The sequence below is a fragment of the Hoskinsella mucinilytica genome (assembly GCF_045223415.1).
Taxonomy (GTDB): domain Bacteria; phylum Bacillota_I; class Bacilli_A; order Erysipelotrichales; family Erysipelotrichaceae; genus Hoskinsella; species Hoskinsella mucinilytica.
The window spans coordinates 1-57,671 of record NZ_JBEQZJ010000015.1; the positions used below are offsets into that span (position 1 = coordinate 1).

Genomic DNA, 57,671 nt, shown 5'->3' on the forward strand with positions numbered 1-57,671 from the left:
TATGGAAAGCTTTCCATAATATTTTACTTTCTATAAATAAAAATAAAAAAAGGCTTTATCCATTTAGGTAAAGCCCTACTTGTTTTCCTTAACTATTTTACGAATTGAATCATAAGAAAGCCCAAAGCGATTGGATAATTCAATCATGTTGACTCCGTTCAAATATAATTCTACTATATTTTGATTACGTTGTTCATAATATTTTTTAGAACCACTTTTACTTCCCCATGGTTTTTTCTTCTCTGATGAAGGAACATATAACAATTTTCCTCCTGCATAAGCTGAGAGCTCTTTTAATAGTTCTTTAGGAAGCACATCTGCTGCATTGACATATTTCATTCATGTATTCCTTCCTTTACTTAAAGTCATTAAATAAAGTGCAGAATCAGCAGATAATGCAACTATTCTTTATCCCATACAGATCGTTGCATTACTACTATTCTGCATGGGGAAATTCACTATCTGAACTATTCATATTTTTAATGTTCATTACATAGACACCTCCTGTTTTTATATAATATTTATTAATAATCCTTGTATAGTATAGCAAAGTAATCATGAAAAATCTATGACTCTTTGATAAAGGATAATTACTTTGCCATAACTAAAATACAAGAGGACAAAGAAAATCTTACATTATGGCATGTATATTCCATTATTATTAATTTATGATTAAAAAAAAGAATATCGCATCATAAAAAAGTACTAAATTATAAAGTTAAAATTTGAAATGGATTATAAAATATTTAATATAAGGTATATTTCATACATTTTTTCTGAAATCACTTTAGATCATTTCAATATAAATACGATTTGATATAATATATTTGTCATATAAAGGGATGCAGATCATTCTGCTGAAGGGAGTAAATAAATGAAAAAATTAATGGTTTTTGCATGTGCAGCATTATTGCTTGCTGGATGTGGATCTTCAAAGGAAGAGGAAGTCAAAAAAGAGTCAAAAACTTGTTCAATTGAAGAAGCAGGTATGGGAATGGCAATTAAAATGGATGCAGAGGATGATGTCATTAAAAATATTGAAATGACGATCACGATGCCTTCAACATTAACCGGAATTGATGCTTCTACATTAAGCGAAGAAGATCTAAAGGAAGCAGGAAAAGCAGGACTTGCGAATATCGGTGTAGAAGAAGGAACAGAAGGAGTCACAGCAACGTTTAAGGCTAAGGATAAAGACTTAGAAATGACGGTAGGATTTGATTTAAAGAAAACAGATGCTGAGATATTAAAACAAATGGGAGTATCTGAAGAAATAACAGACTCTAAGTTAAGTGACGCAGTAAAAGGAGCTAGTTCTGAAGGATTTACTTGTAAATAAGTGTTTAATGTAACAATAACAGCAATCTTTATGGTTGCTGTTTCTGTTTTCTGTGTAAAATGTAGACATCTGATGGTATGATGCTTTACAATAGATTTTTATAGGAGGGATTTCATTGAAAAAGCTATTCCTTGTGATAACCATATTGTTTTTATTTGGTTGTAGCACAGAAGAAACAGAAGTAGTAAAAGAAACAAAAACTTGTAAAACACAGAGTCAAGGAAATCAAATAGAAATGTTGATGAATGCAGAAAATGATGTGATTCAAACAATTAACATTAGATATCTTATGCCTGAAAAAAATATAGGGATCAATGCCTCTGAACTTTCAGAAGAAGAAATAGAGAATGCAGGCGATTCTATCTTAACACAGCTTGGGGTTAAGGAAAGTGATGAGGGGATTCAGGTTGAAGTAAGCGCTAAAAAGAAAGATCTATTAATTGAAATCAGCTTTGATTTATCCAAAGCAGATACATCTGTATTAGAAGTTTTTGGGGTAAGTGGAAATCCGGAAAATGTAAAGTTAAGTGATACCGTTCAACATGCTCAACAAAGTCAAACACTTTCCTTTACATGTCAATAAACAGGAGGCATCTATGACAAAGATTCGTAATGAAGCAAGGATAAAAAATCCTTTGGTAACAGCAGTCCGTGGGCAACTTGAACAACGAGCATCTTGGTTATATCTATTATGCGATGAGGCATCTAAAAAAGGCATTGATCCTAAAGAAATCGGACCTGCCGCTATCAAACGTTGTGGTCTTGCGCAAGGAAAAGAGCTTGTCACAAAGGGAAATACGATCAGTTTAAAGGGACTAAGAAAAACGTTATTTACCAAACCAGCACAATGGATGTTTGAAATGAAAGTACAAAATTGTAGTGATGATCAACTGGAAATCCATTTTCATTATTGTCCATTGGTCAAAGCATGGCAAAAAGCAGGATGTAGTGATGAAGAAATCGCAATGTACTGTGATATCGCAATGTGTGGAGATCGTGGTATTGGTGAAGCATATGGATGTAAACTTGATTTAAAGAAAACCATCGCCAATGGAGATGATATCTGTCATCTACGCTATTATAGAGATAAGAAATAACATAGAAATAACAAAAAGACGACTTCCATCGGAGACGATCTTTCGGGATCGTTTTTTCTTTTTGTATGAAAGTTTCAGACTTTTGAAAAGGAATCCTTTTTTGAACGTGATATAATCAAACTAAATGTGAAAAGGAGGATACGACGATGTTTCCAAAAGAATTTTTATGGGGTGGCGCAACTGCTGCCAATCAATATGAAGGTGGTTTTGCGGACGGTGGTAAAGGTGTTAATACCTCAGATGTATTAACTGCAGGATCTCATACAACACCACGACAAATGACATGGATAAATCCTACGACAGGTGAAACCGGCAGCACCGGTATGGGCTTTGGCTCACCAATGGAACTTCCAGAAGGCGCAATTCCCGCTGTGATTGAAGATACCTATTATCCAAGTCATGTTGCAACAGATTTTTATCATCATTATAAAGAAGATATCGCATTGATGGGAGAGATGGGATTTAAAACCTTTCGATTAAGTATGAACTGGGCACGTATTTTTCCTAATGGAGATGATGATGTCGCAAATGAAGAAGGATTGGCATTTTATGATGCTGTTTTTGATGAATGTAAAAAATATGATATTGAACCATTGGTGACTTTATCTCATTATGAAACACCATTACATTTGACTGTGAAATACGGAGGATGGAAAAGTAGAAAGTTGATTCCTTTATTTGAGAAATATGCCAAAACGGTAATGTCTCATTATAAAGGCAAAGTAAAATACTGGTTGACATTCAATGAGATCAATATGATGCAATGGGGTTGTTTTATGGCAGGTGGATTGATTGATTCCAGTGAACAGGCCAAGGCGCAAGGGGCTCATAATCAATTTGTGGCTTCTGCATTGACGGTCAAAGCAGCTCATGAAATCAGTGAAGATATCCAAGTAGGGCAAATGCTTGCTTATCAGCCAATGTATGCTTATACTTGTGATCCTGCTGATCAATTAATGGTGATGGAACAGGCACATGGGACACTATGGTTTTCTGATGTACAAACCGGTGGAAAATACCCAAGCTATAAATTAAAAGAATATGAAAGAAAAGGTATCGTATTAGATACAGAACCGGAAGACTTTCAACTTTTGGAAACGTACCCGGCTGATTTCTTATCTTTCTCTTGTTATGGTTCTAGCACCTTCACTACACATGAAGATGCTATAGAAGGCGGTGGGAACTTAATGATGGGAATTAAGAATCCATATTTAAATACCAATGCATGGGGATGGGCAACGGATCCTGCTTGTTTAAGACTTGCGTTAAATACTTTATATGAACGATATCATAAACCACTATGGATCGTAGAAAATGGTATCGGTTGGGATGATAAAAAGGAAGCAGATGGCAGTGTTCATGATTCTTATCGAATTGAATACCTTCGTCAAAATATCCAGTCTATGGATGATGCAATTAATCTAGATGGTGTTGATTTGATGGGTTATACTATGTGGGGTTGTATTGATTTGGTATCTGCAGGTACCGGAGAAATGAAAAAACGTTATGGATTTGTTTATGTTGATCGTGATGATGCCGGAAACGGAAGTTTAGAAAGAAGTAGAAAAGATTCGTTCTATTGGTATAAGAAGGTTATCGCTACTCAAGGACAGGATCTTCAATGATACGTTTATTCGCATGTGATTTAGATGGAACCTTGTTGAATCAAGATCATGAAAGTGATGAGATCATTCTAGAGGCGGTGGATCAGGTATTAGAATCCGGTAGACAATTTGCAATTGCGACTGGAAGACATATGCATATCAATCAAATCAAAAAGCTTGGAATGCATGATCGAGCTATCTATACGATTTGTATGAATGGCTCATTGATCATGGATCAAAATCAAAACATCATTTATCAAAAGAGTGTGAACCAAGATTTTTTACATGAGATGTTAACACGATTTCCAAAGATTGACTTTGAATGTATCGGAATGAATCACACCTATATGCGTACCTCTAAGGAAGATCATATCAAACAATTTGAACAAAGAAGTATTTGGAAAAAGGTACTGAAGAAGCCGGATATCTCTGAGTTTTTAAAAGATTGCAGATTCAATCAATCAAATGAGGATATTCTCCAACATGAAATTATGAAAGTCAACTGTCGTGTAGAAGATAGATATCAACATGATCAATTAATGAATTATATTCATGAACATCGGGATATCGTGGTGAATGCTCCTTTTGATGAAGGAATCTTTGAGATCACAGACAAAGCTGTCAATAAAGGGGAAGCTGTTGCAAGGCTCGCACAGTTACTTCATATTCAAGATAATGAAGTAGCGGTATATGGTGATGGTGGTAATGATATAGAAATGTTGAAACGTTTTAAATATGCCTATGCCACAGCAAATGCAAGTGAAGCCGCTAAACAGGCAGCCGGTAATGTCATTGGCCATTGTGATGAACATGGGGTACCAAAGCATATCCTTCAGATTATAAAAAATTAGATTATGATCGAATATCATAACATTATGTATGGTATGCGATTTTTTCTATTCTTAAAAAATTATTTGCGTTGCATTGGTGCAACGAAAAATGCAACGAAAGTTTATTCGTTGCACTTTGATAGATATTACGATAAGTAAAAAGTCTAAATAAGCATATTTTTCAGCTATTAAGAGATGAAAACTATCATCGTATATTAAGATATTATGCGTTTTTCTATTCCTAAAGAAGCATTTGCGTTGTATGAATGCAACCTAAAATGCAACGAATGTATAATGTGTTTTTCAGATTACATTACATTGAAAATTTGGAACAGGAATAAAAAGGATCAATGAATCCTATCATAAAAATCTTACAAAACCTGTTTATCGCATTTTTGAAAATTCTATTTTGGTGATTTTACCGATTTTAGATGGTGATTTAGACTTAAATGATGATGAGGAAATGATTGTAACCTATTTGCGTGGCAACAAAGCTTTGACTAGAGTGCAACTTGATCAATTAACTGGTTTTAATAAGGCAAAAACAGTAAGGATATTAAATCAATTGTTAAAGAGAAATATCATTCGAAAAACAGGTAAAGGAAAGATAACAAAATATTTGGTATAGTTATTTCGTTGTTACACATATAAATTTATTGTACAGAATCATAAGCCAAAAGCAAAGAAAAGTAAAACATTTCTTGGAATGATGAGAATTTTGTTGATAAGATTTCTTGGAATGATGATAATTTGTGCAAAAAAAATTGTTGGATTTATGAAATGATGCTAAAGTGATACAATGGAACTGAAAAGGAAGGTTTATCAGAATCTACTGGATTGGAAAAGAAAAAAGGGTAGAACTGCTATGCTGATTGAAGGTGCTAGAAGAGTAGGTAAGTCTTATATCGCAAAGAAATTTGCGGAAAATGAATATCAAAGTTATATTTTAATTGACTTCAGTAAAGCTGATGAGGATATCAAAGATTTATTTGTATATGATCTCATGGAAAGGGGATGTTCATGGAAAACTATGTAGCACAGACTTTGGCTTTTCAAAAACATAAGCTGTATTTCTATAGTCAATATGATAAAGAAAATGTGAAAAATCGTATGGAAATAGATTTCCTTATCACAAGGGAAAAAAGATATGCCCAATAGAAGTAAAATCATTAAATTATAAAGCACATAGTTTCATTGATAAATTTAGAACAAAATTCAATAAGAAAATTGGACAGAGCTATATCATTTATACCAAAGATTTGAAGCAAGAAGATGATATCTTGTGCTTGCCTATCTATATGACGATGTTCTTATAAGGAAATAGATAATATATAAGAGAGTAAGAAAAAGGTTATATATGTCATTTTAGCATATATAACCTTTTGTGATATAAAATGGTCTTCCTCTTTCTTATAGGAACTTATCCAATTCTTTTTCGATTTCCTCAACTTTTTTTACTTTTGAATGCTCAATGATTTTACCTCTTGTGACAACCATTTCAATGTTACGTAGTGCAGTTAGATCATCTAAAGGATTTTTCTTAGTCACAATAAAATCTGCACATTTCCCAGTTTCTATCGTTCCTGTAAAACGCCCGATACCAGCGATATCTTTATTATCTTCAATATCTATCTGTTTTCTTTCTGCGAAAAAGAATTATTTCTTATCACTGTTTTCTTTTGTTCTTTATTCAATTTCGCAAATCTATCTCTCTATTTCATCTTTCTTTTGATAGAGATTTCCAACCAATTCATCATAAAGCGCCATATATCGATCTTGAGAATTTAAACAGGTATCCATTAAATATCCTTTTTCACTGGAGTATTCTTTTAAACCTCTATAATAAAAACTCTTATGAATATCTTCAATGATAAAAGGAACGATATCATGTTTTAAGCATTCTTTGAACATGATCATTCTGCCTACTCGACCATTTCCGTCCTGAAAACCATGAATGCTTTCAAAGCGATAATGAAAATCAACGATATCTTCAAACTCAATTTTTTTCTTTGCATGATACTCATTCAGCAGTTTTGTCATCACTTTTTCCACATCTTCAGGAGCTACTGTTTCAGTATGATCACCAATGATATTGGGCAAAAGCTTCCAGTCACCAACACGGAACCATTCAAGTTCAGCATCATTGCTACCGTTTTTTAGAATTTCATGAAACTTCTTCATGAGATCCGTATCCAGTTCATCGTCACAGTGATCAAGCATATAATCAAACAACCTGAAATGATTATGTGTTTCAATAATATCATTATATCTTATCGCTTCTCCTTGATTTGGCAGGATAGTATTTGTTTCAAAAATCATTCTTGTCTGCTCTTGTGTCAATCTGCTTCCTTCTATATGATTGGAATTATATGCAAAGCTCACCTGCGTCAAGTGATAAAGGTTGCCCTTCATTTTTATCTTTTTTTGCTCTCGCAATGCTCTTTTCACATCGTACTTTTTCTCTGCCATATTGGTTCCTCATTTCTGTGTTTAAAACTCCTTACTATTATACCAATTTCTTTTTATATATGCATTAAAATAACGTTATTTACAGTCACTCCTATCCGGTTTCTTTTTTTGCGACAGGCAATTCAATTCTGCAATATTGATTTCATCCTTTTTTTTGGTCTAAACAACATAATTCACAGGATACTGGGCAGGCCCATATGCTGATCTCTGTTATCAAAAATATCACTCACGCTATGTTTCGATTTGATTCTCTCATAAGTATTTCACAATGATCTTCTAAAAGGTCTACATCCGAAGTAACTTTTCAAAATATATGTAGAATACGCTTTCATAATGGGCTATAATGAGGTAAAGAAAGTTAGATATCTATGATTTTGGCTACTAACTAATGAGGAGTGATAAGAATGAAATACATTTTATTAGATACAAATATGATTATTTATCGAGAAGGAGAAAAAAAATTAAGCCAAAACATACAATTGTTGTCTAGATTATTATTAGATTCAACACAATATAAATTATGTATTCATCCTTTATCAAAAAAAGAGTTGCTCGGATACAAAGATGAAGAAAAAAGAGAAACTATATTGTCTAAAATAAATGTTTATCCTATTTTGGAGAATCCACCTTATGCAAGTGAAGAGTTTTGCAATAAATGTGGAAAGAATAAAGGGCAAAATAACTATATTGATAATTGTATGATATATGCCGTTTATAAAAATTGCGTTTCTTATTTACTTACAAACGATCAAGGAATACACAAAAAAGCAAAAAAACTTTTTTTAAGTAAGAAAGTTTTAACTATTGAAGAAGGTATAGAGCTATTATCAAAAGATAAAATGGAGGTTTATACTAACACTCCTGTTTTTATTCAAGAAAAATACCTATACACAATTGATACCGATAATGATTTTTTTGATTCTCTAAGGAAAGATTATAAGGACTTCGATATATGGTTAAATAAAAAAAAGCAAACTCATAGCAAAGCATATGTGACCTATCTTGATAACGACCAAAAGAAAATCGGGGCTTTTCTTATGCTGAAAAATGAAGATGAATCTGAACAGTATGAAGATTTCGAAAAAAAATTTAAGCCTGGTAAAAGAATCAAAATATCTACATTTAAGGTTATTGATAATGGAAAAGGTATTGGAGAAGCGTTTATCAAGCTAATTATTGATCGTGCATTGAAACTAAATATTGACGAAATCTATGTTACTGCATTTGAAAAACAAGAACGGCTGACAACACTATTTGCTGAATACGGCTTCGTTTTCTATACTAGAAAAAAAACAAAAGGTGGTCATAATGATGTGGAGTTAGAAAATGTTTATCTGAAAAATCTATTTAAAGGGATTACTGAATATCCTGTGATTTATTATTTGAATCAACAAGTTTATTTAATACCTATACAACCTGAATTTTCTAAAAGATTGTTTTATGATGCTTTTGAGTACCATCAGATAAGCTTGTTTGACTTAAACGGTGCATCAACTTGTAGTAATGTTATCAAAAAGGTTTATATTTCAAAGGCTAGAATTAAGGGAATTCATAAAGATGATATTTTACTATTTTATTTTAGTAATGAAAAGCAAGAACTAGCGGTTGTAGGTGTCGTAGATGAAGTATTTAAGGCAAATGAGATAGATACTTATGAGAATTTTCAAAGAATTGTGAAAAGACGTACAGTATATGAAACGTCATATTTGAAAGAGGCATATGAGAAAGGATATTTGATTATTTTATTTGAATACTTTCTAGACCTGCAAGAACATGTATCACTTGATAAAGCAGTATCAGAAGGGTTGATAAAGGGTGCACCGCAATCTATACAAAAAATGGAAAAAGAAAAATTCAAAAAATTAGTAAGATTAAGTAGAAGTGAAAAACAAATTCTAATATAATAATAGAAGAAAGAGAGGGATTCATCATGTGTAAAGTCTTGTTGCCAATAAAACCAGTTTATGCGTATCAAATTCTAAACGGAAAAAAGAAATTTGAATATAGAAAACGAAAGTTTAAGCGAGAGAATGTTGAAAGCATTGTTATTTATGCAACTTCTCCTGTGAAAAAAATCATAGGCGAAGTGCAATTGAAACAAGTGATAGAAGATACCCCATATCATATATGGGAAGCAACCCATGAATATGGTGGAATAGATAAAAATGATTATGATGAATACTTTAAAGACAAGACGATTGCGGTTGCATATGGATTAGGGACGATACATCCATATAGGGAAGAAAAAGAATTAGCTGATATTGATATTGATTATTACCCTCAGTCTTATGTATATCTATAATGGATCATAGTTCTAGCAATGATGACTTTTATCCTAAGAAATGTAAAATATACTTGTAATAAAAGAGGAAGTTTAGTACAATATCTATGTATTGACGAAACGCTTGTATATATGCCGTAATATGGACGGCAAGTTTCTAGCCGCTAACCGTAAATCTGCGGGCTACAAGCAAACAATTACTCTTTCTTTTTGTTCGGAGGCGTACTTGTTTGCATATGCAGGCAGGTACGTCTTTATTATTATAGGAGGGTCTTACTTATGGTCTTAAGAAGATGCGCTATATTAATACAAAAATTTAACTGTTTTTAGTGTACATATTGGTTTGAAAACGATATGTATTTTTTTATTTTTACAGGAGGAGAAAAACATGAGTGAAAACAGAAAACCAGTCGTAAGTATCGTCATGGGAAGCCGCAGTGACTTGCCAACTATGGAAAATTGCTTTAACCAGCTAAAGGAATTTGATATTCCATTTGAAGCACATGCATTAAGTGCACATCGTACACCGGATGAAGTCATTAAGCTGAGTGAAGGCGCAAAACAACGTGGAATCAAAGTCATCATCGCAGCTGCAGGTGGTGCTGCACATTTAGGTGGTGTCGTTGCTAGCTCAACAACCTTGCCTGTGATTGGGGTTCCGATTCAGACAAGTGCACTTGGTGGTATGGATTCCTTATTGTCTACGGTTCAAATGCCGGGTGGAATCCCTGTTGCAACTGTTGCAATCGGAAAAGCAGGCGCAAAAAATGCTGCTATTCTTGCAGCCCAGATGATTGCGTTAAGTGATGAAAGTGTCGCAGAAAAGTTAGATGCATTCAAAAAATCTATGGCAGATAAAGTTAAAGCTGATTCTGTAATCGAAGTTGAATAACATACTGGAAAGGTGAAGAAGATGGACTATCGTGTATTTGTAAAGAAAAAAGAAGCGTTTCAAGTAGAAGCTCAGTCAATGTTTCATGAACTGAAGCAGAACCTGAATCTGAATGGATTAACAGGTGTAAAACTGTATAACGTGTATGATGTTTTCCATGGGGATGACCATGATATGGCATTACTAAAGGAAAAGGTGTTAAGTGAAGTTGTGACCGACGAAGTATATGATACAATCGATTTATCTGATCAAACATATATTGCTTATGAATGTTTACCTGGTCAGTATGATCAGCGTGCAGATAGTGCACAACAATGTTTAATGCTGTTAAATAACAAACAAGATGTAGTGATCAAAAGCGGACGTATTGTTGTCTTAGAGGGTGAAGTAAGTGATGCTGAAATTATCAGTATCAAAAAGTATTTGATCAACCCTGTAGAAATGAGAGAAAAAGATTTACAGGTTCTTGGTTATGAAGAAGACGTTGAAATCGAACCGGTTCCGATGATCGAAGGATTCTGTGCTATGGATGATGTTGCTTTACAGTCATTGATGGACAAGGAAGGTCTAGCAATGACACTTGCTGATCTAAAACACGTACAACAATATTTCAAGCAAGAAGAACAACGTGATCTTACAATGACAGAGCTTAAGGTATTGGATACTTATTGGTCAGATCATTGTCGTCATACAACATTTGAGACGATTCTACAAAGTGTTAATTTTGAGGCCGGTTCTTTACAGGAAACGATACAGAAATCTTATGAATTATATTTGAAATTAAGAAATGAAGTACATGGTGGCAAGAAAGTCATGACATTAATGGATATGGCTACCATTGCCGGTAAATATCTACGTAAGAATGGTAAGTTAGACGATATGGAAGTCAGTGATGAAATCAATGCATGTTCTATTGAAATCACTGTAGATGTAGATGGTGAGGAACAACAATGGTTGTTGATGTTCAAGAATGAAACACATAATCACCCTACGGAAATTGAACCATTCGGTGGTGCAAGTACATGTATCGGTGGTGCAATTCGTGACCCATTATCAGGTAGAAGCTATGTTTATCAAGCAATGCGTATCACTGGGGCGGGAGATATTACAAAAGATATTAAGGAAGCACTTCCTAATAAATTACCTCAATCAAGAATTTCTAAGGGAGCAGCAGCCGGTTATTCTTCTTATGGAAATCAGATCGGACTTGCGACAACTTATGTAAAAGAAATCTTTCATGATGGATATGTAGCGAAACGTATGGAAGTCGGTGCTGTAATTGGTGCTACACCAAAAGAAAACGTTATTCGTAAATCTCCTGAAAAGGGTGATATCGTCGTATTGATCGGTGGAGCTACCGGAAGAGATGGTGTTGGTGGAGCTACCGGTTCTAGTAAGGAACATAATGATACATCTCTAACAAAATGTTCTAGTGAGGTGCAAAAAGGAAATGCGCCTATGGAAAGAAGATTACAGCGTTTATTCCGTAATCCAGAAGCAACTCGTTTGATCAAGAAAGCCAATGACTTTGGTGCCGGTGGTGTCAGCGTAGCGGTTGGTGAACTTGCAGATGGATTACGAATTGATTTGGATAAGGTACCTGTGAAATATAATGGGTTATCAGGAACAGAACTTGCGATTTCCGAATCACAAGAGCGTATGGCTGTATTGATCGAAGCAGATCAATTTGAAGCGTTTAAACAGTTAGCCTATGAAGAAAACTTGGATAGTGTGATTGTTGCTGAAGTTACCGATGAAAATCGTTTGATCATGAGCTTCCATGGGAAAGAAATTGTAAATATTTCCCGTGATTTCTTAAATACAAATGGTGTACGTGGATTACAGGATGTCTTGATCAAAGAAGGCTTGGTAGATCAAGATCCATTTAAGGCAACGGTGGATAATATCAAGGATGATTTGAAACAGCCGAATGTTGCTTCTCAAATCGGTTTAGCGGAAATGTTTGATGCATCCATTGGGAAATCAACGGTATTGATGCCATTCGGTGGAAAATATCAGTTGACGGAAACAGAAGGTAGTGTACAAAAGCTTCCGGTATTCGGTTTTACCAATACATGTTCTATTATGACACATGGATATAACCCTGAAGTATCTTTATATTCTCCATATTTAGGCGCTGCTTATTCTGTTGTTGAGGCATTGGCAAGAGTGACTGCACTTGGTGGTAACTGGGCTACTTGTCGATTGACCAATCAAGAATACTTTGAACGTTTACATAACGATCCTGAAAAATGGGGCAAACCAACACAAGCATTGTTAGGATTGATCGAAGCAGAAATGGCATTTGAAACACCTGCAATCGGTGGTAAAGACTCTATGTCCGGTACCTTTAATGAAATCTGTGTTCCACCTACATTGATCACTTTTGCGGTAACAACCGATACAACTGATCATATAATTTCTTCAGAGTTGAAGAAAGCAGGTCATAAATTATACCTTGTAAAACACACACCAAAAGAACACATGGTTCCTGATTATGAACAATTAAAGAATAATTTCAATCTTGTTCGTAAACATATATTAAACAAGGATATCGTATCGGCGTCTACAGTGAAATTCGGTGGTATTGCGGAAGCTTTATGTAAAATGAGTTTTGGTAATAAACTAGGCGTAGATGTAACGAGTGATGAAGATATGTTCTCTATTTCTATCGGATCTATCGTCGTAGAATCTGTTGGTTCATTAGATGAAGAAAACTTCATTTACTTAGGTACTGTAACAGATAACGCTATGATCCATATCAATGAAGAGACCATCGCAATCGAAGAAGCATTACATGTATGGTATGCACGTTATCACAAGATCTATCCTATGATCGTTGATCATGATGGTAAGAAGATCGATACTCCAGAGTATCATAGTAAAGAAATGATCAAGGCAAAGAAAACATATGAAAAACCAAAAGTTATCATTCCGGTATTCCCTGGGCAAAACTGTGAATACGACACAAAACAGCAATTTGAGCGTGCCGGTGCAGAAGCGGAAATTTATGTTTTCAATAACTTAAATGTAGAAAGCATTGAGCGTTCTTTAAATGAATTAAGTGAAAAAATTGCAACAGCTCAGATTTTAATGGTTGTGGGTGGATTCTCTAGTGGAGATGAACCGGATGGTAGTGGTAAATTTATCGCTAACGTATTAAGCAATCCGAAAGTAAATGCAGCAGTACAAACACTGTTGGCTAATGATGGATTGATTCTTGGTATCTGTAATGGATTCCAGGCATTGATCAAATCAGGTTTATTACCTTATGGTGATATCGAAAGTCTGAATGCAGATTCTCCTACATTGTTTAGAAATAATATCAATCGTCACGTTTCACATATTGCATCTACAAAAATTACCAGCAATAAATCACCATGGCTTTCAAGCTTTGAACCGGGAGCATGTCATAGTGTAGCTATGTCACATGGAGAAGGTAAATTTGTCGCAAGCGATGAAGTTATCGCAAGCTTATTCGAGAATGGGCAGGTCGCAACGCAGTATGTTGATTTAGATGGTGATCCTACGATGAATGGAGCATACAATATCAATGGAAGTTCTTGCGCAATCGAAGGTATCACAAGTCCTGATGGAAGAATTTTCGGTAAGATGGGACACAGTGAACGTTATGAAGATGGTCTTTATAAGAACATTGATGGTGATAAACTGCAAAATATCTTCAAGAATGGTGTAGATTACTTTAAAAAATAAGACGCAAAGGGGGTAAATCATATGGATTTACAAGTATATTTGCCTTATATCGTTGGTGCTATCGTCATTATCCTATTGATTTTGATCGTTACGATAGGATATGTGAAAGCACCACCTGATACCGCATATATTATTTCCGGTTTAAGAAAGAAGATCATTGTGGGAAAGGCTAGCATTAAGATTCCATTTCTAGAACGTTTAGATAAGTTAAGCTTAAAATTGATTCCAATCGATGTAAAAACAAGCAGTATGGTGCCTACGGCAGATTATATCAATATTCAAGTAGATGCCGCAGTCAATGTGAAGGTTGGTACCGATGGCAATAAGTTAGAGCTTGCGGCGCAGAACTTTTTGAATCAGACTTCTGATTATATGGCCAGAGTTGCCAGAGAGGTCTTAGAAGGTAATATGCGTGAAATTGTTGGGCGTATGCGTTTAGAGGAAATGGTATCTGATCGTCAAAAGTTTGCGGAGTTGGTAAAAGAAAATGCGATGCCAGATCTTGCGGCTATGGGATTGAATATCGTTAGCTTCAATGTACAAAACTTCACGGATGCCAATGGTGTCATTGATGATCTTGGTATTGATAATATTTCACAGATCAAAAAGAAAGCTGCCATTGCGAAAGCAGAGGCAGATAAAGAGATTGCGGTGGCAAAAGCTGATGCGGATCGACAGGCAAATGATGCAAGAGTTATCGCTGAGCGAGAAATAGCAATCAAAAACAATGATTTAGCAATGCAAAAAGCGGAGTTAAAACAGATTGCGGATATGAAACAGGCAACAGCAGATGCCGCATATCAGATCGAACAAGAGAACCAACGTAAAACAATCGAAGTTACAACAGCGGATGCGGATATCGCCAAACAAGAACGTGAGGTCTTATTGAAGGCGAAGGAAGTTGAAGTAAAAGAAAAGGCTTTGGAAGCAGAAGTAAAGAAACAAGCAGAAGCTGAAAAGTTTGCGAAACAACAAAAAGCAGATGCTGAATTGTATACAAGACAGAAAGAAGCAGAAGCGAAGCGTTTTGAAATTCAACAGGAAGCAGAAGCTCAAAAATCAAAAGCAGATGCTGATCGATACAGTAGAGAACGAGAAGCACAAGGTATTCAATTGGTCGGTGAAGCAGAAGCGGAGGCCATTCGAGCAAAAGGTATTGCGGAAGCAGAGGCTATGGATAAAAAAGCAGAAGCTTATCAGAAATATACCGGAGCTGCCGTTGCGGAAATGTTAATCAAAGTGTTACCTGAAGTTGCCGGAAAGATTGCAGAGCCGCTATCTAAGATCGATAAGATTACAGTGATTGGCGGAAATGAAGGCACAGCCATTGATCCTGTGGCCGGAAATGTTCCGGGTGTAATGACAAAGCTATTTGAATCCATGAAAGAAACTACCGGTATTGATCTAGGTGAAATCGTAAAAGCAAACACCTATGATGCAAAGGTCACAAGAAATGTGAATCTATCCGGTATCCCTAGCGGAGAAACCAATGTGTATGTTTCACCTGAAACTGTGAAAAAAGAAACGGTACAACCAAAAGTTGGGGAAGTAAAAAAAGAAGTGAAACCGGAAACAACAGAAAAACAGCCAACACAAGACAAAAAAGAAAAAATGTCTTGGGAAGATTAAGCTTGAAAAGGAGAATAAAAACAAGATGAGTGATAAATATAGAGAAGCTGGCGTTGATTTAGAGGCAGGTTATGAATCTGTCAGATTGATCAAGAGTCATGTCGCAAGAACAAAAATCAAAGGTGCTATGGATTCCATCGGTGCCTTTGGTGGTATGTTTGATCTTTCTACTTTAGGATTGAAAGAACCAGTATTGGTTAGTGGTACAGATGGTGTTGGTACAAAACTGATGGTAGCTTTTGAAATGGATAAACATGATACTGTCGGTATTGATGCTGTCGCAATGTGTGTGAATGATGTATTGGTTCAAGGGGCTGCCCCAATCTTCTTCTTGGATTATTTGGCAGTCGGAAAAAATGAACCCAAAAAGATCGAACAATTGGTCAAAGGTGTTGCGGATGGCTGTGTACAGTCAGAATGTGCGCTAATTGGTGGAGAAACAGCAGAAATGCCGGATATGTATGATGTGAAACATTATGATATCGCCGGTTTCTGTGTCGGAGCTGTAGAAAAAAGTAAGTTATTAGATGGCCAAAAAATCGAAGCAGGAAATGTTTTGATCGGTTTACCAAGTTCCGGTGTACATTCAAACGGATTCTCTTTGATCCGTAAGATCTTACTAAAAGATGCAAAATTAGATTTACATAAAGAATATGATGAAATCGGTGGAGAAAAGCTTGGAAATGTATTGCTTACACCAACAAAGATTTATGTAAAAGCAATCAAACACTTATTGGATAAGGTTGAAATCAAAGGAATGAGTCACATTACCGGTGGTGGATTCTATGAAAATGTACCAAGAATGTTGAAAGAAGGACAAGGTGTTGTGATCGATACCAATGCATATCCGAAAAAACCGATCTTCGACATGATTGCGAAATATGGTGAAGTACCTATGGAAGAAATGTGCAACGTATTTAACATGGGAATCGGCTTTATGATGGCAGTTGATAAGGCAGATGTAGAAAAAGTAATGAGCTTATTAGCTGAAATCAACGAAGAAAGTTATGTGATCGGTGAAGTAACCAATAGTGGAAAGGTTGAAGTGAAATGGTAAACATTGCCATTTTCGCCAGTGGAAATGGGTCCAATTTTGAGAATCTTGTGAATAAGATCAACGATGGAACCATTCAAAATACAACATGTAAAGTCTTGATCGTAGATAAGGAACATGCTTATGCGATAGAAAGAGCAAAGCGTTTAGGCATTCCTTATCGTTATGTTGATCCTAAAGCTTATGGTGGAAAAGCCGGATATGAAACAGAAATCATGCATACTTTGAAAGAATATCATGTGGATCTCATCGTGCTAGCTGGATATATGCGTTTTATCGGAGAGGTTTTATTGAAAAACTATCCCAACGGTATTATCAATCTTCATCCTGCCTATTTGCCTGCTTTTCCGGGGGCACATAGTATCCAGGATGCATATGAAGCGAAAGCGGAATTCACAGGTGTTACTGTTCATTATGTAGATGAGGGTGTTGATACCGGTGAAATTATTCGACAAGAAAAAATCATCATTGATCCAACTTGGTCTTTAGAAACCTTAGAAGAACATGTGCATGCCCTAGAGTATACCTTGTTTCCTGAGGTGGTAGCGCAATTAAGCTGTGAATTAAACAAAGAGAAAGAGTAGGTAAGTTATCATGAAAAGAGCATTGGTAAGTGTATCAGATAAAGCCAATCTTGTAGAATTCGTTTCAGGGCTTGTAAAGCTTGGTTATGAAATTATCTCTACAGGAGGTACTAAAAAAACACTGGATGCTGCCGGCATTCAGACCATCGGAATTTCTGATGTTACAGGATTTCCTGAAATCATGGATGGTAGAGTAAAAACATTACATCCTAAAGTACATGGAGCATTGCTTTGTGTACGTGATAATCCTGACCATGTAAAACAGATTCAGGAATTAGGAATTGAATACATTGACTTGGTTTGTGTCAATTTGTATCCTTTTAAACAGACGGTACAAAAACCAGGTGTCAGTCATGAAGAAATCATAGAAAACATCGATATCGGTGGTCCTAGTATGTTACGTAGTGCTTCTAAGAATTATAAATTTATTCCGGTTATCTGTGATCCAAATGATTATGAAGCAGTATTAAAAGAATTAAATGAAAACGGCGAAACCTGCCCAATAACTCGTGAATATCTAGCTGCGAAGGTCTTCCGTCACACTGCACAATATGATGCAATGATTGCACAATATCTAACACAACGTACAGGAGAAAAATATCCTGAAAAGTTGACGTTGACTTTTGATAAAGTACAAGAGCTTCGTTATGGCGAAAATCCTCACCAAAGTGCTGCCTTCTATAAAGGAATGCATCCTCAATATTCACTTGCGAATGCAAAACAGTTACATGGGAAAGAATTAAGTTATAATAATATTCAAGATGGAAATGCCGCAATTGAGATCTTAAAGGATTTTGCGGGCAAACCTGCGGCAGTAGGCTTAAAACATATGAATCCATGTGGTGTCGGTATCGGTAATACCATTGAAGAAGCTTGGGATAAAGCTTATGAAGCTGACCCTGTTTCTATCTTCGGTGGAATCGTTGCGTTTAATGAACCGGTAAATTTGGCGGTAGCTGAGAAATTAGCAAATATCTTCTTGGAAATCATCATTGCGCCTTCTTTTGATGAGGATGCATTTGAGGTATTATCAAAGAAGAAAAATATTCGTTTGATGACATTGGATACTACACTTCCTGTAGATACTACCTATAAATTTACAAATGTAAATGATGGATTATTGGTACAGGATATAGATGATAAAAAAATCGAAGAAGATGATTTACGTTGTGTAACCAATCGTAAACCAACAGCTGAAGAAATGGAGCAGTTGTTATTTGCATGGAAGGTCGTAAAACATGTAAAATCGAATGCGATCGTTTTAGCAAAAGACAATATGACCATCGGTGTTGGTGCCGGACAGATGAATCGTGTCGGTGCCGCTAAGATTGCGATTGAACAAGCAGGTGAAAAAGCAAAAGGTGCTGTAATGTCCTCTGATGCTTTCTTCCCAATGCCGGATACAGTAGAAGAAGCTGTAAAGGCAGGAGTTACTGCAATTATTCAACCAGGTGGATCCATCAAAGATCAATTATCAGTTGACGTATGTAACGAACATGGCATTGCTATGGTATATACGGGTTGTAGACATTTTAAACATTAAAAGAAGATAGATAAGACAGTTATTATGACTGCTTATCTATCTTTTCTTGTACAACCGTTTCATTTAATTGTTTGATTACCGTTTGATCTAGTTTTTTTAACTCCTCCTCAGGTACTTCTTTCATTGTTTTATATGTCTTTGGAAATAGCTCACCTTGAACATATCCTTGGATATAGACCCCATCAACTTCCATGGTATAGTTGACACTGATCAATTGCATATCTTTATTTTCAAATTTTCCCGTAGATGTTTCTTTTAATTCATTATCATTAAATAAAGTATATATCATCATGACTCTGTTGTTTCTATATTCCAATTCTTTATCCATTCGATCAATATCTTTTCGTTTTCCTACAACAACTTCATCCAATTTCTTTGTGCTAAAAGTGACATTTTTATATGATATTCCATATACGGTTCCAAATCCGTTTTTAATGATTCCATAGAATTCATCATCTTCAGAATATTGTATGAATGAACTTACTAACTCATCTTTTGGCAATGTTCCTGACATAACTTTGATATCAATGTCATTCATATCATTTATAAGTCCAATACCTAATACGATAACTATAAACAAAGCAAACAATGACCATAAAATTTTTTTCATTCAATCACACCCTTTCCTCTATCAAATCATATGTTATGTAATTTAGCAGAACAAAGATATCGCTTTCATTACCTATTATATTATATCATTATTGACATAACTATTTAATATTAAATTGAATATAATTAAAAAACCTCTTTTTTGTTTTCTAAGGAAAATATTCTTCTTTTATAATGCAACTTCTATCAAATTATGGTACTCTAGTATAGATAACATTGTATGATGGATTCGTGAAGCAGACAATCATTAAAAGACTCTCATTCTTGGCATTTATAATTAAGTATAAAGGGGATTACGTAAGATGATATTAACTGAAGTCAAGCTACTATTGAAAGCAAGAACAAGTCAAATTGTATTTTTATTTTTGTTGTTTTCATCTATGATGGTAATGGCTGATGTAATACGTGATGAATCACAGATACAAACCTACGATATGTTCATGGAATCAATCAAACAAACTGTTTATATCGAAGAAAACCAATTAGAAAGTAGTCTACAAGAATACAATGCGGTAAAAAACATGGGTTTGGAAGCAGATACCAAAGCAAAAAAAATGAAAGTTAACCTAATGCAACAACAATATGAAGAAGGAATGAATACTTACAATCAGATTCTTTCGTTAAAACGAGATGATACAGAAACAATTAATCAAATTTGGAGTAAATATCTAGTACGTAGACAATTGAGGATGAGCTTGTTATTTGGCACGACAGAGTTTCATGATGAGAATCCGCTTAAGATATTTTCACAAGAAATAACAGAATATCCGGAAATTTTTGATTCATTTGATGTATCCTTCTTTGATTATGATGTGTATACAAGTATGGATTACACGTATGGATCACATGATATGTTTCAAAAACATAATGAATACGAAAATCGAATCAGTATGTTAAGAGCTGCTATTTATACATATGAACATGAGATACCAGTAGCTGTCTATGATCTTAGAGGACCGGAACTATTTCATTTAAGATTGTTTACCAAAGATACATTGTTCGGTGTCGGTTCCCTTTTAAGTGCTTTTTTATTTTTCTTTCTTCACAGTTATCATTTTCGTTCTTTGAACATGGATCAATATTATATGGCATTGCCTATGAAAAAAGGTAAAGTGTATCAGAGTCATATGTTAAGTAGTTTACTTACTTTTCTGATTCTTTATCTAGTAGCGTATGCCTTACCTTGGGTTATTTTGGCACTACGATATGGAGTATCATGGATGAATTATCCTGCGATTATCGATGCAAACTTATTAACATCTTATCAAGGCGCAACCAATCAACTTAGTGATGGGGTTTATGGTATGACTCCTTTTGTTTCAACTAATCCAGGACCTGATCTAACCTTTTATCCTACATTGGAAGCAAATATTCAAGTAATTCCTTATGGTATGAGCATGATGATTGTCTTGTTATGTACTATGTTTCAGATTCTTTGTATCTCGATTAGTTGTACCTATTTGGTTTTTATGATCCGAAAAAGAATGATATTAACGATGACAATGATTTGTTTATTGATGCTTTTGGCAGTGACTAGAGTAAGTTTTATTCCCATACTCAGTTACATTCCGCTCTTGTATCCATCTGCAATTTATCTTTTGAATGCAGGACATGGAATAGGCATCATTGCATTATGCCTTATATCTATATCTTGGAGCTTTTTGTTATTGTATCTTGGTAGTAAACAAAGTAATCATCAGGATTATGCGGAGGATTAATATGGAACATATCTTAGAAATTAAACACTTAACGAAAAAGATAAAGAGTAAAACGATTTTAAAAGATATCAATATCAAAATAAAAGAGCAGGAAATTATAGGCCTAGTAGGCCCTAATGGCGCAGGAAAAAGCACATTAATGAAGTGCATAGCCAGTATTTATTTGCCTACTCAAGGTAGTATAAAAATTCTAGATAAAGATGTAAACCATGAGCATGCGCAAGCTATGCAAAGTCTAGGTATATGTATTGAACAACCGGCATTATTTCCATATCTAACAGGGCACGATCATTTTCAGTTAATTGCGAAATATAAAAAAGTGAGTAAAGAGAAAATTAAAGAATTAGAGGAGTTCTCTAATTTAGGAGATAAACTAAACGATAAAACCAAAACATATTCTATGGGAATGAAACAGAGAATGGCATTGTCTTTAGCATTAATGAATGATCCGAAATTGATCATTTTGGACGAACCTACCAATGGATTAGATCCACAATCAGTATTTGAATTAAGAAAGCAATTACTACAAATTAAGGAAAAAGGATCAAGTATCGTATTGTCAAGTCATACGTTGAGAGAAATAGAAAAGATTGCAGATCGTATCATTTTCATTGATCAAGGAAGAGTGATGAAAGAAATTAAAACAGCGGATATCGCACAAGTAAATCAAATTTATACCTTTTTTGTATCCGATGTACCAATCGCAATCAAAGTGCTGAATTCACTAGATGATTGCAAGCTGATTGAACAAAAGGAAGATAGTTTCACCTATTGTTTTGTTTCAAATGCTGCTTTTTCTAAAGCGTTAACTGCGCTTACAAAACATACAGATATTCTGTCAATCTATCATAGAGATGATGGACTTGAATCTTTTTATCAAACACTTTATGAGGGAAAAAGCTATGATTGAATTAATGAAAATTGAATTTGATAGACTAAAAAGAAAACTACTAATAACTGTTGGTTTATGTGTTTTATTTGCTGTGTCTATCTTTTTCATTCAATTTGAACATGTAAATGATTTATTTCCTAAAGAAAGAATTCAACAAATAGAACAAGCAATGAACTCTTATCATATTGAATTAAATAGGATCAATAAATTAAAGGATACAAGCCAAACAACGCAGGATTATAGAATATTTTTGGAACAACAGCTCTCTGATCTAAGCATGCTTAAAATATACTATAAAGATGAACAAAAAATGGAAGAGCGAAATGAGCTAGAAGGAATCATTGATATGCAATTATATCATTCATTAGAAGAAGGAATGAGTTTTGATCGTATGATTTTACGTGATAACAAAGAAGATGTGGAACAGCGTGTTTTATTATATCAAACATACCAAGAAAAAGGTATGAAACAAAAGCAATGGGAAACAACACCTACTTTAATGTACACATTATCTTGCGCATTAGATGGCTTTACTCCCTTTATGATAGGATTATGTATCATCCTTATTCTTTTCTCCTGCACTATATGGGCAGAAGATTTTGAATACCGAATTCACTATTTTCTATATACATCACCTTATAGAAAAGAACATATCTATTGGGCAAGATGTATTGTATATTTAGGTTCTATCATATTGTTATTAATTATCTCGCTATGTTCACTATGTCTGCCGGCATTTATTCTACATGGAATTGGAACGAATGAATTTGTGACTATAACTAGGGATTTTGTATCCTTACACCTTATGGCACCAGAATTAAACGCTGTTATACCTATCATCTATAAGGTCGCTTCTGAAGGTATCTTGTTGTTGCTGTATATGTTTTGTTTCTTTGCATTCATTCAATTACTATCTATTTTGGTAAAGGGGAAGATGGAAAGTATAATGTATATTCTTACCATCTTTATGTTAAATATTTTTTTGTTTCAATATATGGCACAAGATTTCCTATTATTATCACAATTCGGGATTACAACGATGCATTTTACATTAATTTTTAAGTGCATATTAATGACGCTATGTGGTGTTATATTTCTTAAAATGAGTGAATTCATATTTCTACGATATGATGGTTAATTATCATAATAATAAAAGAGATTCCTTTATTTAAATGAGATTTTGATCTAGGAATCTCTTTTCATGTAAATTTCTGAATGATCACGTTTTGTAATTAGTAAAAAACAGGAAATGTAGGAAATTATATTAGATGTTTAAAATCACCAAAAGATAATTATTTCTTATTTCGATGTAAAGTAATATGTTCATATATAGCCTTTATCATAAGAATTAATCCAAATATAATAAGTAGTATAGATAGAAAGTATAAGGCTTTTAATTTATGATAGGCTAAAAACATATTAAATGTAAGATTTTGAACTATTAGAAATGCTTTGCTTATTCTTATGATTAAATATATGATAGATCCTACAAAAAATGTCATTAAACCTATTTCATAGCTTTTTTTATGCATGTTGTCACCTTCTTTTTTTATCCTGTTTTAAAGTTTTTTTAGTTTAATATATATCACTTTAACAATAGAATTCTTTTATACAACATATAAATATGCATAAAAATCACCTTCTCACTCTTCAACTTTATTATAGCTTTATTACTTATTATTGTAAATAATTAAATGGGGCGTGATTGAACAAAATAGCATATTTCATTTATTGCGATTTCTTACAGATTGCTATCATCAAATCGTCATTGGATCGTAATAAAAATTTAATAATATCTAGGATGGGAAGTGTTAAACTTTTCTATGGGTGATGAAAAATGAATAGAACGATTGGATGCTTTGCGGTAATAGAAGATAAGGATCATAAAATCCTAGTTGTGAAAAGAAACGATGTTCCTTTATGGGATTTGCCAGGAGGAAAAAAAGATAAGGGTGAAACATTGGAAGAATGTGTCATTAGAGAAGTGAAAGAAGAAACGGGTTTAGAGATAGAGATTGATTATTTGATTGGCGAATTTCAAAGACCGAAAGCCAATGATATACAGTATGTTTATGCATGTAGAAGAGTTTATGGTGATGTTATAGAGCGAGGCGAAGAAACAAAGAAGTTGAAATATATTAGTCCGTTTCTTTTACCGATTTGGATGGTACCAAACAGAAAAAAACAAATTATGTGCTATCGAAGAGGTAATATAGATGTTAGGCAGATATTGAAAGATCACCATGTATTTTTTGTCTTACAGAAATTAATGAAAAGTAAATGGTGTGGTACGACTAGATAAAATGACAAACTTGAATAACTTTTTGGTTGTTATCATTGCAATTTTATGTGACTTGTATATAATTAAAACGTACTAAAGGGGTAAATACCATGGAAAAAAATAAAACGGTCTATGTAACAGGGCATAGGCATCCGGATACAGATTCAATTGTATCGGCGATAGCTTATGCACAATTTAAAGAAAGAAAAGGTATCCATGCAATTCCTTGCCGTTTAGGAGAGGTAAATGCAGAAACAAAATATCTATTAGAGAGGTTTCGATTTGAAGAGCCTATGCTGTTTGAGGACGCAAGAGCTACACTTGATGAAATTGAGATCGATGATCCGATTACGATACCACCGACAACAACCATCAAGGAAGCATTAGAGCTTATGACAACGGAAAATAAACAGTCTTTTGGTGTTGTGAATCCTCAAGGAAAGCTGATGGGTATGGTTACCAGATCAGATGTTGCGACCATAGGTTTGGGAGATACTGCAATGTCTATCAAACTATTGAAAGAAACACCAACAGAATATATTGCCAAAACAATCAACGGTGAGGTTCTTTATGATGATCCTAAGCGTCATTTTGATGGAAAGGTCAGTATCATTGCGATTGCGGAAACAAGACTTCGAAACTATGATTTAAAAAATCGTATGGTTATTGTAGGAAATGATCAGGATGCACAGATTACTGCGATAGCAAAGGGCGCCGGTATGTTGGTCGTGGTATGGACAGAAGAAGTTGCTGAAGAAGTATTGGAAATGGCGAAACAGTATCATTGCCCTATTGTAAAATCAGGTCATGGAACTATGAATACGACACGTTATTTATTCTTTGCGCCTCCTGTGAAATTGATCATGAAGACAGATTTGGTCAGCTTCAATATCAATCAGTTTGTGGATGAAGTTGGTAAAAAAATGTTGAAGTCAAGATATCGTAGTTATCCTGTTGTAGACGATGATAATAAACTTTGCGGTTATGTTTCTCGTTACCATATTTTGAATCAACACAATAAAAAAGTAATACTGGTGGATCATAACGAATATTCCCAATCTGTGAAAAGCATAGAAAAAGCGGATCTTTTGGAAGTTATCGATCATCATCGTGTAAGTGATATCGCCACAAATCGACCTATCTTTTTCCGTAATGAAATCATCGGAAGTACAGCAGCCATTGTGACTTCTATTTATATGGAAAATCAAATGAGTATATCCAAAGAGTTAGCCGGATTGTTGCTTGGTGCGATTTTATCGGATACATTAAAGTTTAAATCGCCGACAACTACCGAAAAGGATATGGGTATGGCAAAGGTATTGGCGGATATCGCAGGGCTTGACATCGATCAGTTTGCGAAAGAGATTTTTAAGGTCAGCAGTAATATTTCCAATAAAACGATGGAAGAGCTTTTAAATCAAGATATCAAACGTTTTGAGATAGATGGTAAGGCGGTAGCTATTGCACAGATTATCGCATATCAGGTATCAGAAGCACGAGATATTGAAAAGGAATTAAAGGTTGCGATGGAGTCCTTTGTCCAACAAAAGGCTTTGGATCTTCTGGTTGTTGCGTTTACAAGTATCATGGAAAATGGCTCTATCTTCTTTGCGGCAGGTGAATTGGAAAAGACGGTTGTTGAAGCATTTCCGGATAAGCTTGGAGAAACACATAGCTTTCAAGAAGATGTGTTATCTAGAAAAAACCAGATCGTTCCTTTACTATCAAGAGCGATTATCAATTCTGTACAATAAAGATATCAGACGGCATAGGGTTAAGCCGTCTTTTTTTGCGTATTTTAGACAGTGATTTCTATTATTTTTCTAAATAGTATACAGAGAAAAAGAAACATGCTATCATGTGAGAGAAAGAGACGACAAAACCTTTGTAGAACATGAATGCGAGGTAAAACAAAATGACGAAAACAAAAACAAAAGCAAAAGTTGAAGAAAAAGAATATTCAGAGTCAAAATATCGTTGGCACTTATGCCGGTATGAGTTAAATCAATATGCATGGATGGGTTGTAAGAATCCAAGAAATATGGCGAAGAAAAAAGATAAGCCTAAATAATAATGTAGGTTGCTGATAGATTGATGTATCAGCTTTTTTTATTAAAATAAAGAGCTTCTATTGACAGTGAAGTGTATTAGTGCCATAATACAGTTGAAGGAGGTGGTATGATGATATCCTTTCACTCATTGGTTCTTCATAAAAAGGAACCTGTATATTTACAAATTTGTCGCTATATCAAACAAAGGATCCTGATGCAAGAAATTAAGGATTATGAAGAGCTTCCAAGTCGTAGAGAATTGGCGATGCAGCTATCCATCAATCCGAATACGGTACAAAAGGCATATAAGCTATTAGAAGAAGAACATATCATACGTACCATCAGCAATGTAAAAAGTGTGATCGTTGTAAATGAGGAAATCATAGAAAGTATAAGAAGTGAATTTGTTGAATCAGATATCAAAGAATTTATTCAGAATTGTAAAAATAGTGGTATGACTTTTCAAAAGGTCATTGAATTGCTTACGAAATATTGGGATGAATAATTTTTAATGTCAGATGAGTGTATTATGCACGTAATACAGAAAGGAGATTGTTTATGAAAGGGATCTTTATGATAATGGAACAGACCTGTGGGGAATATAGAAAGATGTTATGTGGTTGTTATTTCGTGTTGTTTTTCATTCAATGCTTGTTAGGATACATGTTTTATACCCCATTTTCTCAACAAAATGCAATCATATATTATCTTCCAATTTTGGTTGCCTTCTTCTTTGTGAATCGTATTCATGCAAAACGATTAAACGTTTTACGGTCAAATGGTGCTTTTCATCGTATCAGATTACTTCCTATGAATCCTTCCTCTTTTGCTTGGAGTGAATTATTGTTTACAGGTATCTCTTATGCAATGATCGTATTTGTTCAACAAATGGTAATGCTTGTTATTTTTATGATGAACCGCATCGATTATCAAACGACAAACCATGCTTTTCTTATTTATGCATTAAGCAATGAAGCATCTATCTTCTTTACGCCTCATTCTTTAACGCAATTGGTAGCATTCCTACTTTGGTTTGTGGCATTGATCGTTGTATTTACGCAAATGCATCTTGCCATGGCATACGATCAGTGGATCGGTCGCTCTATTCTATATCTTGTTGCTTATGTAGGAGTATGCTTCTTGCTAAATACCCTTTCCCTTTTACTGACATCCGTATTGGTCTTCATCATCATGGTCATATCCTTTCTTAACTTAAGAAGCATCACTGGTGTTGGGAGGTGGCGTTCATGAAAAAGATAAAATGGTTTATTATGATTTGTTGTCTGCTTTGTGTGGTTGCTTCTGCTGGTTACTTTTATATGTATCGATCACAGGAATTTCCTTTGGTAGATATCTTAGGCAATCGTTTAGAATTAAAAGATGTGACTATAAAGTTTACGATGCAAATAGATAAGAATTATGTGAATGTACGCTTAGATGATGCGAAGCTTACGTATGATGTTGAAAAGAGTATCAAAGATATTTTTGAAACATCAATGATAACGGAAGAAAGTATGTATATTTATCCGAATTATGAGCGTGTATTAGAACCTTGTGGGGAATGGAAAAGAACAGATGATGATTTAAATGAAACAGAATATTCACAAGAAAGAACCATTCAAGGAGCTAAAATCAACGGTTACTATGCTAGTTTACAAAAAAAAGATAGCTCAATTATATGGGTGCCAAAAGCCTATTCGGGGTTTATTCCCATTGAGTTTGAAGAATATTCTAATGAAAAAAAACAATATAAACAATGTAGAATCATGACAAAGCAAGGTGCTGAAGTTGCCATGGGAGATCTTTGTATAGGTGTAGATCTTGTGTCAGAAGATGAAGAATTCCATTATACCGGAGAACATCAGATTCAAGTTAATGAATCCGAATATTACTTTGTACCTGAAAGAAAAAAAGATACCAAAGGCGATAATTTTATCTTTCATATCTATGTAAAAGATGAAGAATTACTTAGTGAAAAGGTAACCATGTTACCAAAGGATCAACAAGAAGAAGCTATCTATGGTATCCAAGATCATATTTATATCATAGTAGAAAAAAACAATGACCATTATCTACAAAAATATGATAAACAAGGAAAATTGATCAAAGAAATTCAGATGCCAACCAAACAAGCGGATATCAGTGCTTTCATTAAGATCAATGATCATTATATGAATGTGTTTTTACAAGATAAATGTTATGTAATCGATGTAGAGCAAATGAAGCTTATCGATGAAGAACCTATCGATGTCAATGATAGATATATCGTTGATTGCTTCTATCAAGATCATAAGTTATATACGTTATATGACGAATTTCGATCCGATGGCGTAGTGTCCATTCAGGTTCAAAAGCAACAACAAACATTGTATGAAGGAGAAGTATATTTATATCGCCGGTTAAATCAAAATAGTGATATGAATGTTATGTATCATTATGCTGAATTTCAGCGATAAGTAAGAAGGGAGGAAACAACTGTATGAAGGATATCATTGTCATAATGGAACAAACTTGTCAAAAATCAATCAAAAAATTATGTTGTATTTATGTTTGTTATGCATTTCTTTTATGCTTGATGACATATATCTTTGGAATGAAAAATGGTTATGAAATCTTATTTCTTTATCTACCGATCGGAATCATTTCAGGAGTACATCAAAGACGAATAAAAGAGATGATCGGTAATGGTGCTTATGATCGTATTCGTTTATTACCTGTGAAAAGGAATGCTTATTTCATCAGTGAATTGATCTTTGTAATGGTTTCTTGGTTGCCTATCTTCTCCATATTATATCTGATTTGGTTTTTGTATGGTACCTATATTCAGACAGGCTATGTGGACGTTATCAATCAGTTTTTCTTCTTGACACTCTCCTGTGATGTCATGACGATAGTTGCACCTTATCAGTTATCCGGATTATGTGCCTTTATAAGCATTCTTTGTTTGTTGAGCATGGTGGTTGTATTTAATGCGTTTACTACCCTTGCATGGAATTATCAGAAATGGGCATTGATCAATGGTTTGATGGGATTTCTTCTGGTATTGTTTTTGATATCCATGAAAAAACAAGTGTCGGGAATTGCTCTGTGCTGGATCTTCATACTCGTGGATTACACGTTGTTATGTCTTTGGTTCGGGGTTAGGAGAAAGCGAACATGAAAAAGACAATATGCTTTATGGTGGCTAGTGTATTGATATGGGTTGGAGGATATGGAGCATATGTTTACATGTATCAACATGCAGACTTTAAGATACGGACGATACAAGGGGATGATGCTATATTAGAAGAGATCGGAATACAGCTGCAATATAGGAGTAATGATTCTTATGTTTCTACGCTCATTCAAAAGAATGATACAAGGTATCAAATCGATAATCAAACAAAGAGTAGTGAGGGAAATCGAGTATATGAACATTATGACTATGATACAAAAGATGCAAGGGAATGGATCATAGAGGAACAACAATTAGAAGGTTGTGAAACGCATCATCGTCGCTTGGATCACGTTCAAATAAACTATGAGATACTTTTCACGGAAGATCGATCCGAGGTTCTTTTACATACAGGACTAAGTGATTTTAGTAAAGAGGAATATACTTATATAGAAACAGCAACTGTTTGTGAAGGTGATGTACAAGTATCCAATGAGATCAAGCGAGTGGATGCATTGGAAAATGATTATGATCTTGCTTTCGATCAATTGCTTGCGCAATATGACAGTAAACATTATTACTTCGTACCTTATGCGCCAACTAAAACCAAAGGAACACGCTATCTGTACCAATTAACAAAGGATGAGGATACGTGGAAAGTCGAAGAGTTAAATGAATTATCTGAAACGCAAGAAATGATCGAATGTTTTGTGATAGAAAGACGTATTCTGGTGTTATCAAAAGATGAAAAACATCTCTATGTGACTTGTTATGATACAACAGGAGATGAGCTTTCCACAACGACCATAGATACCATATTACCAAAAGGAATGCGCTTTTATCAACAAGGGGCATACCTTATGTGGAAAACCGATTCTACGTTATATGTGTTTGACGGGGATGAGATGAAGCTTATGACACAGATACCATTAGATGCTAGTCTTCTCGAGAAAGAACTTGGCTATACTTTCATTCCTTATATGAAGAATGAAACGCTTTGGATCGGAAGCTTAGAGTATACAAATGATGGAAGAGAGTATGCAAGAGTACAAGCATGGAAACAGGAAACGAAACGATATGAAGGAACGATAGATTTTTTGAAGTCCGGTCCATCTGCAACAGATATGCGTAGACCATACTTGATAGAAATCGGCTTTCAATGATAAACACGAGAGGATGAGGGTTATGTGGAATGCAATAAAATATGCAATCAAGGCATGTTGGCCAATGGAACTAGGGATACTCATCGTTTCCTTATGTTTCTTGGCTATACAGAAACGGGCGTTTTTTGGTCTTACCTATGAACAAAACAACTTGATAGATATCACCTTTCCTATGAAGTCTTGGATGTTTATAGGGTTCCTGCTCAGTGGGTGCTTAGCAGTTTGTGTCATTATGCAGTATTTAAATTTTTCCGTAAGTAAAGTCAGGCTGATGCTGATGCGTGATCATAGGGTAGAATTCATGTTTGGATATATCTTCCTTGTCTTTGTCATCTTTCTTCTATGTTATATGATGTTATCTTACTTATTGAAAGAAGGATTATATGAAATGATATCTTACGGTAATCCCAAAGCTAGTGAAGCATGGAAAAACATGGTATTTCAAGATGTAATCACCCATGATGAGTTGTCCCTTATTCTTGTTATGAATTTACGTAATACAGGAAGAATGTTGCTTTGGCTGTTTAGCTTATCACTGTGGACCAATGCGTGTGCAGTAAGCCAGCTTCTACGAAAGAGAGGTTGGTTAGATATGATCGTGATAAGTACCATCTTACCTTTGGTGATCAGTATCTTCCATTGGAGTCAGATACCGATTTCTATCTTATTATGTATTGGTTATATCTGGTATATTGATCGCTGTTGGAATCAAACATGGATATAGGAAAGGGGTGAATGAAATGAAAGATGTTTCTTTGTTTCTAGAACAAAATTGCAAGAAAAGTGTAAAACAGCTGATCATCATTTATGGGATCGCTATCATCTTGTTTGGATTTTCTTTTCTCTTGAACGAGGTGAATCAAGGGATCCATGCAATCTTTTTGATCATAAGTTTAGCAATCATTGCGAAGGTCAATCATGATCGTCTAAAGGATATGGTTGCCAATGGTGCCTTGACAAGACTTCGCTTGTTGCCGGTAAAAAGAGCAGCCTTTTGTGTGAGTGAAATATTATTTTGTACCATATCTTATATGGGGATATTCGTATGTTTATATCTTGCTTGGTTTGCGTATACTGCGTTTTATCTTCCTCAAATGCAAGGAAACATGTTTCTGTTTACTACATGGTCTTATACCGTATTGGATTTCCTGTTTTCATTGGATGTTTTACATATTATGATCTTGCTTCTCTATTTACTGACGTTAGGGATCAATACCGTAGGTGGTTCATTGTGCAGTGCTATGAAAAGAAAAGATATATCTGTATATAGCTCTATCTGCTTCTCTTATTGGATCATCTTTAATGTGACAAACGTTACTTTGGTTTGGTCATTGATTGTGTGTGGATTGATGTTACTTGTCATGGCGTATTCTCTCTTTTATATCAACCGATATCTAAGACTGATCAGAAAGTAGGTGAGGACATGAAAAAAGTAGGTATCTTCTTGTTGGCAATCTTGTTACTATTTATCGGTAGTTTGATATATGTTAACCAAAGGTCTTTAGATGTAACCTTTGATTTGATCAATCACGTAGGATCAAGTGAGATCTTAAAACCAATTCGTGCGGAATTTTCTTATGGTATTTCAAGACATAAAATCGAATTTCGTATTGAACAGGGGAAACTACAATATCAAATAGATACACAAGATCCACTATATTCCTTACCATTTACATATGAATATCAGGATGCTGATGCAAATGATGCTGAAGGTACCATACAATATCGTGATGGGGATGAGAAGGCGTATTTGTCAGAAGATGTAAATTGGGAATCTATTTATGATAAATGTGATATCAATAAAACTGAGCTTGATAGTGTAGATATCGTTTATCAGTTTCAATCTTGGATACAGTATACTTATCAATTAGGACTAAAATCTGGATTAAAAGCACATTCCAATGATCGTTATAGCTTTCAAAGATATGATATTTCCTGTGAGGGAAAAGATCATATAGATCAGGATAAGCGCTTAGAAAAAACAATCTTGAAGAAAGATCAATTCAATGGTCTATTCTTTGAAACAAACCAAGGCTTAGCCCAATATGCCAGGTATCTAGATGAGCATCATTATTATTTTGTGCCATCTATGGGTGTGGATATCAGTGGACAAAATCATATTTTTCAAATCAATGTGAATTCTCATGGTATTGAATATCAAGATATTACAGCTCTTCCACAAGGAAGATTGTATGAGGGAATGCAAATCGTGAACCAAGATCTTATGGTGTTTTCACATGATGAACAAAACTTTTATTTTTCTAAATATCAAACAGATGGTAGCTTCATGGAAGAAACAAAGATAGCGTATCAATATAAAGAAACAGAACCATGGAGTAGAATGTATCATGATTCTCGTTATTTATATTGGAATATAGGTATGGATTATCGTATCTTCGATACAAAGACCATGCAATTTGTGGATCATTATCAAATAGAAGATAAGGTATATGATATCATCTATCGAGATGGTATCTTATATACCCTTGGTGAAGGTAGTACAGAAAAGAGTTGGTATATCAAAGCATATCAAAATAAACAATTGATCTATGAAGGAGAGGTTTTGGTGCCTGTGGAAGAATTGACACATACCGGAATCATAGACTATGGTTCTTTTATAGATGAAACTAGTAGGAGGGATTAGGCATGTTGGAGTTAAAGAAGGTAACGAAAGCTTATATAAGTGATAAAGGGATATTTGATGTTACGATTCAGTTTCATGAAGGAGAAATTACCGGGATTTTAGGTAGAAATGGTAGTGGTAAAACGACTTTGTTGAAGTCTATTTTAGATTTGATTCAAATCGATGCCGGGGAGATCTTGTTAGATGGATCTCATGTGTATGATCGATATCAAGATGTAGCTTTTATCAGTGAAGAAGGAAGCTTTATGCCGAATATGACCGCTTTAGAATATGGTAGATTTTTGAAAGATTATTATAAGCATTTTGATTTTCATGATTATCAAGCATTGTTAGAACAGTTTGAGATTAGTAAAGAAGGTAAAATCAAAGATTTCTCTAAAGGTCAGAAAATGAAAACGGAAATCGCCGCAGGCTTTTCCATGCATGCGAAATTGATTGTGTTGGATGAACCGTTTAATGGGTTGGATGTTTACGCAAAAGAGGATACCATTAAGCTTTTGATTCAACAATTGCATGAGGATACGGTCATTTTGATTTCCACGCATAACATTGAAGAAATCGAAACCATTGCGGATCGTTGTATTGTGATGGAAAAGGGGAAAATCAGGAAAGATGTAAAAATGGATCAGCTACATGAAGTAGGGATGGATCTGAAAGATTTATTAGACCAATATCGAACAGAGATCAAATGAGTAGGATGATACAAAAAAAGCTGTCAATTTTGACAGCTTTATTATCTATGCTTTAGGTTCGTATAAATATCTTGCGACATATACACCTGATGCACTTGCATGAGATAAAGAGTGAGTGACACCACTACAATCTCCTATGACAAACAGACCTTCGTGTTTGGTTTCTAGATGCTCATCGATTTCAACCTCTAGATTATAAAATTTTACCTCTACACCATATAGTAATGTATCATCATTTGCAGTACCCGGTGCAACCTTATCCAGTTGATAGATCATTTCGATGATATCGTCTAATTGACGCTTTGGAATGACCAAGCTTAAGTCACCGGGTGTCGCAGACAACGTTGGAGTGACAAAACTTTCTTGGATCCTTCCAACAGTACTTCTTTGACCTCGGATGAGATCGCCAAATCGTTGAACGATCACACCACCACCTAGCATATTGCTTAAGCGTGCGATGCTTTCACCGTATCCATTGCTATCTTTGAATGGTTCCGTGAAATGATTGCTTACCAATAATGCAAAATTGGTATTTTCTGTATAACGAGCAGGGTCTTCATAGCTATGACCGTTTACCGTAACGATTCCATTCGTGTTTTCACTTACGACAACACCTCTTGGGTTCATACAGAAAGTTCTGACTTTGTCTTGGAATTTTTGAGTACGATACACGATTTTACTTTCATAAAGTTCATCGGTCAAATGAGAGAAGATACTATAAGGAAGCTCAACACGTACCCCGATATCAACACGATTACTTTTGGTTTTGATACCTAAAGTATCGCAGACATTTCCCATCCATTTACTACCGCTTCTTCCGGTAGAGATGATACATTTTGTTCCGGTAAAGGTTTTCTCTCCACTATGTAAGGCATAGCCGTTTTCTAACTTTTCCACAGAGTCGATATGAGTATTGAAGTGCATGCTTACTTTATTCTGCAATTGTGCAAATAGATTTTCTAACACGACATAGTTTTTGTCTGTACCTAAATGACGTACTTGCGCTTCCAAAAGATGTAAATCATTCTGCATGCATTCCTTTTTTAATCTGGTATTTCCAGTGGAATACAGTTTGGTATCTGCGCCACCATTTTCTACATTGATCTTATCTACATATTCCATTAACTCGATTGCTTCTTTTCTTCCTAAATATTCATATAAGGTACCACCGAATTGATTGGTAATATTATACTTTCCATCAGAAAATGCACCGGCACCGCCAAAGCCATTCATAATTGCACAGGTTTTACAATTGATACAAGATTTGATTTTCACCCCATCAATAGGACATTTCCTTTTTTCAAGGGGATTCCCTGTTTCAAATAAACCGATTTTTAATTCCGGCTGTAGGCGAAGCGCTTCGTATGCAGAGAAGATACCGCCAGGTCCAGCACCAACGATCACTAAGTCAAAATCCATAAGACACCTCCATAAATTGATTAATTTTATGGGAAATTTCAAGATTTCCCAAAGTATTTTACCATATCTATAGAATAAAGCCAGCATTATTTATGAAAACTTTATGAAAGCGGAATGCAAGGAAAAAGAAAAGGCCTTTGGGCCTTCTCAGTTTATTGCAAGAAACGGAATTCACCGAAGGAAGAGGCAACATGGAAGTCAGGATTTGCGGTTTTCGGATCTACCCAAGAAATCCATTCCATCTTAGGATCTTCACCATCTTTTGTAGGGGTTGAGAATTCAGCACGATAGATACCGGCACGCATGATGTGATCATTCAATAGCTTTAAATCTTCTAACGTTTTCATTGGAACTTTCCCCTCAACGATATAGCCATCATCATTGACAACAGCTTTTGTTTCTAATCCCTCTAAATTCCACTTTCCGTCAAAGTCACGATAATATACAATAGAGTAATCATGTACTCGTCCTTTCGGATCGATTTCAATGCCATAATATTTTTCCATACCATCAGGGCCTGGTTTATCAATATAAGTACCGGCAAAGAACAATTCAACACGATCTTCCATATCTACGGTACTTTCGTCATCTTTCCAGTTTTCATCCATTACAACATCTTGATCTTTTACGGTGAAACAGAAATAGAAATTATCTTTATCATGATATCCTTTGAATTCCGTGAATGGAGCTTCTTTGGTATCCCATGGGAAGTGGAAACCGCCGGAAATTGCAGGGATGTCTTTCCATACCTCATCTTCCAGTGAGCCATCAATGCTCGCAGCTTGATCTCGTTTTACGATATCATAATGTGGTGTAGTTGCTTCGTTATAAGCAACACTTGTAGTTGGAGAAGTAGAAGCGTTGTTAGAGTTACATCCTGTCAGGGCAAATAAGGAAGCTGTTAAAGCCAGCGTAGTCCATTGAACGATTTTTTTCATATGAATCGTCTCCTCTCTCTATAGTAGTATCATATCACGAAAAAGTGATGAAAACAATACAAAATGTAAGCGCTATCGTATGACGAATGTGTGATGTATAAGATCCATACGATAGGGTATACTGATGGCTGAGGTGAATGGATGAAAAAGGCGTGGATACTATGTTGTATGCTATTATGGATGTTCGTATGCAGTGTTCATATTTACAGTCGCAATCAATCTTTGGAATATGAGATTCATTATGATTCTCATACCAAACAGACGTATGAAATAAAGGAAAAGATGCAAAAGACCTTTGATGATCTTGTGAGCAATGTGCATACAGACAGTCAAGGATTGATGGTGTTACATAATATTGAAAAATTCTCTTATCATAATATTAAGGCAGAATGGAAGGATAAGCTTGTCTTAATTGAAGGGGATGGAAAAGGCTCTATCATAGAAGGTGATTTGAAAACCAGGCAATATTGTATGGATAAGGTTCAACCAAGAAGTTTCATTCAAGAATTATTCGCTAGATGATAGGAAGAGTGATCATACTCTTCCTTTTTCCTATGTTATCGTGGTAAGAAGTTGTGTTCCTTATATAAGGAAGTGATTCTATATACTATATAGAAAGAAACATAGAATGTAGCTAGGCTTTTAGGAATAGGAAATGATATAATAACCATGTTTGATAAAGAGAGGTGCAGTGTATGAAAAGTTCAAGCAGGGAAATGATGGTCGATATCGCATGGATCATCGCAGGAAATCTGTTTTTGGCAATGGGGGTTGCCTGGTTTATTTTACCTAACAATGTTTTAACAGGGGGATTGGCAGGGGTCGCAATTGCCTTAGAACCATTGCTTCATATACAGCCGCAGTTGATGATCAACGTATTGACGGTCGTATTATTTGTTCTAGGTTCTTTTATATTAGGTAAGAAGTTTGCGATGAAAACCATTTTAAGTACGGTGCTGTATCCTTTGTTGTTAAGTGTTATGTCTTATCTTGTAAGTGATGTGATAGCTCCTGATACATTTATCATGGATAAATATTTGGCAACGATTTACGGGGGAGCATTGATGGGAATCGGAATCGGATGTGTGTTTCGTACAGGTGCAAGTACCGGTGGTATGGATATCCCACCATTGATCGTAAATAAATATACGCATATTCCTTTACCTACGTTGGTATTGATTACGGATGCACTCACTGTATTATTGGGAGTGTTTACTTATAATCTACAAGCTGCTTTGACAGGAATTCTTTCTGTATGGGTGAGCAGTATGTTGATTGATAAAACGATGATGATCGGAGGACATAGTGCTCAAAGTGTCATGATCATATCCGATAACTATGAGGAATTGATGAAAAAAATACATGATCAATTAGAAAGAGGGACAACGATCTTACAGGCAATGGGAGGTTTTTCTAAGGAAAAGAAACCGGTGATCATGGTTGTGGTTAGTAAGAAGCAACTTCCTGAGCTACAATATATGATTGCTCATGAAGATCCGGAGGCCTTTGTAATTGTTTCAGAAACAAATGAAGTACAAGGATTGGGATTTACTTACGAAGAGGAACTTTAGGAGGTCTTGAATATGCAAAAATTTAATTATCACAGTCACACCAAAAGATGTGGACATGCAAGTGGAGAAGATGAGGCATATGTGCTTTCTGCCATACAAAACGGATATCAAAGAATGGGCTTCTCAGATCATGCTCCTTATCGAAACGGATATGCGAAGGGGGAAAGGATGCATAAGGAGGAATTAGCGGAGTATATACAAAGTGTAAAGATGCTTCAACAAAAATATGCAGATCAAATTGAAATACGCATCGGTTTAGAGTTTGAATATTTTGAAGATCAATTAGATGAAATATTAGAATATAAGGATCAAATGGACTATCTTATCATTGGTCAACATGGTCCAAAGTTGTATGAAGAGGAGTTTTATACGAGAAACAGTGATGAGGATATCCTGCTATATGCATCGTTGATTGAGAAGGCTTGTAGAAGGGGACTTCCGGATATGATCGCACATCCGGATCTATACATGTTTTCTAAAGAGGAATGGACAGTGGCCTGTGAACAAGCAGCGGTAACGATTACCAAGGCAGCAGTAGAAGCAAATATCCCGTTGGAAATCAATTTGAATGGTATTCGTTATGGTTATCAACAGATCGGTAAAGAAAAACGAATCACTTATCCTTATCGTAGATTTTGGGAAGTCGCAAGTCGATATCCGGTAAAAGTTGTTTATGGATTGGATGCCCACCATCCTGATAAATATGGGGATTTAGATGCATTCCACACTGTAGATGAGTTGTTGAAAGGGATACCACTTCATAAGCTAGAGGATCTGAAATTTCAGAAAAAGCTGTAGATAAAGCGAGTGAGGGATAAGAAATACAAGAAGGAAATAAAAAAACCTATATATACATATGTGATGAAAATCAAGAATGTGCTTTTTTAGTTTGTATAACCCACTTTTTGCGAAAAACAGGCAGAAAAACTACATAATGATGTAGAAAAAAGCAGAAAAAAAGGGATAATCAAACACAGAGAATACTAGAATGAGCTAGTGTTTTCTGTGTTTTTTTCACAATTAGTTGAATTTTCTTAAAATACGATAAATAAAGGGTTTTTCTGTTGTGTCATAAAAAAAGTAAAATGAAAAAAACAGAAACATTGTGATTGAATTACAAAATTTCACAAATAAATCAGGTGAATGAAAGAAACCTGAAAGTTTCAAAAAGTAAACATTAGCCTTTATTTAAGGGTTTTGGAATAAAAACACATGCGAGAGCATAGGTATAAAATAGAATAAAGTGAGCAGAATAAGACCAAAAGGAATGTTAAAAAATAAAAAAATTGGACAAGTTGAAAGAATTGTGATAGACTAGTGCATGTTTCATTAAAGGAGGAACATTAATGAAGTCAAGACGAATCTTATTATTCGCTTTATTCACCTGTGTTTTCGCTTTATATGGATGTGTCAGCTCCGTATCAGATGTAGCATCTGAACGTAATCTGACTATGAACATCAAGGAGAATACATTCGTAGGTAATGTATTAGATAGCAACTCTCTTATGCCGATGGCAAGAAATCAGGTTCAAAAGAATGACCTTATTCAGATCATGAATGGAACTTATGAACATATGCCACGTGTGCGTACGCTGGAAGGTAAGTTAAAAGCAACATCTACTTTACAGCAAGTAGCGAATGACTACACAAAGCAAGTGAAAGAAAAACAGAAAAAATTAAAGGAAGAAAAAGAAAAGGCGGAAGCCTTAAGAAAAGAAAAAGAGGAAGCAAAAAAGAAACAGGAAGCAGAAGAGCGTTTACCTGCTTTTGAGGGAAAAATTACAACTTATGGCGTAGATTGTTATGGTTGTTCCTTTACCAATGGTAGAGGTGGTACGGCAACCGGAGTAGCATTGGATATCAATGCCGGTGTGCAACAAAGTGATGGAAGCTTTCAGCCGGGTATTAAATATGGTAATTACTATATTGTGGCGGCAGATCCAAGCATTCCGATGTATTCTATATTGAAAATCAGTAATCATGGGTTAAGTGGTAGTGGGATTTCTCCCGATGAACCTTTTTATGCCATCGTATTAGATCGTGGTGGAGCCATTTATGGAGGACATTTAGATCTATATATCGGTAGTGAAAATTCCGGTGCTGTCGTACAGGCAGGACCTGCATCACCAACCATTCAGGTTGTCAGCTACGGTGGATAACACAAACCTGCGCTTTTCATAGTGCAGGTTTTTCATCTTTTCAAGATATTTGTATGTTTTGTGGTATAATAAAACAGCAAAAGGAGGTTCTATGCAATGGAGTTTGTAGAATTACAAGAAAAAGAATTTGCGCAGTTTGCGCTTCATCATGAGCTGAATAATCTATGGCAGACACCGAATATGGCGAAGATGAGGGAACAGCGTGGTTTTCATACATCTTATGTAGGAGTAAAAGAAGAAGGAAATATCATCGCAGCAAGTATGCTTTCTTCTATTCCTGTATTTATGGGATACTCTATGGTACAACTATTAAGAGGACCATTGATCGATTTTAAGAATAAAGAAGTATATACCTTCTTTCATCAACATTTGGTTGCTTATTTAAAACAACAGAAATGCTTATATTTTCATATCGATCCTTATCTTCCTTATAAGGAAAGGGATTTAGAAGGAGAACTTGTAGAAGGTGGATTTGACAATAGCGATGTTGTAGAGATGTTAACATCTTTGGGTTATCGCCATGAAGGATTTACTCGTGGAATTGATTTAACAAGAGAGCCTAGATGGATCTATACCATTGATTTGAAAGATAAGACATCGGATGATGTATTAAAACAGATGGAACGTAAAACCCTTCGAAGTGTGAAAAAAGCCATGAAATATAATGTTCAGGTCAATGAATTAGACCGTGATCATATTTATGTTTATGAAAATGTAATTCAACAAACCGGAGAGCGTAGAGGCTTTCAAGGAAGAGATGAAGAATATCATCAGCGTTTATATGATTTTTATCATGAAGATGGATATATCAAGTTTTTATGTGCAACCTTGGACTTAAACGATTATAAAGAGGATTTAAAAAAGGATCTGGCTTCGAATACAAAAGAGAGAGATACTTGTGCGAAACGTTTAGAACAACAAGAGAGCACTAAGATTCGAAAAAAGATGGATCTGGCACAGGAACAAATCGATCAGTTAGAAGATAAATTGAAGGAAGCAGATGAAATGATTCAAACAGATGGGCAAGTACTTACGTTGGCAAGTGGTGTTTTCTTTACTTATGGTAAAGAAGTGTTATGTTTGATGAGTGGTGTCTATGAAAAATATATGCGATTTGCGGCTCCTTACGCAATGCATTGGAAGATGATGAATTATGTTATTGAACATGGAATGCAACGTTATAATCTATATGGTATGAGTGGAAACTTTGATCCTAAAGCCGAAGATTATGGTGTTTATTTGTTTAAAAAAGGATTTCAAGGAGAGATTCAAGAATTGATCGGTGACTTTGATTATATCGTGCATCCTGGCATGTATCGATTATATCAATTCTTACGTAGTATGAAACATAAGATCAAAGGATAAACCTATAAGATGTCGCTACATAAGATGGTGGCATCTGTTTTTTATAAAGAGGAGGGAAACTATGTTAGAGATTTGTTTTTCATCATCGTTACAAGGCAGTTTAAAGGCTTTTGGTGGGAACGTAGGGACGATTCTATATCCTTGTTTTGGCTTATCCTATGGTGATATCAGTGATCCATTTTGTAAAGAAACAAGAAAACAAGCATTCGATATCCAACAATATGGGAATTCGATAGATGCATTCGAAAACAAATGGCAAGAAATGAGTAAGGATCTGAGTGATTTAACTTCTCATTGTGAAGAACAAGTGATACGGTTTTGGGTCGATCCTACAGCAGATAGCATATGTGGATTCTTATTCCTTGCGGATGTGTTGCGTGATAAGAAGATAGACGCAAGGCTCATGTGGTTACCGGCATGGATAACCTTACAAGATGCAATGGAACTACCTAAAGAATGGGGAGAAGTCGTCTTAACAGAAAAGTTGAGTGCTTTGTTAGATAAGGAAATCAAAGTACCAAAGCTTTATATGGAATACTTATCAGATGAATGGAGACGTTTACAACAAGATCATGCATTACTAAGAGCAACGATCAATGGTAACATATGTAGTGTGCCGGATGATTTCTATGATCATTTCATCAAAGCCGTAATCAAAGATGAACCTATAAAAATCGGTTTGTGTATGTTTCAGGTAGTAAGCAACATTCAAATTTCAGATTTCATCATCTATGAGCGGATCAAACATATGTTGATGAGTAAGGAATTGTTGATGATAGAAGAAAATATAGAAGCTCCTTTAGAAAGCGTCATTCAAAAAGCTTAATGGAAAAGAATAATATCTTTCTTTTTAAGGGGGAATAGGATAAAATAGGATAGAGTGTGGTGTTGAATATGAAAATTAAAGAAATTATCGTGGTAGAAGGAAAAAATGATACCAATGTATTACAGAGCTACTTACAATGCGATACAATAGAAACGCATGGAACCAGTCTTGGTGAGGCAGTGTTCAAACAGATCGAACAAGCAAAGAAGACAAGAGGAGTCATCATTTTTACTGACCCTGATCATCCGGGAGAGAAAATAAGAAATGCGATCAATCAACGTATTCCCGGCTGTAAGAATGCATTTATCGATGTACATAAAGCAAAGACAACCAAAAAAGTCGGTGTTGAGCATGCCAATAAAAACGATATCGAAGAAGCTTTGGCTCATTTGATGACATATGAAGAAGGTTTTGAAGATACGTTAAGTTATGAGGAGTATATCGATCTTGGTTTTCAAGGAAGAGTGGATAGTGGTGCCAGAAGAGAACAACTCGCAAGAGCTTTGTATTTAGGAAAACCAAACGCCAAGACATTATTTAAACGATTAAACATGCTGAGAATGGACAAAAAAGCAGTACAAGAGTTGATGGAGGATGTACAGAAATGATAAATAAACCGATTGCGACACCTTCCAGAACCAAAGAAATCCTTGCGACATATGATATGTTTGCGAAAAAAAACTATGGACAAAACTTTTTGGTAGATCCCAGTGTGGTAGAGAAAATCGCAAGAAATGCGGTTGTATCCGATCATTGTGTGGTACTGGAAATCGGTCCCGGTATTGGTGCCTTAACACAATATTTATGTGAATATGCACAAAAAGTCATTTCCTTTGAGATTGATGAGCGTTTACCTGATGTACTTGCGGATACCTTAGCGGAATATGATCATTTTGAATTGGTCATGCAAGATTTTTTGAACGTGGATCTAAAATCCTATGTTACACAATATACCAAAGAAGGCTATGATGTCGTGATAGCGGCCAATTTGCCTTATTATATTACAACACCGATCTTATTTAAGATATTCGAATCTAAGGCAGAGATCGCAGCGATTACGGTAATGATGCAAAAAGAAGTCGCAGATCGATTCAATGCAGTTGTCAATACAAAGGAATACAATGCATTAAGCATTGTGACGCAATATCGATGCCATGTGAAAAGCGTGATGAAGGTACCAAAAAATGTCTTTATGCCAAAACCGAATGTAGATAGTGCAGTCTTGCAATTTACATTTAAAGAAAACGATGAAGAATTTGATGAGGATGCATTTTTTGAATTGGTAAAAGGCTGTTTCAAACAAAGAAGAAAAACGATTTTGAATAATTATGGTGCCTATGTAGAAGACAAAGTGCAAGCAAAAAAAGAACTGATGATGGCAGGAATCGATGAACAACGTCGTGCAGAGAGCATGACATTGGATGAATTTAAACATTTGTATGAGGTACATATTCATGAAAATTAAAGCACATGCGAAAATTAATCTTAGTCTGGATGTGATAAAAAAACGAGATGACGGTTATCATGAATTAGAGATGATCATGGTACCATTAACGCTTTGCGATATCATCACGATAGAAAAAGCGGATACGGAATGCTTTTGTTGCGATGATGAAACCTTACTTATCGATGAAACTAATACCATTGTAAAGGCTGTGCGATTGATGGAAACATGCTATGGTGTAAAACAAAAATTTCATATTCATGTGGAAAAGCATATTCCGATGCAAGCCGGTATGGCAGGTGGAAGTGCAGATGCTGCAGCTGTTTTAAAAGGAATTGTAACCTTGATGGAGCTACCTATCCCTATTTCTGAACTAAGTATGCAATCAAAAAGTATCGGTGCAGATGTACCCTTTTGTGTATATGAAACTCCGGCAATCGTGAAAGGGATCGGGGAAAAAATTCAACCGATTTCCATAGGATTCGATTTTGAAATCCTACTCGTAAAACCATCTATGGGAGTACCAACCGGTAAGGCATTCTCACTCATTGATTTTACTACCTGTGAACACCCGGATGCACATCAAGTAGAACAGGCACTTCAAAAAAAAGATTATGAAGCATTTTGTAAATCACTTGGCAATACACTGGAACAACCTGCGTTTTTGATGGTACCTGAAATTAAAGAAATCAAACAAACACTCCTTGCGATGGGCTTTGATGCTGTATTGATGTCAGGAAGTGGTTCTACTGTATTTGCGATCACCAAAGACCATGATTTGATGAAGCGTGCAATCACACAATGTACAAGATCAGACTATTTTGTATGTCAGACAAGAATCATACGATCCTAAAGGCGTAAGTAACGCCTTATTTCTTAATGTTTCTTAAATGTGTTGCTTTTTGAAACATATCTATACCGCATGAGGTATAATAATACATGAAATGAGGGATTTTCTTGAGTAATAACATATTGATCGTTGATGACAATCCGGAAATCCGAGAAGTCGTCAATGTACTTTTGACAAATGAAGGCTATCAGATCGAAGAAGCTAGTGATGGAGCCCAAGCGATTCAAAAGATACATGACAAGGATCTGATCATCTTAGATATCATGATGCCGGGTATGGATGGATACGAAGTTTGTAGGAAAATCAGAGAAATGAGCAATGCGCCCATTCTTTTTCTTACGGCAAAATCAAGGGACCAAGATAAGACATTAGGATTCTCTTGCGGTGGCGATGATTATCTTCCAAAACCTTTTAGCTATGCGGAACTTTTGAGTAGAGTAAAAGCTTTATTAAGAAGATACACGGTATATAAAGGAAAAGAGGTATCTTTAACAGATACGATCTTAGAAAGCTATGATTTAAAACTGGATACTGAAAATCAACAGGTATATCTTGGCGAAGAATTGATCTCTTTAACCGACTTGGAATATCATATATTAGAATTATTGATGAAAAACCCTAAAAAAACCTTTTCGAATCAGGACCTATATGAGAATGTTTGGAAAGAACCTTATCTATATACTGCCAATAATACCATCATGGTACATATCAGAAACTTAAGAAAAAAGCTAAATATCAACCCACAAAATCCACTTTATATCAAAACTGTATGGGGAAAGGGGTATCGCTTTGAGTAATCTTTGGAAAAAGCTGAGCTATAAGTTCCTTTTTATTGTCGTAGGATCCTTTTTTGGTAGCGTGCTTTTATTTTATGTATTATTTGTGAACCGTTACATCGTAACGGATTTTTTCCTTAACCATTATACTGATTTGAAAAGTACAAGTGATCAGGTTGCGGAAATGCAAAATAAAATTGACAAGGCCAAGATGTCAAAAAAAGATAAGGCAGCCATACGAAACCTTATGAAACAATACCCAACGTTATCTTTACAACTTTACAGCAATGATCGAGAATATATCGCAGATCATATTTTAAGTGAAGATGGAATTTCCATCAGTACCAATTCCTTATGGGTTGAATTATATTACCCAGAGGAAGAGGATTATCGTTTGAAATTCTATGATGGAAACTGTTATTTGGTCGTACAGTCCTATCAAGGCATGAGTTTTATGGTCATTTATTTATTTGCGATCTCAACGATTTGTATCGTTCTCTTTTTTAGCATCATCATTCATTTTGTCAGAAAGAAAATGAAATATGTATTACAGCTGGAAAATGAAATGAAGCTCATTGAAAATGGCGATTTGGGACATGAGATCATACAGAAGGGGAACGATGAAATCGCATCCCTTGCGGCCCAATTGGATCAGTTAAGAATTGCTTTAAAGGAAAATATGGAAAAAGAAAAGGAAGCACGATCTGCGAATGAGGAATTGATTACTACCATGAGTCATGATCTAAGAACACCATTGACTTCTTTGTTGGGATATTTGGATATCTTAGATATGAAAATATATAAAAACGAACAAGACCATGATGCATATATTGAAAAATGTAAACAAAAGGCAGAACAAATCAAAAAAATGTCTGATCGTTTATTCACACATTTCTTTGTCTATGCGCAAGATGACGATATTCTACTTCAAAAAATTTCAACAAAAAGCATCAAAGAGACTTTAATGAATTGTTGTGCGGAATTAAAAGGAAATGAGTTTCAAGTTGAGATTGAGTTGGGTGAAGAGGATGGTATCCTCATGGGAGATCATAGCTTGATCGATCGTATTTTCGATAATGTATTTTCCAATATTGTAAAGTATGCAGATAAAGATCATATCGAAATCAGTATGAAGATCATCGATCATCAATTGACCATGAATTTTACCAATACCATCAAGCAAGTCAGCTTCAAAGAAGAAAGTACAAACATTGGTTTAAAGAGCATGGAAAAGATGTTGCATCAAATGAATGGAACATTATTTACAAGTTCTGATGAGCATATCTTTAGCTTGAAATTGATGATTCCAATGCTAAAATAAAGGGCACTCATAGCGATTTTATGGAAAATGCTGAAAAAATTGATGAAATTTTTGCAGGTATCGACAGAAATCGCCAAGAAATGGGCATAGTGCCTTTTTTTTGTACGTGAATTTTGATAAAATAGTAACGGAGGCGTTTTCTATGAAATCTGCGATAGTATTAGCTGCCGGTAAAGGCACAAGAATGAAATCCGACTTATGCAAGGTCATGCATCCAGTTTGCAACAAACCAATGATTGGACATATCATTACCAGCTTAAAAAAAGCAGGAGTTGAAAATATCGTTGTTGTTGTCGGACATGGGGCAGAAAGTGTAAAAGAATATTTAAAAGATGAAGTACAGTATGCATTACAGGAGCCACAGTTAGGAACTGGACATGCTGTTATGCAAGCATCAGCTCTGGAAGGATTCGATGGAGATACCATTGTACTATGTGGAGATGGACCATTGATTCAGCCGGAAACGATTCAAGCAGCTTTTGAGGCAAATAAAGATCATACATGTACGGTTTTAACTGCAGTGCTTCCTGATGGAGAGCGCTATGGAAGAATCGTACGTAAAAATGATACGGTTGAAAAAATCGTAGAAGCAAAGGACTGTACACCGAAGGAACTTGAAATCAAAGAAATCAATACCGGTTTGTTCTGCTTTAAAAACAAAGAATTATTTGAGGGATTGAAAAAGATCAAAAATGAAAATGCTCAGAATGAGTATTATCTGACAGATCTGGTAGAAATTTTTCATAACGAAGGAAAAAGTGTCAATGCTATGATTGTTGATGATCCTGATGAAACGATGGGGGTCAATGATCGTTTAGATTTAGCAAAAGCACAAAAATGGATGAAACTACATGTAAACAAAAAGCATATGTTGAATGGCGTTTCCATCATTGATCCGGAAAACACCTATATCGATGTAGATGTAGAAATCGGACAAGATACTGTGATATATCCAAATGTTTGGATCGAAGGTGATACCATCATCGGTAAAAACGTAACGATATTGCCAAATTCTTTCTTGCGTAATGCAGAAATCAAAGATGATGTTGTCATTGATTCCAGTAAAATTGTAGAAAGTAAGGTTGGAAAGGGTACGACCATTGGGCCTATGTCCCATTTGAGAAACAATACGGAAATCTGTGAGAATTGCCGTATTGGAAATTTTGTGGAATTTAAAAATTCCCACTTTGGTAACGGAAGTAAATGTGCGCATTTAACATATATCGGTGACAGTGATTTTGGTGAAAAGATCAATGTCGGATGTGGTGTTGTTACGGTAAATTATGATGGTAAAAACAAGTATCGCACAACCGTAAAGGATGGCGCATTTATCGGCAGTAACTGTAACCTGATTGCCCCTGTGACAATTGGCGAAAACGTGTTGCTGGCAGCGGGCTCTACCATCACCGATTCTGTAGAAGATGGTGATATGGGGATCGCAAGAGCTAGACAGTCCAATAAAAAAGGATTTGGAACGAAGTACAAGAACAAATAGGAAAGGAACAGGTAGAGTTAGTACAATGGAAAAGAAAACAGTAGTTTTTGCGTTAACATCAAGTGTAGGATTAGCAAATGAAATCGTAGGTCAGTTAGGTATTCCTTTAGGACAATGCGATGTAAAACATTTCTCTGATGGAGAAATCATGGTAGAGCTAGGGGAATCTGTACGTGGTAAAAACGTATATATTGTTCAGTCTACATGTGCTCCTGTCAGCAGTAACATTATGGAGGTCTTGATTGCAATTGATGCTTGCAAGCGTGCCAGTGCAGCACATATCTCTGTAGTTATGCCATACTTTGGCTATGCAAGACAGGATAGAAAAGCAAAAGCAAGACAACCAATCACATCAAAACTGGTTGCAGATTTGCTTGAAACAGCCGGAGCAAATCGTGTCATCACGATGGAGCTTCACGCAACACAGATTCAGGGATTCTTTGATATCCCTGCAGATGATATCAGTGCAATTCCTATTATTGGTAAATATTTTAAAGATATGAACCTTGAGGATGTTGTTGTCGTTTCTCCGGACCATGGTGGAACAACTCGTGCTAGAAAATTGGCTGAAATCCTACATGCACCACTTGCCATTATCGACAAACGTCGTCCAAAACCAAATGTAGCGGAAGCTATGAACATCATTGGTGATGTAGATGGTAAGGTCGCTATCATGGTAGATGATATCGTAGATACTGCAGGTACGTTAGCTGCAGGTATCAAAATGCTTTATGATAAAGGCGCAACTGCTGTATATGCAAGCTGTGTTCATGGTGTATTGTCAGGACCTGCAATCGAGCGTTTGAAAGCAGCAAATTTAGCAGGATTCATCTGTACCAACACAATTGAAAACAATGAAAAAGCTGCAGAATACCCTGAAATGAAGGTATTATCTGTTGGCCCAGTGCTTGGTGAAGTTATCAAAGCAATGGAAGAAAACAGAGCTGTTAGTGACATTGTAGCTCGCTACGCTGAATAAGATAGAAAGGATTCTTTATGCTAGAACATTACATAGAACTTTTATTGCCTGAAATAGTATCTGTGCTTGAAATCATGGGTATTATCGTAATCAGTGTCGGATGCTTAAAGGCTTTTTATCACTACATGAAGGCTTATCTGACGAACAGACAATATCCCCTCAGAATTGAGTTGGCAAATGCTCTGGCATTGGGATTAGAATTTAAGATGGGAGCGGAGATCTTAAAGACCGTTCTTGTCAGAAGCATGAGTGAAATTATGATTCTTGGCGCAATTATTTTGCTTCGTGCATTATTGTCCTTGATGATTCATTTTGAAATCAAAGCAGAAAATGAGCACCATGCAGGACATCATAGTCCAAACGATTATTAAAATAAAGATCAGTCTATTTATGATAATGGACTGGTCTTTTTTCATATATATCTAAATGTATGATAAATCTTTTGTCTAATACATAAGCATCCGATCAAGCATGTAGTAACATACAACAGGAAATGACTGTCAGGATAAAAGGAATATGTTTATATCTTGTTAGTGTATGGTGTTGATTTATGATGTTTGATCTGTTCTTTTCTTAAACATATTTCATCTAAATAAGCATAAAATTGATAGCGATCTAGATCTAAATGATCAAGAATATGGAAAGGATCAATGATCTTATCCGCATACTCTCTCAAAATCTCTGCTGTTAATCTGATTTTTTCATCTGTAACACCAATCATTCCCGTATTAATGCGAATGATTTGGGCGTTTTTCGTGAAGATATAAAAATCAATTTGATAAACATTTCCACCATTGATAGGAGTTTTCGCAACAATATGAAACCATACCTTAAATGTTCTAATATCTTGATAAGAAACAAAGGAAAAGCAATCTTTGATTCGATTTTTTCTAGCGGCATGTAATAGTGCTAAATATCTTTTTTTGGATTCCTTACGGTAATAATAAATGCCATTTTCACGAAATTCATATAATTCATTAGGAAGTTTGGTACTAATACAATAATCAGACCAACTAATGATAAATGTGAGGATGGTTGCAATCACAAACGAATACCATTCATATTGTATTTCCCATGCACCCACATGTAAAATATGGGGAAGACTAGCAAGGAAAAAGATGATCCAGGAAGTAAATATCCAAAGGAGTGGGAATGTCAATATTTCAATGAATATTAATCTCTTCTTACTCATTCTCTGTTGGTTCCAGACTGATATCAAACTACCTGCTTCTTGAAAAGGAGTCTTTTCTCTTTTATGTTGGATGATGTCATCATATTGCTTTACTGTATAAGAAATAAGTGGAACATTACTTTTTTTAATATCTTCGCAAAGCTTTTCTTTTAATTGCAGTTCTTCGTGTTGTAGCTCTAATTCTTTCATTTGATGATCCATGATTTCTTGTAGACTGATTTCATGAGCATAATATCTTCTGATTTCTTCCATAGGGATACCCAAACTTCGAAATAACTTGATCTCCTTTAATTTGTTTACATCCTCTTCACTAAAATCTCTATACTTGCTTTCAGGTCTTCGTCGGATGGTGATCAATCCCATTTCTTCATAAAACCGAATACTATGTGTACTCATACCAACAAGTTTTTCAACATCTTTAATTTTCATAAGGTTATACCTCAACTTTCATCTTTATTGAACACCTTAGAGGTACTCAAAAGTCAATCGTTTTCATGAAATAAGTGAGCAATATTTATATATAAAACCAAACATGAAGAAAAAAGAGTTTTATGAACTCTTTTCATCAATTATTATCCGGTTTAAAGCTAGAAACATCTAAATATGGAAAGCTTCCATCTACATTCTTTGTTTTGACAGTAACCACACCACTGCGAATCACAGGAACAGATTGAAATTGTTGATCACTGTAATCAAATAAGGTTACTTTGACGGTTTGATTGATATCTTCTTTTGTTAATTGATGTTCCGTTACCATGATGGATACATTATTTTCTGCGCCACTGAAATTTTTTGATTGTCTATAAATGCTAAAACTATAATCATTATCACTGAACCCAAAGTCTTCCGATAACTTAGTCTTTATCTTGATTCCGAAATTCTTTCCTTCTGAATCGATATTTGATGTAGAAGTTCTTTCAAATAAATAGTCATAAATAGAGATAAGTTTTGAACCATCTTTCAGAAATTTAACTTGTGCAATATTGCTTAGATTACGATTTAACCTTTTCGCAAGTGTGATAGGTTCTGCATTAGTTTTAATTTCAAAACGTTGTTCTTCATCATAATAATAAATGAATTTTTGATTTAGCTCTATTGTGAAATCACCGGATCCATTCTTTTGCTTATTGAGCTCTATTTCTAATAGATCTGCTTGTGTACCGCTGTTTGTAATGATTTGTTTATGGATTAGATCATCATTGGGTAATCGTTCTAGATCATCGCTATGATATAGCTTTGCGCCCATTTCTTTTGTGGCTAACAATACACTACGGGCTTCCGTTAAGAGCTGAGCATCCTTAGCCTTAGATACATAGCCCATAATAGATGGTATCATAATGGCAAGCAAGATACCTATGATCAATAACACGACAATGATTTCTACCATTGTAAATCCTTTTCTATTCCTTTTCATGATATTCTCCTCAAATCTATTATAACGCATTTTTTAGGAATTTCGTCATCATATACTAACTTTTACAAATTTCGATATGTATATAAATGATAAACAAAATGTAAAAAGTTGTAAACGGAATGAAAATTGTATCAAAAACACATTGACGAATGAAAGTTTTTCAGATATGATATACATCACATGGGAATAAAACCGATGAAATGGAACATTTGATATGAGCACGTAAAGAGAGCAGGGAATGGTGAGATCCTGCCGTATGCTGTATTGATATGTGGGCCATAGAGGGCAAAGGGAACAGGCAAACTGCCTTAGTATACAAGACGTTGTTCACGTTACGAACAAATGCGAGAGCATGAGTGGATTCTTTTATTAGAATCAAGTAAGGTGGCACCGCAGGCGATTTGGCTTGTCCTTAATCTGTTTCACAGAAAGGATAAGTTTTTTTATGTAAGTATTACATGGGAGTTGAGAATTCAGCATGATCTGACTCCCATGCGTTTCAGAATTCAAATGAACATTGAATGATTAAGAAGCCCATATCGTTTTATGAAGGATGTTGAAAAAACCATACAACCATCAACATTCGTCATCTGTTTTACATTCCTGATAAATTGCAATATAGATGCTCATAAAAGGATACTTATATCATCCATGTATTACCCCTTCTATCACTGATTCTGACAAAACTACCATCCACATGCTGAACCATATAAGGCTGATCCGATGTACTTACCAGTTGATAAATCTTATCATAAACAGATCTGAACCCTATCCGATTCTTCCTCAAAAAATGATGATATATTCAGATCCTACCTTTAGCTTCTACTCTCTTGCAGGAAATCAATCTCACCTGCATAAATGATTCAATATGGAAGTACATCAGGAATGCCCATCATCTTATTGGTAAAAATGATGGTATACAATGATAAAAAGCAATCGTTGGATTGCTTTTTATGTTATTTTCTTAAATTAATTCAATCTCTTTTCTTGTTTCGCAAGCTTTCTTCAATTTTAAAGTTGCGCCCTTCAATAAGACAGGATTTACTTTGCGTGCATGTTGAGGACAGATTGTTACACACCGCATGCAAGAGATGCATTTTGATGTATCAGTTTCCTGTGGATGGTCAGGATGGATCGCTTCCATTGGACACTGTATTGCACAAGCACCACATTTTGTGCAATCCTTACCGGCTTTTGGAACCATAGGAATCGTCTTTAATTCTTTATAAGGACGATGACCGGGTACACTGATCTCTGTTGTCGTATCGTTATCTAAACGAACAAATAGGTTTTTGAGATATTCATGCATTTGTTCTACATCTGTTGTATCAGGTCTACCTGATCCATAAATATGCATAATGGAATGTTCGCATATGATAGCCATTGCACCGATTGGAGAAAATCCTTGTTGTTTTACAAAGTCATACAACTCGATCAATGTATCTTCATAGGCTCTATTTCCATAAGTAACAAGTAAGATACATGGTGTATGGTTACCGTGTATGCTTTTGAATTTATCTAATGCAATCGCCGGAGTTCTTCCACCAAAAGAAGGAACCGCAAAGATAGCTAAGTCATTCATACCGAAAGTTTGTTCATAATAACTGGCATGAGCTGTAAGATTATGAAGCGAAGAAGGAACGATAAGTTGTTTTTGAATATCTTTACAAACTTGCTCCGTATGATTGGCAGGACTAAAATAGATGATATGTGCTTCATTGATGTTCATAATGTTTTATCTGGTATCAGATCGATGATATTACATCATGTGATACCTTTTCCTTTCTAACAATCTTTTAAAACGAGAGATTGATAGCGTTGTAAATTGTTTTATTCTTGAAAAATATGTTGGATAAATCGTTTTGGACCTTTCTGATAAAGAAATACGATACCTTGGTTTCCATATTCTCTAAAGATATCATCAAAATAAAACATTCCGGCAACTTTGGGAAACTGGCTCCAAAAATCTCCACTGGTTGCGTGAATCAAGATGTTATGTTGTAATGCCTTATTTTCAATATCTAAAGATTGTGCTAACATTGAAAATGCTTTTTCTTTATATGGTTCATATTTATCGGTATAAAATTTATAAAGCTTTGCGTCTTCATTCCATGATAAGAAGTGTGATAAACCATTGGTAAAGGTAAAATAGTCCAACAAGTCTAGATAATTCTTACTAGATAGTGGATAGCGAGAATGGATACATAACTTGGTAATCTCTAAAGTAAGAAAATTTTCCATAACATAAACCATTTGAGAAATGATCGGTGTGATATTTGCGATTTTGATTAGATCCAATAGCAGATATATCTGATCATCTTTTTTTATGACGTTATGTTCCTCTGTGCCGACAACAGGAAGAATTATGATATGTTCCAAACATTCTTTTTCATCATGAAATATCTCATTCCAAAGAACTCGATTAAAGATCGGGAATTCTTCTATGATGGATTCAAGCTGTGTGGATAGCTCTTTGCATACATCTTTACGTTTTTGATCTGGCTGTTTAAATTTGTTTAATAAAGGAAAAAAATGACATTGTTTGATTTCTTTATCCTGTAAAAAGGCATGGATGATTTCCCATTCGCATTTCATATCATCACCTCATCCCTATTGTATCACGTTTTCGTTTAAGAAAGAATCAAAAGACCATACTAAATACAGGTGATGAACATGAATAAGAAAACATTTCAAAAAGTTTTGATTGCGAGTATAGGGTTTTTGGTTTTTGTGACATTTATGGCAATCGTATTTCGTCATTTTGCGGATGAAGCCACAAAGCCAGCAGTTGCGAAAGCAGAGGAAAAAGTGATGTATCTGACTTTTGATGATGGACCTAGCAAACATACTGCAGAGGTATTGAACATATTAAAAGAAAACGATGTCAAAGCAACCTTTTTTGTGACAGGGGAATTTCCGGAATATGAGTCAATGATCAAAGAAGAAAAGGATCAAGGACATGCCATCGGAGTCCATACATACTCTCATGATTATGCGAAAATCTATACAAGTCCTGAGGCATATTTTAAGGATATCGATGAAGTAAATGAAATCATCAAACGTCAAACAGGATCGACTACACCCTTTCTGCGCTTTCCAGGGGGTGCCAGTAATACGGTTTCTCGTAAATACAATCAAGGAATCATGACTGTATTATCTAAACAGGTTCAAGATAAAGGCTATCAATATTATGACTGGAATGCTGAAAACGGAGATGGAAATCCGGGATTGAGTGCGGATACTTTGATAGAAACGGCATTAAAGGAAGCAAAAGGAAAACAGAGCGTAATGATGTTAATGCATGATGGCGCAGGGAATGGCGAAACTGTAAAAGCTTTACCTGCTATTTTAAAGGAATTCAAAGCACAAGGTTATGAGTTTAAGGTGATCGATCCTACCACACCGATTTTTCACCATCATATCGCCAACTAATCAAAACACCTTCTTGTCTATAGAAAAATCAATGAAACATGATATAATGTGGATAGATTTTATAAACAAGGAGGTGCTTTTTTTGAAGGAAAACAGAAGTTCTTTGGAAGAGATAAAATGTGGATATCGCAAAGAAGAGCATGGATATCGATGCCTTATGTGTGATACCATGTTTTGCGAAGATGAAGTGTATCCGATTGATGGTCATTTTCTTACTGCAAAGGCTGCAGTGAAGTATCATATTGAACAACAACATGGAGGTTGTTTTGAACAATTACTTGAGTTGGATAAAAAAGATAATAGTTTGACTGAAGTACAAAAGGTGTTATTTCGCTATATCAGAGAAGGAAAAAGTGATAAGGAAATCGCCAATCTTACCAATACCAGTGCCTCTACCATACGTCATCAGCGATTTGTCTTTAAAGAAAAGGCAAAACAAGCAAGGATATATTTAGCACTTTATGAATTGGCAATGGAGAATAAAGATGATCATTTTTTACATATTCACGCAACCGCAAAGCAAGTAGATGATCGTTTTATCGCCACAGAAAAAGAAGAACAACAGGTATTAGATACGATGTTTCTAACATTACAGCCATTAAAATTAAAACAGTTTCCGGTGAAGGAAAAGAAAAAGATCATTGTTCTTCGCACCATTGTAAAACAATTAGATCCAAATAAGCGATATCAAGAAAAAGAATTAAATGCTTTATTAAAAGATATTTATGAGGATCACGTAACCATTCGCAGGTATTTAATAGAATATGGTTATTTAGATCGAACGAAAGATTGTAAGGAATATTGGGTGAAGACATGATGAATGAAAGTATCCATTGGTATGAAAACGATGATCAAAGAAAGCATGTCTCGAGTCGTTTAAAAAAGTTGCTTTTCGTAATATAACATAGAGAGGAGCAACGATATGACAAAGAAAGAAATCGCTTATCAGTTTTGGAATCACATGACAAATCAGCATTTTCAAGAATTAGAGCATTTATTTCATGAAGATGCTGTTATTCAATGGCCGAATACAAATGAAATATTTTCTGTGAAACAATTCATAATCGCAAATGCAAGCTATCCCGGAGAGTGGAAGGAAACAGTGAAATCTGTTTATGAAATAGAACAAGGAGTGATAACGGAAACCTTGGTAGAGGATAAAGAAATGTCCTTTATAGCGATATCGATATTTCAGATAAAGGAACATAAGATTGCCACATTAAAGGAATTCTGGAGTCCAAACGGGGAAGCGCCAGCTTGGAGAAAAGCGTTGTTACATAAAGAAGTCACATGACTTCTTTTTTGATGAAATCGATTGCGTTTTCTTTTTTTAGTGGTATACTATTTAAAAAAGAACGTGAAAAACGGAGGACAAAACAATGAAATTAGATGAAGAAAAAGAATGGTTTCAAGTAACAGGGCATAAAGATATCATGATTTTCAATATCACTGGGATGAATACCGATATGGATGCGAATACCAATAGACTGATTCAAAAGATGAATCAATGTGCTAAGGATCATCAACTGGATGTTACCATCCATATGGATAGCGCATCGAAGATTGACACAAGAGGAAAAGATGCAGATATCATCTTATTAGGACCAGAACTATTTGCGATGTGTGATGAAGTAAAACAAAAGTATCCGGGTAAAGTGGTGAAGGTCATAGATCAAAAGGATTTTGGCTTTTGGGATGGTGAAAAGGTTTTGAAAGCTGCATTATCATAATTATATGCAGATGATTAAAATAGCATGAAACTATATGGTTTATGCTATTTTTATATTGTGAGGATTGGATTATATAAGCTTAAAATAAAGTGAAAAAAATAAAAATGATAGATCGTCATATCCATTGATTTCTAAGTATGATACAATATCAAAGATAACGAGGTGAAGGATATGTTACAGGATACCATAGCAGCCATTTCAACAGCAGCAGTAGATGGAGCTATTTCCATCATACGAATGAGTGGCGATGAAGCGATTTCAATTGCAGATCGTCTTTGTAGTTGCCATTTAAGTGAGAAAAAAAGTCACACCATTTCTTATGCATATATCATTGATCCACTTACAAAAGAGGCAATAGATGAAGTATTGATCTCTGTATTTAAGGCTCCTAAAACCTATACAAGAGAAGATATCGTAGAAATTAATTGCCATGGTGGTAGATTTATTACAAAAAAAATATTACAGTTATGTTTGATGCAAGGAGCAAGATTAGCACAACCGGGTGAATTCACACGACGTG

Annotated in this window: 60 protein-coding genes and 1 riboswitch (1 of these 61 running past the window's edge); of the genes, 50 read left to right on the top strand and 10 right to left on the bottom strand. The window is 35.1% G+C overall.

What is annotated here, in order from left to right; all coding sequences use genetic code 11:
* Positions 1 to 75: 75 nt before the first annotated feature.
* Positions 76 to 339: a CD3324 family protein gene (locus UGRO018_RS06740; RefSeq protein WP_416325705.1), complete on the bottom strand. Its 264-nt coding sequence runs from the start codon at positions 337 to 339 to the stop codon at positions 76 to 78.
* A gap of 535 nt (positions 340 to 874) precedes the next feature.
* On the opposite strand from UGRO018_RS06740, the gene UGRO018_RS06745 reads away from it, so the two are divergent.
* The 8 genes from UGRO018_RS06745 to UGRO018_RS06780 all read left to right on the top strand — a co-directional run bounded on the left by UGRO018_RS06745 (position 875) and on the right by UGRO018_RS06780 (position 6,028).
* Entirely contained in the window at positions 875 to 1,339 is a 465-nt protein-coding gene (locus tag UGRO018_RS06745) for a hypothetical protein (protein ID WP_416325706.1), read from the top strand.
* A gap of 115 nt (positions 1,340 to 1,454) precedes the next feature.
* On the top strand, positions 1,455 to 1,922 hold the full coding sequence (locus UGRO018_RS06750; RefSeq protein ID WP_416325707.1) for a hypothetical protein: 468 nt from the start codon (positions 1,455 to 1,457) through the stop codon (positions 1,920 to 1,922).
* Positions 1,923 to 1,935: 13 nt separating this feature from the next.
* Complete coding sequence (locus UGRO018_RS06755; RefSeq protein ID WP_416325708.1) at positions 1,936 to 2,436, top strand: L-2-amino-thiazoline-4-carboxylic acid hydrolase; 501 nt, start codon at positions 1,936 to 1,938, stop codon at positions 2,434 to 2,436.
* 146 nt (positions 2,437 to 2,582) lie between these two features.
* Positions 2,583 to 4,061, top strand: a complete 1,479-nt coding sequence (locus UGRO018_RS06760; protein ID WP_416325709.1) for a glycoside hydrolase family 1 protein — start codon at positions 2,583 to 2,585, stop codon at positions 4,059 to 4,061.
* Entirely contained in the window at positions 4,058 to 4,891 is an 834-nt protein-coding gene (locus UGRO018_RS06765; protein ID WP_416325710.1) for a Cof-type HAD-IIB family hydrolase, read from the top strand. The genes UGRO018_RS06760 and UGRO018_RS06765 overlap by 4 nt, the downstream gene beginning before the upstream one ends.
* A 442-nt stretch (positions 4,892 to 5,333) precedes the next feature.
* Complete coding sequence (locus UGRO018_RS06770) at positions 5,334 to 5,498, top strand: hypothetical protein (RefSeq protein ID WP_416325711.1); 165 nt, start codon at positions 5,334 to 5,336, stop codon at positions 5,496 to 5,498.
* Positions 5,499 to 5,669: 171 nt separating this feature from the next.
* The gene (locus tag UGRO018_RS06775) at positions 5,670 to 5,906 is read left to right on the top strand and encodes an AAA family ATPase (RefSeq protein WP_416325712.1); all 237 of its coding nucleotides are present in this window, start codon (positions 5,670 to 5,672) and stop codon (positions 5,904 to 5,906) included.
* Positions 5,891 to 6,028 (top strand): hypothetical protein, encoded by a 138-nt coding sequence (locus UGRO018_RS06780; protein WP_416325713.1) that lies wholly within the window; start codon positions 5,891 to 5,893, stop codon positions 6,026 to 6,028. Before UGRO018_RS06775 ends, UGRO018_RS06780 begins: the two co-directional genes overlap by 16 nt.
* A gap of 252 nt (positions 6,029 to 6,280) precedes the next feature.
* Here UGRO018_RS06780 and UGRO018_RS06785 read toward each other — a convergent pair whose 3' ends face one another.
* Together UGRO018_RS06785 and UGRO018_RS06790 are read right to left on the bottom strand one after the other, a co-directional pair.
* Complete coding sequence (locus tag UGRO018_RS06785) at positions 6,281 to 6,418, bottom strand: hypothetical protein (RefSeq protein WP_416325714.1); 138 nt, start codon at positions 6,416 to 6,418, stop codon at positions 6,281 to 6,283.
* A 156-nt stretch (positions 6,419 to 6,574) separates the two neighbouring features.
* On the bottom strand, positions 6,575 to 7,339 hold the full coding sequence (locus tag UGRO018_RS06790; protein ID WP_416325715.1) for a Fic family protein: 765 nt from the start codon (positions 7,337 to 7,339) through the stop codon (positions 6,575 to 6,577).
* A 404-nt stretch (positions 7,340 to 7,743) separates the two neighbouring features.
* Here UGRO018_RS06790 and UGRO018_RS06795 point away from each other — a divergent pair, with 404 nt between their 5' ends.
* The 8 genes from UGRO018_RS06795 to purH all read left to right on the top strand — a co-directional run bounded on the left by UGRO018_RS06795 (position 7,744) and on the right by purH (position 19,036).
* Complete coding sequence (locus tag UGRO018_RS06795; RefSeq protein ID WP_416325716.1) at positions 7,744 to 9,243, top strand: hypothetical protein; 1,500 nt, start codon at positions 7,744 to 7,746, stop codon at positions 9,241 to 9,243.
* 26 nt (positions 9,244 to 9,269) lie between these two features.
* Complete coding sequence (locus tag UGRO018_RS06800; RefSeq protein ID WP_416325717.1) at positions 9,270 to 9,641, top strand: ASCH domain-containing protein; 372 nt, start codon at positions 9,270 to 9,272, stop codon at positions 9,639 to 9,641.
* An 83-nt stretch (positions 9,642 to 9,724) separates the two neighbouring features.
* Positions 9,725 to 9,826, top strand: a riboswitch (purine riboswitch).
* Between the two features lie 182 nt (positions 9,827 to 10,008).
* Positions 10,009 to 10,512 carry a 5-(carboxyamino)imidazole ribonucleotide mutase gene (gene purE, locus UGRO018_RS06805; protein WP_416325718.1) on the top strand — a complete coding sequence of 168 codons (504 nt, stop codon included), beginning with the start codon at positions 10,009 to 10,011 and terminating at the stop codon, positions 10,510 to 10,512.
* 21 nt (positions 10,513 to 10,533) lie between these two features.
* Entirely contained in the window at positions 10,534 to 14,226 is a 3,693-nt protein-coding gene (locus UGRO018_RS06810) for a phosphoribosylformylglycinamidine synthase (protein WP_416325719.1), read from the top strand.
* 21 nt (positions 14,227 to 14,247) lie between these two features.
* Positions 14,248 to 15,855 (top strand): SPFH domain-containing protein, encoded by a 1,608-nt coding sequence (locus UGRO018_RS06815; RefSeq protein ID WP_416325720.1) that lies wholly within the window; start codon positions 14,248 to 14,250, stop codon positions 15,853 to 15,855.
* Between the two features lie 25 nt (positions 15,856 to 15,880).
* Positions 15,881 to 16,912 (top strand): phosphoribosylformylglycinamidine cyclo-ligase, encoded by a 1,032-nt coding sequence (gene purM, locus UGRO018_RS06820; RefSeq protein ID WP_416325721.1) that lies wholly within the window; start codon positions 15,881 to 15,883, stop codon positions 16,910 to 16,912.
* A complete protein-coding gene (gene purN, locus UGRO018_RS06825) occupies positions 16,906 to 17,493 on the top strand; it encodes a phosphoribosylglycinamide formyltransferase (RefSeq protein WP_416325722.1) in 588 nt (195 codons plus the stop codon). Before purM ends, purN begins: the two co-directional genes overlap by 7 nt.
* A 10-nt stretch (positions 17,494 to 17,503) precedes the next feature.
* Positions 17,504 to 19,036: a bifunctional phosphoribosylaminoimidazolecarboxamide formyltransferase/IMP cyclohydrolase gene (gene purH / locus UGRO018_RS06830; protein ID WP_416325723.1), complete on the top strand. Its 1,533-nt coding sequence runs from the start codon at positions 17,504 to 17,506 to the stop codon at positions 19,034 to 19,036.
* 22 nt (positions 19,037 to 19,058) lie between these two features.
* Here the strand turns inward: purH and UGRO018_RS06835 are convergent, their stop codons facing one another.
* Positions 19,059 to 19,646, bottom strand: a complete 588-nt coding sequence (locus tag UGRO018_RS06835; protein WP_416325724.1) for a hypothetical protein — start codon at positions 19,644 to 19,646, stop codon at positions 19,059 to 19,061.
* Positions 19,647 to 19,947: 301 nt separating this feature from the next.
* Between UGRO018_RS06835 and UGRO018_RS06840 the strand changes: the two genes are divergently transcribed.
* From UGRO018_RS06840 to UGRO018_RS06910, 15 genes are all read left to right on the top strand, one after another.
* On the top strand, positions 19,948 to 21,363 hold the full coding sequence (locus tag UGRO018_RS06840; protein ID WP_416325725.1) for a hypothetical protein: 1,416 nt from the start codon (positions 19,948 to 19,950) through the stop codon (positions 21,361 to 21,363).
* 1 nt (position 21,364) lies between these two features.
* The gene (locus UGRO018_RS06845) at positions 21,365 to 22,273 is read left to right on the top strand and encodes an ABC transporter ATP-binding protein (protein WP_416325726.1); all 909 of its coding nucleotides are present in this window, start codon (positions 21,365 to 21,367) and stop codon (positions 22,271 to 22,273) included.
* Positions 22,266 to 23,393 carry an ABC transporter permease subunit gene (locus UGRO018_RS06850; protein WP_416325727.1) on the top strand — a complete coding sequence of 376 codons (1,128 nt, stop codon included), beginning with the start codon at positions 22,266 to 22,268 and terminating at the stop codon, positions 23,391 to 23,393. Before UGRO018_RS06845 ends, UGRO018_RS06850 begins: the two co-directional genes overlap by 8 nt.
* A gap of 699 nt (positions 23,394 to 24,092) precedes the next feature.
* Positions 24,093 to 24,557 (top strand): NUDIX hydrolase, encoded by a 465-nt coding sequence (locus tag UGRO018_RS06855; protein ID WP_416325728.1) that lies wholly within the window; start codon positions 24,093 to 24,095, stop codon positions 24,555 to 24,557.
* An 89-nt stretch (positions 24,558 to 24,646) separates the two neighbouring features.
* Positions 24,647 to 26,290 carry a putative manganese-dependent inorganic diphosphatase gene (locus UGRO018_RS06860; protein ID WP_416325729.1) on the top strand — a complete coding sequence of 548 codons (1,644 nt, stop codon included), beginning with the start codon at positions 24,647 to 24,649 and terminating at the stop codon, positions 26,288 to 26,290.
* Between the two features lie 161 nt (positions 26,291 to 26,451).
* Positions 26,452 to 26,607, top strand: a complete 156-nt coding sequence (locus UGRO018_RS06865) for a hypothetical protein (protein WP_416325730.1) — start codon at positions 26,452 to 26,454, stop codon at positions 26,605 to 26,607.
* Positions 26,608 to 26,714: 107 nt separating this feature from the next.
* Entirely contained in the window at positions 26,715 to 27,092 is a 378-nt protein-coding gene (locus tag UGRO018_RS06870) for a GntR family transcriptional regulator (protein ID WP_416325731.1), read from the top strand.
* A 53-nt stretch (positions 27,093 to 27,145) separates the two neighbouring features.
* The gene (locus tag UGRO018_RS06875; RefSeq protein ID WP_416325732.1) at positions 27,146 to 27,838 is read left to right on the top strand and encodes a hypothetical protein; all 693 of its coding nucleotides are present in this window, start codon (positions 27,146 to 27,148) and stop codon (positions 27,836 to 27,838) included.
* Complete coding sequence (locus UGRO018_RS06880; protein WP_416325733.1) at positions 27,835 to 29,043, top strand: hypothetical protein; 1,209 nt, start codon at positions 27,835 to 27,837, stop codon at positions 29,041 to 29,043. The genes UGRO018_RS06875 and UGRO018_RS06880 overlap by 4 nt, the downstream gene beginning before the upstream one ends.
* 23 nt (positions 29,044 to 29,066) lie before the next feature.
* On the top strand, positions 29,067 to 29,747 hold the full coding sequence (locus UGRO018_RS06885; RefSeq protein ID WP_416325734.1) for a hypothetical protein: 681 nt from the start codon (positions 29,067 to 29,069) through the stop codon (positions 29,745 to 29,747).
* On the top strand, positions 29,744 to 30,904 hold the full coding sequence (locus tag UGRO018_RS06890; RefSeq protein WP_416325735.1) for a hypothetical protein: 1,161 nt from the start codon (positions 29,744 to 29,746) through the stop codon (positions 30,902 to 30,904). The genes UGRO018_RS06885 and UGRO018_RS06890 overlap by 4 nt, the downstream gene beginning before the upstream one ends.
* 22 nt (positions 30,905 to 30,926) lie before the next feature.
* Complete coding sequence (locus UGRO018_RS06895) at positions 30,927 to 31,628, top strand: hypothetical protein (RefSeq protein ID WP_416325736.1); 702 nt, start codon at positions 30,927 to 30,929, stop codon at positions 31,626 to 31,628.
* 16 nt (positions 31,629 to 31,644) lie between these two features.
* The gene (locus tag UGRO018_RS06900) at positions 31,645 to 32,319 is read left to right on the top strand and encodes a hypothetical protein (protein ID WP_416325737.1); all 675 of its coding nucleotides are present in this window, start codon (positions 31,645 to 31,647) and stop codon (positions 32,317 to 32,319) included.
* Positions 32,320 to 32,327: 8 nt separating this feature from the next.
* A complete protein-coding gene (locus UGRO018_RS06905) occupies positions 32,328 to 33,548 on the top strand; it encodes a hypothetical protein (protein ID WP_416325738.1) in 1,221 nt (406 codons plus the stop codon).
* A 2-nt stretch (positions 33,549 to 33,550) separates the two neighbouring features.
* On the top strand, positions 33,551 to 34,240 hold the full coding sequence (locus UGRO018_RS06910) for an ABC transporter ATP-binding protein (protein ID WP_416325739.1): 690 nt from the start codon (positions 33,551 to 33,553) through the stop codon (positions 34,238 to 34,240).
* 45 nt (positions 34,241 to 34,285) lie between these two features.
* Here the strand turns inward: UGRO018_RS06910 and UGRO018_RS06915 are convergent, their stop codons facing one another.
* Both UGRO018_RS06915 and UGRO018_RS06920 read right to left on the bottom strand, forming a co-directional pair.
* Positions 34,286 to 35,659 (bottom strand): NAD(P)/FAD-dependent oxidoreductase, encoded by a 1,374-nt coding sequence (locus tag UGRO018_RS06915; RefSeq protein WP_416325740.1) that lies wholly within the window; start codon positions 35,657 to 35,659, stop codon positions 34,286 to 34,288.
* A gap of 152 nt (positions 35,660 to 35,811) precedes the next feature.
* Positions 35,812 to 36,597 carry a carbohydrate-binding family 9-like protein gene (locus UGRO018_RS06920; protein WP_416325741.1) on the bottom strand — a complete coding sequence of 262 codons (786 nt, stop codon included), beginning with the start codon at positions 36,595 to 36,597 and terminating at the stop codon, positions 35,812 to 35,814.
* A 141-nt stretch (positions 36,598 to 36,738) separates the two neighbouring features.
* Between UGRO018_RS06920 and UGRO018_RS06925 the strand changes: the two genes are divergently transcribed.
* From UGRO018_RS06925 to UGRO018_RS06990, 14 genes are all read left to right on the top strand, one after another.
* Positions 36,739 to 37,119, top strand: a complete 381-nt coding sequence (locus UGRO018_RS06925; protein WP_416325742.1) for a multidrug transporter — start codon at positions 36,739 to 36,741, stop codon at positions 37,117 to 37,119.
* Positions 37,120 to 37,292: 173 nt separating this feature from the next.
* A complete protein-coding gene (locus UGRO018_RS06930) occupies positions 37,293 to 38,168 on the top strand; it encodes a YitT family protein (RefSeq protein WP_416325743.1) in 876 nt (291 codons plus the stop codon).
* Between the two features lie 12 nt (positions 38,169 to 38,180).
* Entirely contained in the window at positions 38,181 to 38,966 is a 786-nt protein-coding gene (locus tag UGRO018_RS06935; protein WP_416325744.1) for a histidinol-phosphatase, read from the top strand.
* A gap of 548 nt (positions 38,967 to 39,514) precedes the next feature.
* Positions 39,515 to 40,327, top strand: coding sequence for a 3D domain-containing protein (locus UGRO018_RS06940; protein ID WP_416325745.1), 813 nt, complete (start codon positions 39,515 to 39,517; stop codon positions 40,325 to 40,327).
* 96 nt (positions 40,328 to 40,423) lie between these two features.
* Positions 40,424 to 41,692: an aminoacyltransferase gene (locus tag UGRO018_RS06945; RefSeq protein ID WP_416325746.1), complete on the top strand. Its 1,269-nt coding sequence runs from the start codon at positions 40,424 to 40,426 to the stop codon at positions 41,690 to 41,692.
* Between the two features lie 61 nt (positions 41,693 to 41,753).
* Positions 41,754 to 42,518, top strand: a complete 765-nt coding sequence (locus UGRO018_RS06950; RefSeq protein ID WP_416325747.1) for a DUF3658 domain-containing protein — start codon at positions 41,754 to 41,756, stop codon at positions 42,516 to 42,518.
* Between the two features lie 68 nt (positions 42,519 to 42,586).
* A complete protein-coding gene (gene rnmV, locus UGRO018_RS06955) occupies positions 42,587 to 43,126 on the top strand; it encodes a ribonuclease M5 (RefSeq protein WP_416325748.1) in 540 nt (179 codons plus the stop codon).
* Positions 43,126 to 43,983: a 16S rRNA (adenine(1518)-N(6)/adenine(1519)-N(6))-dimethyltransferase RsmA gene (gene rsmA, locus UGRO018_RS06960; RefSeq protein WP_416325783.1), complete on the top strand. Its 858-nt coding sequence runs from the start codon at positions 43,126 to 43,128 to the stop codon at positions 43,981 to 43,983. The genes rnmV and rsmA overlap by 1 nt, the downstream gene beginning before the upstream one ends.
* Entirely contained in the window at positions 43,973 to 44,815 is an 843-nt protein-coding gene (gene ispE, locus UGRO018_RS06965; RefSeq protein ID WP_416325749.1) for a 4-(cytidine 5'-diphospho)-2-C-methyl-D-erythritol kinase, read from the top strand. Before rsmA ends, ispE begins: the two co-directional genes overlap by 11 nt.
* A 104-nt stretch (positions 44,816 to 44,919) precedes the next feature.
* A complete protein-coding gene (locus tag UGRO018_RS06970) occupies positions 44,920 to 45,609 on the top strand; it encodes a response regulator transcription factor (RefSeq protein WP_416325750.1) in 690 nt (229 codons plus the stop codon).
* The gene (locus UGRO018_RS06975; protein WP_416325751.1) at positions 45,602 to 46,909 is read left to right on the top strand and encodes a HAMP domain-containing sensor histidine kinase; all 1,308 of its coding nucleotides are present in this window, start codon (positions 45,602 to 45,604) and stop codon (positions 46,907 to 46,909) included. The genes UGRO018_RS06970 and UGRO018_RS06975 overlap by 8 nt, the downstream gene beginning before the upstream one ends.
* 142 nt (positions 46,910 to 47,051) lie before the next feature.
* Positions 47,052 to 48,404 carry a bifunctional UDP-N-acetylglucosamine diphosphorylase/glucosamine-1-phosphate N-acetyltransferase GlmU gene (gene glmU, locus UGRO018_RS06980; RefSeq protein WP_416325752.1) on the top strand — a complete coding sequence of 451 codons (1,353 nt, stop codon included), beginning with the start codon at positions 47,052 to 47,054 and terminating at the stop codon, positions 48,402 to 48,404.
* 25 nt (positions 48,405 to 48,429) lie between these two features.
* Positions 48,430 to 49,383 (top strand): ribose-phosphate diphosphokinase, encoded by a 954-nt coding sequence (locus tag UGRO018_RS06985; RefSeq protein ID WP_416325753.1) that lies wholly within the window; start codon positions 48,430 to 48,432, stop codon positions 49,381 to 49,383.
* A 17-nt stretch (positions 49,384 to 49,400) separates the two neighbouring features.
* Entirely contained in the window at positions 49,401 to 49,754 is a 354-nt protein-coding gene (locus UGRO018_RS06990) for a DUF1622 domain-containing protein (protein WP_416325754.1), read from the top strand.
* Between the two features lie 149 nt (positions 49,755 to 49,903).
* On the opposite strand, the gene UGRO018_RS06995 is transcribed toward UGRO018_RS06990, so the two are convergent.
* The 4 genes from UGRO018_RS06995 to UGRO018_RS07010 all read right to left on the bottom strand — a co-directional run bounded on the left by UGRO018_RS06995 (position 49,904) and on the right by UGRO018_RS07010 (position 54,584).
* A complete protein-coding gene (locus tag UGRO018_RS06995; protein WP_416325755.1) occupies positions 49,904 to 51,004 on the bottom strand; it encodes a helix-turn-helix domain-containing protein in 1,101 nt (366 codons plus the stop codon).
* A 136-nt stretch (positions 51,005 to 51,140) separates the two neighbouring features.
* Positions 51,141 to 51,989: a prepilin-type N-terminal cleavage/methylation domain-containing protein gene (locus UGRO018_RS07000; RefSeq protein ID WP_416325756.1), complete on the bottom strand. Its 849-nt coding sequence runs from the start codon at positions 51,987 to 51,989 to the stop codon at positions 51,141 to 51,143.
* 964 nt (positions 51,990 to 52,953) lie between these two features.
* Positions 52,954 to 53,718, bottom strand: coding sequence for a 4Fe-4S binding protein (locus tag UGRO018_RS07005; RefSeq protein WP_416325757.1), 765 nt, complete (start codon positions 53,716 to 53,718; stop codon positions 52,954 to 52,956).
* 101 nt (positions 53,719 to 53,819) lie between these two features.
* Entirely contained in the window at positions 53,820 to 54,584 is a 765-nt protein-coding gene (locus UGRO018_RS07010; protein WP_416325758.1) for a hypothetical protein, read from the bottom strand.
* A gap of 78 nt (positions 54,585 to 54,662) precedes the next feature.
* Here UGRO018_RS07010 and UGRO018_RS07015 point away from each other — a divergent pair, with 78 nt between their 5' ends.
* The 5 genes from UGRO018_RS07015 to mnmE form a co-directional block, all read left to right on the top strand.
* Positions 54,663 to 55,421: a polysaccharide deacetylase family protein gene (locus tag UGRO018_RS07015; RefSeq protein ID WP_416325759.1), complete on the top strand. Its 759-nt coding sequence runs from the start codon at positions 54,663 to 54,665 to the stop codon at positions 55,419 to 55,421.
* A gap of 82 nt (positions 55,422 to 55,503) precedes the next feature.
* Positions 55,504 to 56,238, top strand: coding sequence for a DUF2087 domain-containing protein (locus UGRO018_RS07020; RefSeq protein ID WP_416325760.1), 735 nt, complete (start codon positions 55,504 to 55,506; stop codon positions 56,236 to 56,238).
* 105 nt (positions 56,239 to 56,343) lie between these two features.
* Entirely contained in the window at positions 56,344 to 56,715 is a 372-nt protein-coding gene (locus tag UGRO018_RS07025; RefSeq protein WP_416325761.1) for a nuclear transport factor 2-like protein, read from the top strand.
* Between the two features lie 85 nt (positions 56,716 to 56,800).
* Positions 56,801 to 57,151, top strand: a complete 351-nt coding sequence (locus UGRO018_RS07030) for a PTS sugar transporter subunit IIB (RefSeq protein ID WP_416325762.1) — start codon at positions 56,801 to 56,803, stop codon at positions 57,149 to 57,151.
* 171 nt (positions 57,152 to 57,322) lie between these two features.
* On the top strand, positions 57,323 to 57,671 hold the 5' portion of the coding sequence (gene mnmE, locus UGRO018_RS07035) for a tRNA uridine-5-carboxymethylaminomethyl(34) synthesis GTPase MnmE (RefSeq protein WP_416325763.1). The gene runs 983 nt beyond the window's last position; only the first 349 of its 1,332 coding nucleotides appear in the window; it begins with the start codon at positions 57,323 to 57,325; the stop codon falls past the right edge of the window.

Coding starts and splice junctions, on each gene's coding strand:
- UGRO018_RS06740 (WP_416325705.1), bottom strand. CDS start 339: ATGAAATATGTCAATGCAGCAGATGTGCTTCCTAAAGAACTATTAAAA.
- UGRO018_RS06745 (WP_416325706.1), top strand. CDS start 875: ATGAAAAAATTAATGGTTTTTGCATGTGCAGCATTATTGCTTGCTGGA.
- UGRO018_RS06755 (WP_416325708.1), top strand. CDS start 1,936: ATGACAAAGATTCGTAATGAAGCAAGGATAAAAAATCCTTTGGTAACA.
- UGRO018_RS06760 (WP_416325709.1), top strand. CDS start 2,583: ATGTTTCCAAAAGAATTTTTATGGGGTGGCGCAACTGCTGCCAATCAA.
- UGRO018_RS06765 (WP_416325710.1), top strand. CDS start 4,058: ATGATACGTTTATTCGCATGTGATTTAGATGGAACCTTGTTGAATCAA.
- UGRO018_RS06770 (WP_416325711.1), top strand. CDS start 5,334: ATGATTGTAACCTATTTGCGTGGCAACAAAGCTTTGACTAGAGTGCAA.
- UGRO018_RS06775 (WP_416325712.1), top strand. CDS start 5,670: ATGGAACTGAAAAGGAAGGTTTATCAGAATCTACTGGATTGGAAAAGA.
- UGRO018_RS06780 (WP_416325713.1), top strand. CDS start 5,891: ATGGAAAACTATGTAGCACAGACTTTGGCTTTTCAAAAACATAAGCTG.
- UGRO018_RS06790 (WP_416325715.1), bottom strand. CDS start 7,339: ATGGCAGAGAAAAAGTACGATGTGAAAAGAGCATTGCGAGAGCAAAAA.
- UGRO018_RS06795 (WP_416325716.1), top strand. CDS start 7,744: ATGAAATACATTTTATTAGATACAAATATGATTATTTATCGAGAAGGA.
- UGRO018_RS06800 (WP_416325717.1), top strand. CDS start 9,270: ATGTGTAAAGTCTTGTTGCCAATAAAACCAGTTTATGCGTATCAAATT.
- purE (WP_416325718.1), top strand. CDS start 10,009: ATGAGTGAAAACAGAAAACCAGTCGTAAGTATCGTCATGGGAAGCCGC.
- UGRO018_RS06810 (WP_416325719.1), top strand. CDS start 10,534: ATGGACTATCGTGTATTTGTAAAGAAAAAAGAAGCGTTTCAAGTAGAA.
- UGRO018_RS06815 (WP_416325720.1), top strand. CDS start 14,248: ATGGATTTACAAGTATATTTGCCTTATATCGTTGGTGCTATCGTCATT.
- purM (WP_416325721.1), top strand. CDS start 15,881: ATGAGTGATAAATATAGAGAAGCTGGCGTTGATTTAGAGGCAGGTTAT.
- purN (WP_416325722.1), top strand. CDS start 16,906: ATGGTAAACATTGCCATTTTCGCCAGTGGAAATGGGTCCAATTTTGAG.
- purH (WP_416325723.1), top strand. CDS start 17,504: ATGAAAAGAGCATTGGTAAGTGTATCAGATAAAGCCAATCTTGTAGAA.
- UGRO018_RS06835 (WP_416325724.1), bottom strand. CDS start 19,646: ATGAAAAAAATTTTATGGTCATTGTTTGCTTTGTTTATAGTTATCGTA.
- UGRO018_RS06840 (WP_416325725.1), top strand. CDS start 19,948: ATGATATTAACTGAAGTCAAGCTACTATTGAAAGCAAGAACAAGTCAA.
- UGRO018_RS06845 (WP_416325726.1), top strand. CDS start 21,365: ATGGAACATATCTTAGAAATTAAACACTTAACGAAAAAGATAAAGAGT.
- UGRO018_RS06850 (WP_416325727.1), top strand. CDS start 22,266: ATGATTGAATTAATGAAAATTGAATTTGATAGACTAAAAAGAAAACTA.
- UGRO018_RS06855 (WP_416325728.1), top strand. CDS start 24,093: ATGAATAGAACGATTGGATGCTTTGCGGTAATAGAAGATAAGGATCAT.
- UGRO018_RS06860 (WP_416325729.1), top strand. CDS start 24,647: ATGGAAAAAAATAAAACGGTCTATGTAACAGGGCATAGGCATCCGGAT.
- UGRO018_RS06865 (WP_416325730.1), top strand. CDS start 26,452: ATGACGAAAACAAAAACAAAAGCAAAAGTTGAAGAAAAAGAATATTCA.
- UGRO018_RS06870 (WP_416325731.1), top strand. CDS start 26,715: ATGATGATATCCTTTCACTCATTGGTTCTTCATAAAAAGGAACCTGTA.
- UGRO018_RS06875 (WP_416325732.1), top strand. CDS start 27,146: ATGAAAGGGATCTTTATGATAATGGAACAGACCTGTGGGGAATATAGA.
- UGRO018_RS06880 (WP_416325733.1), top strand. CDS start 27,835: ATGAAAAAGATAAAATGGTTTATTATGATTTGTTGTCTGCTTTGTGTG.
- UGRO018_RS06885 (WP_416325734.1), top strand. CDS start 29,067: ATGAAGGATATCATTGTCATAATGGAACAAACTTGTCAAAAATCAATC.
- UGRO018_RS06890 (WP_416325735.1), top strand. CDS start 29,744: ATGAAAAAGACAATATGCTTTATGGTGGCTAGTGTATTGATATGGGTT.
- UGRO018_RS06895 (WP_416325736.1), top strand. CDS start 30,927: ATGTGGAATGCAATAAAATATGCAATCAAGGCATGTTGGCCAATGGAA.
- UGRO018_RS06900 (WP_416325737.1), top strand. CDS start 31,645: ATGAAAGATGTTTCTTTGTTTCTAGAACAAAATTGCAAGAAAAGTGTA.
- UGRO018_RS06905 (WP_416325738.1), top strand. CDS start 32,328: ATGAAAAAAGTAGGTATCTTCTTGTTGGCAATCTTGTTACTATTTATC.
- UGRO018_RS06910 (WP_416325739.1), top strand. CDS start 33,551: ATGTTGGAGTTAAAGAAGGTAACGAAAGCTTATATAAGTGATAAAGGG.
- UGRO018_RS06915 (WP_416325740.1), bottom strand. CDS start 35,659: ATGGATTTTGACTTAGTGATCGTTGGTGCTGGACCTGGCGGTATCTTC.
- UGRO018_RS06920 (WP_416325741.1), bottom strand. CDS start 36,597: ATGAAAAAAATCGTTCAATGGACTACGCTGGCTTTAACAGCTTCCTTA.
- UGRO018_RS06925 (WP_416325742.1), top strand. CDS start 36,739: ATGAAAAAGGCGTGGATACTATGTTGTATGCTATTATGGATGTTCGTA.
- UGRO018_RS06930 (WP_416325743.1), top strand. CDS start 37,293: ATGAAAAGTTCAAGCAGGGAAATGATGGTCGATATCGCATGGATCATC.
- UGRO018_RS06935 (WP_416325744.1), top strand. CDS start 38,181: ATGCAAAAATTTAATTATCACAGTCACACCAAAAGATGTGGACATGCA.
- UGRO018_RS06940 (WP_416325745.1), top strand. CDS start 39,515: ATGAAGTCAAGACGAATCTTATTATTCGCTTTATTCACCTGTGTTTTC.
- UGRO018_RS06945 (WP_416325746.1), top strand. CDS start 40,424: ATGGAGTTTGTAGAATTACAAGAAAAAGAATTTGCGCAGTTTGCGCTT.
- UGRO018_RS06950 (WP_416325747.1), top strand. CDS start 41,754: ATGTTAGAGATTTGTTTTTCATCATCGTTACAAGGCAGTTTAAAGGCT.
- rnmV (WP_416325748.1), top strand. CDS start 42,587: ATGAAAATTAAAGAAATTATCGTGGTAGAAGGAAAAAATGATACCAAT.
- ispE (WP_416325749.1), top strand. CDS start 43,973: ATGAAAATTAAAGCACATGCGAAAATTAATCTTAGTCTGGATGTGATA.
- glmU (WP_416325752.1), top strand. CDS start 47,052: ATGAAATCTGCGATAGTATTAGCTGCCGGTAAAGGCACAAGAATGAAA.
- UGRO018_RS06985 (WP_416325753.1), top strand. CDS start 48,430: ATGGAAAAGAAAACAGTAGTTTTTGCGTTAACATCAAGTGTAGGATTA.
- UGRO018_RS06990 (WP_416325754.1), top strand. CDS start 49,401: ATGCTAGAACATTACATAGAACTTTTATTGCCTGAAATAGTATCTGTG.
- UGRO018_RS06995 (WP_416325755.1), bottom strand. CDS start 51,004: ATGAAAATTAAAGATGTTGAAAAACTTGTTGGTATGAGTACACATAGT.
- UGRO018_RS07000 (WP_416325756.1), bottom strand. CDS start 51,989: ATGAAAAGGAATAGAAAAGGATTTACAATGGTAGAAATCATTGTCGTG.
- UGRO018_RS07005 (WP_416325757.1), bottom strand. CDS start 53,718: ATGAACATCAATGAAGCACATATCATCTATTTTAGTCCTGCCAATCAT.
- UGRO018_RS07010 (WP_416325758.1), bottom strand. CDS start 54,584: ATGAAATGCGAATGGGAAATCATCCATGCCTTTTTACAGGATAAAGAA.
- UGRO018_RS07015 (WP_416325759.1), top strand. CDS start 54,663: ATGAATAAGAAAACATTTCAAAAAGTTTTGATTGCGAGTATAGGGTTT.
- UGRO018_RS07025 (WP_416325761.1), top strand. CDS start 56,344: ATGACAAAGAAAGAAATCGCTTATCAGTTTTGGAATCACATGACAAAT.
- UGRO018_RS07030 (WP_416325762.1), top strand. CDS start 56,801: ATGAAATTAGATGAAGAAAAAGAATGGTTTCAAGTAACAGGGCATAAA.